The sequence below is a fragment of the Faecalibacterium sp. An58 genome, assembly GCF_002161515.1.
In the GTDB taxonomy this organism is placed as follows: Bacteria; Bacillota; Clostridia; order Oscillospirales; family Ruminococcaceae; genus Faecalibacterium; species Faecalibacterium avium.
The window spans coordinates 1-56629 of sequence record NZ_NFHX01000007.1; the positions used below are offsets into that span (position 1 = coordinate 1).

Annotated in this window: 48 protein-coding genes and 1 tRNA gene (1 of these 49 cut by a window edge); 19 read left to right on the forward strand and 30 right to left on the reverse strand. The window is 62.9% G+C overall.

The features are described from left to right. The first annotated feature begins 81 nt into the window (after nucleotides 1–81). Entirely contained in the window at nucleotides 82–1686 is a 1605-nt protein-coding gene (locus B5G12_RS06605) for a recombinase family protein (RefSeq protein ID WP_087324341.1), read from the forward strand. A gap of 64 nt (nucleotides 1687–1750) precedes the next feature. Here B5G12_RS06605 and B5G12_RS06610 read toward each other — a convergent pair. Next, a tRNA-Ala gene (locus B5G12_RS06610) sits at nucleotides 1751–1826 on the reverse strand. A gap of 378 nt (nucleotides 1827–2204) precedes the next feature. Here B5G12_RS06610 and B5G12_RS06615 point away from each other — a divergent pair. Further along, nucleotides 2205–2693 carry a hypothetical protein gene (locus B5G12_RS06615; RefSeq protein ID WP_087324342.1) on the forward strand — a complete coding sequence of 163 codons (489 nt, stop codon included), beginning with the start codon at nucleotides 2205–2207 and terminating at the stop codon, nucleotides 2691–2693. Between the two features lie 111 nt (nucleotides 2694–2804). Here B5G12_RS06615 and B5G12_RS06620 read toward each other — a convergent pair whose 3' ends face one another. The 4 genes from B5G12_RS06620 to B5G12_RS06635 all read right to left on the reverse strand — a co-directional run bounded on the left by B5G12_RS06620 (nucleotide 2805) and on the right by B5G12_RS06635 (nucleotide 7335). Next, a complete protein-coding gene (locus B5G12_RS06620) occupies nucleotides 2805–3578 on the reverse strand; it encodes an AIM24 family protein (RefSeq protein ID WP_087324343.1) in 774 nt (257 codons plus the stop codon). A 190-nt stretch (nucleotides 3579–3768) separates the two neighbouring features. After that, the gene (locus tag B5G12_RS06625; protein WP_242955963.1) at nucleotides 3769–6072 is read right to left on the reverse strand and encodes a xanthine dehydrogenase family protein molybdopterin-binding subunit; all 2304 of its coding nucleotides are present in this window, start codon (nucleotides 6070–6072) and stop codon (nucleotides 3769–3771) included. Continuing rightward, a complete protein-coding gene (locus B5G12_RS06630) occupies nucleotides 6062–6541 on the reverse strand; it encodes a (2Fe-2S)-binding protein (protein WP_087324402.1) in 480 nt (159 codons plus the stop codon). The genes B5G12_RS06625 and B5G12_RS06630 overlap by 11 nt, the downstream gene beginning before the upstream one ends. Further along, entirely contained in the window at nucleotides 6541–7335 is a 795-nt protein-coding gene (locus tag B5G12_RS06635) for an FAD binding domain-containing protein (RefSeq protein WP_087324403.1), read from the reverse strand. Before B5G12_RS06635 ends, B5G12_RS06630 begins: the two co-directional genes overlap by 1 nt. Before the next feature lie 161 nt (nucleotides 7336–7496). Here B5G12_RS06635 and B5G12_RS06640 point away from each other — a divergent pair, with 161 nt between their 5' ends. The 6 genes from B5G12_RS06640 to B5G12_RS06665 all read left to right on the forward strand — a co-directional run bounded on the left by B5G12_RS06640 (nucleotide 7497) and on the right by B5G12_RS06665 (nucleotide 13171). Then, on the forward strand, nucleotides 7497–8591 hold the full coding sequence (locus tag B5G12_RS06640; RefSeq protein WP_087324344.1) for an ABC transporter substrate-binding protein: 1095 nt from the start codon (nucleotides 7497–7499) through the stop codon (nucleotides 8589–8591). Next, on the forward strand, nucleotides 8566–9546 hold the full coding sequence (locus tag B5G12_RS06645) for a FecCD family ABC transporter permease (protein WP_242955964.1): 981 nt from the start codon (nucleotides 8566–8568) through the stop codon (nucleotides 9544–9546). Before B5G12_RS06640 ends, B5G12_RS06645 begins: the two co-directional genes overlap by 26 nt. After that, entirely contained in the window at nucleotides 9543–10334 is a 792-nt protein-coding gene (locus B5G12_RS06650; protein WP_087324346.1) for an ABC transporter ATP-binding protein, read from the forward strand. Before B5G12_RS06645 ends, B5G12_RS06650 begins: the two co-directional genes overlap by 4 nt. Nucleotides 10335–10350: 16 nt before the next feature. Continuing rightward, on the forward strand, nucleotides 10351–10692 hold the full coding sequence (locus tag B5G12_RS06655; RefSeq protein ID WP_087324347.1) for a winged helix-turn-helix domain-containing protein: 342 nt from the start codon (nucleotides 10351–10353) through the stop codon (nucleotides 10690–10692). Further along, nucleotides 10619–11734 carry an NTP transferase domain-containing protein gene (locus B5G12_RS14940; RefSeq protein ID WP_087324348.1) on the forward strand — a complete coding sequence of 372 codons (1116 nt, stop codon included), beginning with the start codon at nucleotides 10619–10621 and terminating at the stop codon, nucleotides 11732–11734. The genes B5G12_RS06655 and B5G12_RS14940 overlap by 74 nt, the downstream gene beginning before the upstream one ends. A gap of 108 nt (nucleotides 11735–11842) precedes the next feature. Next, entirely contained in the window at nucleotides 11843–13171 is a 1329-nt protein-coding gene (locus tag B5G12_RS06665) for a uracil-xanthine permease family protein (protein ID WP_087230256.1), read from the forward strand. Nucleotides 13172–13234: 63 nt separating this feature from the next. On the opposite strand, the gene B5G12_RS06670 is transcribed toward B5G12_RS06665, so the two are convergent. Beyond that, on the reverse strand, nucleotides 13235–14515 hold the full coding sequence (locus B5G12_RS06670; protein ID WP_343286623.1) for an ArsB/NhaD family transporter: 1281 nt from the start codon (nucleotides 14513–14515) through the stop codon (nucleotides 13235–13237). A gap of 111 nt (nucleotides 14516–14626) precedes the next feature. Then, on the reverse strand, nucleotides 14627–15925 hold the full coding sequence (locus B5G12_RS06675; protein ID WP_087324350.1) for a DUF6138 family protein: 1299 nt from the start codon (nucleotides 15923–15925) through the stop codon (nucleotides 14627–14629). A gap of 398 nt (nucleotides 15926–16323) precedes the next feature. On the opposite strand from B5G12_RS06675, the gene B5G12_RS06680 reads away from it, so the two are divergent. Next, nucleotides 16324–17307: a carbohydrate kinase family protein gene (locus B5G12_RS06680; protein ID WP_087230247.1), complete on the forward strand. Its 984-nt coding sequence runs from the start codon at nucleotides 16324–16326 to the stop codon at nucleotides 17305–17307. Between the two features lie 108 nt (nucleotides 17308–17415). On the opposite strand, the gene B5G12_RS06685 is transcribed toward B5G12_RS06680, so the two are convergent. The 3 genes from B5G12_RS06685 to B5G12_RS06695 all read right to left on the reverse strand — a co-directional run bounded on the left by B5G12_RS06685 (nucleotide 17416) and on the right by B5G12_RS06695 (nucleotide 20223). After that, nucleotides 17416–18561 (reverse strand): VanZ family protein, encoded by a 1146-nt coding sequence (locus tag B5G12_RS06685; protein ID WP_087230243.1) that lies wholly within the window; start codon nucleotides 18559–18561, stop codon nucleotides 17416–17418. Between the two features lie 320 nt (nucleotides 18562–18881). Next, on the reverse strand, nucleotides 18882–19229 hold the full coding sequence (locus tag B5G12_RS06690) for a MerR family DNA-binding protein (protein ID WP_087324351.1): 348 nt from the start codon (nucleotides 19227–19229) through the stop codon (nucleotides 18882–18884). A gap of 94 nt (nucleotides 19230–19323) precedes the next feature. After that, nucleotides 19324–20223 (reverse strand): LysR family transcriptional regulator, encoded by a 900-nt coding sequence (locus tag B5G12_RS06695; protein ID WP_087324352.1) that lies wholly within the window; start codon nucleotides 20221–20223, stop codon nucleotides 19324–19326. 160 nt (nucleotides 20224–20383) lie between these two features. Between B5G12_RS06695 and B5G12_RS06700 the strand changes: the two genes are divergently transcribed. Genes B5G12_RS06700 through B5G12_RS06715 form a run of 4 tightly spaced genes read left to right on the forward strand, consistent with a single transcriptional unit; the run spans nucleotide 20384 to nucleotide 25316 of the window. After that, entirely contained in the window at nucleotides 20384–21487 is a 1104-nt protein-coding gene (locus B5G12_RS06700; RefSeq protein ID WP_087324404.1) for an HD domain-containing phosphohydrolase, read from the forward strand. Nucleotides 21488–21505: 18 nt separating this feature from the next. Further along, on the forward strand, nucleotides 21506–21868 hold the full coding sequence (locus B5G12_RS06705) for an Hpt domain-containing protein (RefSeq protein WP_087230234.1): 363 nt from the start codon (nucleotides 21506–21508) through the stop codon (nucleotides 21866–21868). Nucleotide 21869: 1 nt separating this feature from the next. Continuing rightward, entirely contained in the window at nucleotides 21870–24428 is a 2559-nt protein-coding gene (locus B5G12_RS06710) for a hybrid sensor histidine kinase/response regulator (protein ID WP_087324353.1), read from the forward strand. A 30-nt stretch (nucleotides 24429–24458) separates the two neighbouring features. Beyond that, nucleotides 24459–25316 (forward strand): CPBP family intramembrane glutamic endopeptidase, encoded by an 858-nt coding sequence (locus B5G12_RS06715; RefSeq protein ID WP_087324354.1) that lies wholly within the window; start codon nucleotides 24459–24461, stop codon nucleotides 25314–25316. Nucleotides 25317–25387: 71 nt separating this feature from the next. Here B5G12_RS06715 and tsaD read toward each other — a convergent pair whose 3' ends face one another. From tsaD to B5G12_RS06730, 3 genes are all read right to left on the reverse strand, one after another. Further along, nucleotides 25388–26395 (reverse strand): tRNA (adenosine(37)-N6)-threonylcarbamoyltransferase complex transferase subunit TsaD, encoded by a 1008-nt coding sequence (tsaD, locus tag B5G12_RS06720; RefSeq protein WP_087230225.1) that lies wholly within the window; start codon nucleotides 26393–26395, stop codon nucleotides 25388–25390. A 39-nt stretch (nucleotides 26396–26434) separates the two neighbouring features. Continuing rightward, complete coding sequence (gene polA / locus B5G12_RS06725; RefSeq protein WP_087324355.1) at nucleotides 26435–29017, reverse strand: DNA polymerase I; 2583 nt, start codon at nucleotides 29015–29017, stop codon at nucleotides 26435–26437. 174 nt (nucleotides 29018–29191) lie between these two features. After that, entirely contained in the window at nucleotides 29192–29380 is a 189-nt protein-coding gene (locus B5G12_RS06730) for a ferredoxin (RefSeq protein ID WP_087230220.1), read from the reverse strand. 178 nt (nucleotides 29381–29558) lie between these two features. Here B5G12_RS06730 and B5G12_RS06735 point away from each other — a divergent pair, with 178 nt between their 5' ends. Continuing rightward, entirely contained in the window at nucleotides 29559–29900 is a 342-nt protein-coding gene (locus B5G12_RS06735) for an arsenate reductase family protein (RefSeq protein ID WP_087230217.1), read from the forward strand. Here the strand turns inward: B5G12_RS06735 and B5G12_RS06740 are convergent, their stop codons facing one another. Next, on the reverse strand, nucleotides 29901–30920 hold the full coding sequence (locus B5G12_RS06740) for a threonine aldolase family protein (RefSeq protein WP_087230214.1): 1020 nt from the start codon (nucleotides 30918–30920) through the stop codon (nucleotides 29901–29903). It lies immediately after the preceding gene. A 224-nt stretch (nucleotides 30921–31144) separates the two neighbouring features. Between B5G12_RS06740 and B5G12_RS06745 the strand changes: the two genes are divergently transcribed. Then, nucleotides 31145–32086, forward strand: a complete 942-nt coding sequence (locus B5G12_RS06745; RefSeq protein ID WP_087324356.1) for an Ice-structuring protein — start codon at nucleotides 31145–31147, stop codon at nucleotides 32084–32086. A 66-nt stretch (nucleotides 32087–32152) separates the two neighbouring features. Here the strand turns inward: B5G12_RS06745 and B5G12_RS06750 are convergent, their stop codons facing one another. The 5 genes from B5G12_RS06750 to B5G12_RS06770 all read right to left on the reverse strand — a co-directional run bounded on the left by B5G12_RS06750 (nucleotide 32153) and on the right by B5G12_RS06770 (nucleotide 37791). Beyond that, a complete protein-coding gene (locus tag B5G12_RS06750; protein WP_087324357.1) occupies nucleotides 32153–33151 on the reverse strand; it encodes a glycosyltransferase family 2 protein in 999 nt (332 codons plus the stop codon). 117 nt (nucleotides 33152–33268) lie between these two features. Next, a complete protein-coding gene (locus B5G12_RS06755) occupies nucleotides 33269–33829 on the reverse strand; it encodes a DUF4358 domain-containing protein (RefSeq protein WP_087230205.1) in 561 nt (186 codons plus the stop codon). A gap of 244 nt (nucleotides 33830–34073) precedes the next feature. After that, a complete protein-coding gene (locus B5G12_RS06760; RefSeq protein WP_087230202.1) occupies nucleotides 34074–34517 on the reverse strand; it encodes an Lrp/AsnC family transcriptional regulator in 444 nt (147 codons plus the stop codon). Between the two features lie 715 nt (nucleotides 34518–35232). After that, nucleotides 35233–36456, reverse strand: coding sequence for a 6-phosphofructokinase (locus tag B5G12_RS06765; protein ID WP_087324358.1), 1224 nt, complete (start codon nucleotides 36454–36456; stop codon nucleotides 35233–35235). A 111-nt stretch (nucleotides 36457–36567) separates the two neighbouring features. Then, on the reverse strand, nucleotides 36568–37791 hold the full coding sequence (locus B5G12_RS06770) for a 6-phosphofructokinase (RefSeq protein WP_087324359.1): 1224 nt from the start codon (nucleotides 37789–37791) through the stop codon (nucleotides 36568–36570). Between the two features lie 293 nt (nucleotides 37792–38084). Between B5G12_RS06770 and B5G12_RS06775 the strand changes: the two genes are divergently transcribed. Further along, complete coding sequence (locus B5G12_RS06775) at nucleotides 38085–39068, forward strand: GDSL-type esterase/lipase family protein (RefSeq protein WP_087324360.1); 984 nt, start codon at nucleotides 38085–38087, stop codon at nucleotides 39066–39068. 62 nt (nucleotides 39069–39130) lie between these two features. On the opposite strand, the gene B5G12_RS06780 is transcribed toward B5G12_RS06775, so the two are convergent. Further along, the gene (locus B5G12_RS06780) at nucleotides 39131–39502 is read right to left on the reverse strand and encodes a helix-turn-helix domain-containing protein (RefSeq protein ID WP_087324361.1); all 372 of its coding nucleotides are present in this window, start codon (nucleotides 39500–39502) and stop codon (nucleotides 39131–39133) included. A 218-nt stretch (nucleotides 39503–39720) separates the two neighbouring features. Then, nucleotides 39721–41544: a translational GTPase TypA gene (gene typA / locus B5G12_RS06785; RefSeq protein ID WP_087324362.1), complete on the reverse strand. Its 1824-nt coding sequence runs from the start codon at nucleotides 41542–41544 to the stop codon at nucleotides 39721–39723. 373 nt (nucleotides 41545–41917) lie between these two features. On the opposite strand from typA, the gene B5G12_RS06790 reads away from it, so the two are divergent. Next, nucleotides 41918–43531 carry an MBL fold metallo-hydrolase RNA specificity domain-containing protein gene (locus B5G12_RS06790; RefSeq protein WP_087324363.1) on the forward strand — a complete coding sequence of 538 codons (1614 nt, stop codon included), beginning with the start codon at nucleotides 41918–41920 and terminating at the stop codon, nucleotides 43529–43531. A 92-nt stretch (nucleotides 43532–43623) separates the two neighbouring features. Here B5G12_RS06790 and rfbB read toward each other — a convergent pair whose 3' ends face one another. The 5 genes from rfbB to B5G12_RS06815 all read right to left on the reverse strand — a co-directional run bounded on the left by rfbB (nucleotide 43624) and on the right by B5G12_RS06815 (nucleotide 50003). Further along, on the reverse strand, nucleotides 43624–44688 hold the full coding sequence (gene rfbB, locus B5G12_RS06795; protein WP_087324364.1) for a dTDP-glucose 4,6-dehydratase: 1065 nt from the start codon (nucleotides 44686–44688) through the stop codon (nucleotides 43624–43626). A 31-nt stretch (nucleotides 44689–44719) separates the two neighbouring features. Beyond that, nucleotides 44720–45634, reverse strand: coding sequence for a dTDP-4-dehydrorhamnose reductase (gene rfbD, locus B5G12_RS06800; protein WP_087230157.1), 915 nt, complete (start codon nucleotides 45632–45634; stop codon nucleotides 44720–44722). A 25-nt stretch (nucleotides 45635–45659) separates the two neighbouring features. Continuing rightward, nucleotides 45660–46547: a glucose-1-phosphate thymidylyltransferase RfbA gene (gene rfbA / locus B5G12_RS06805; RefSeq protein ID WP_087324365.1), complete on the reverse strand. Its 888-nt coding sequence runs from the start codon at nucleotides 46545–46547 to the stop codon at nucleotides 45660–45662. 184 nt (nucleotides 46548–46731) lie between these two features. Next, the gene (locus tag B5G12_RS06810) at nucleotides 46732–47523 is read right to left on the reverse strand and encodes a glycosyltransferase (protein WP_087324366.1); all 792 of its coding nucleotides are present in this window, start codon (nucleotides 47521–47523) and stop codon (nucleotides 46732–46734) included. Between the two features lie 20 nt (nucleotides 47524–47543). Next, nucleotides 47544–50003: a glycosyltransferase family 2 protein gene (locus B5G12_RS06815; RefSeq protein ID WP_087324367.1), complete on the reverse strand. Its 2460-nt coding sequence runs from the start codon at nucleotides 50001–50003 to the stop codon at nucleotides 47544–47546. A 536-nt stretch (nucleotides 50004–50539) separates the two neighbouring features. Between B5G12_RS06815 and B5G12_RS06820 the strand changes: the two genes are divergently transcribed. Further along, nucleotides 50540–51268: a gamma-glutamyl-gamma-aminobutyrate hydrolase family protein gene (locus B5G12_RS06820; protein WP_087324368.1), complete on the forward strand. Its 729-nt coding sequence runs from the start codon at nucleotides 50540–50542 to the stop codon at nucleotides 51266–51268. 46 nt (nucleotides 51269–51314) lie between these two features. Here the strand turns inward: B5G12_RS06820 and B5G12_RS06825 are convergent, their stop codons facing one another. From B5G12_RS06825 to B5G12_RS06845, 4 genes are all read right to left on the reverse strand, one after another. Next, entirely contained in the window at nucleotides 51315–52280 is a 966-nt protein-coding gene (locus B5G12_RS06825; RefSeq protein ID WP_087324369.1) for a calcium/sodium antiporter, read from the reverse strand. A gap of 33 nt (nucleotides 52281–52313) precedes the next feature. After that, complete coding sequence (locus B5G12_RS06830; RefSeq protein WP_087230138.1) at nucleotides 52314–53621, reverse strand: putative ABC transporter permease; 1308 nt, start codon at nucleotides 53619–53621, stop codon at nucleotides 52314–52316. Between the two features lie 159 nt (nucleotides 53622–53780). Beyond that, the gene (locus B5G12_RS06835) at nucleotides 53781–54182 is read right to left on the reverse strand and encodes a YrvL family regulatory protein (RefSeq protein ID WP_087230135.1); all 402 of its coding nucleotides are present in this window, start codon (nucleotides 54180–54182) and stop codon (nucleotides 53781–53783) included. Between the two features lie 258 nt (nucleotides 54183–54440). Then, entirely contained in the window at nucleotides 54441–55130 is a 690-nt protein-coding gene (locus B5G12_RS06845; protein ID WP_087324370.1) for a metallophosphoesterase family protein, read from the reverse strand. Between the two features lie 182 nt (nucleotides 55131–55312). On the opposite strand from B5G12_RS06845, the gene B5G12_RS06850 reads away from it, so the two are divergent. Then, nucleotides 55313–56629, forward strand: the 5' portion of a protein-coding gene (locus B5G12_RS06850) for a D-alanyl-D-alanine carboxypeptidase family protein (protein ID WP_087324371.1). It continues 33 nt past the right edge of the window; only the first 1317 of its 1350 coding nucleotides appear in the window; its start codon is at nucleotides 55313–55315; the stop codon falls past the right edge of the window.

Here is a 56629-nt window from a genome sequence, read left to right on the forward strand (position 1 = left end):
CCGCGCACCTTGAGATTTGAATAGACAGCGTTGAGAATTGTGCTTTCTCTACCTGCTGGATTCTGGAAAGGATGAACGGATATGAAAAACCGAGTTTGCACATTGTATCGCGTTTCCACCGACAAACAGGTGGACCACAACGACAAAAACCAGGCCGACATCCCCATGCAGCGGAAAGCCTGCCGCGCCTTCTGTGACAAAATGGGCTGGACCATTGTCCATGAGGAACAGGAGGAAGGTGTTTCCGGCCACAAAGTCCGAGCAGAGAATCGTGACAAGCTGCAAATCATCAAGAATCTGGCCAGGCAGAAAAAGTTCGACATCCTGCTGGTGTTCATGTTCGACCGCATCGGGCGCATTGCAGATGAAACGCCCTTTGTGGTGGAATGGTTCGTCAAGCAGGGGATCGAGGTATGGAGCACCCAGGAAGGCCAGCAGCGTTTTGACAGCCACACCGACAAGCTCACCAATTACATCCGTTTCTGGCAGGCCGACGGAGAGAGCGAAAAGACTTCCATCCGTACCAAGACCGCCTTGGGGCAGCTCGTTGAGGCAGGCGGCTTCAAGGGCGGGCTTGCCCCGTATGGCTATGATCTGGTCAAAAGCGGGCGCTTCAACAAGCGCAAGCATGAGCTCTACAAACTGGTTGTCAATGAAGCGGAAGCCGCCGTAGTTCGGACCATCTTTGAGAAGTACGTCCACGAGGGCTACGGCGCACAGCGGATCGCTACTTACCTGAACCGGCAGGGCTACCGGGCCAGAACAGGGAAGATGTGGCACCACGCCACCATCCGCGGCATCGTCTGTAACCTGACCTATACGGGCATCCTGCGGTGCGGCGAAAGCCGCTCTCAGGAACTGCCCCATTTGCAAATTATTGAGCCGGAGCTGTTCGAGACCGCCCAGCGTATCCGTACCGCCCGCGCCAATAGCGCCGCGCAGGAACGCCACGTTCCCATGAATACGAGGGGCAAGTCCCTTTTGTCCGGGAATGTGTACTGCGGCCACTGCGGCGCGAGGCTCGCCCTGACCACCAACGGGAAGTCGTACCCCTGCAAGGAGGAGCCGCACCGGGTGGTCAAGCGGGTGCGGTACATCTGCTATGGCAAAACCCGCAAACAGACCGACTGCAACGGCCAGACAGGTTATACCGCCCACATCCTGGACGGCATCATCGACAAGCTGGTGCGCCGCATTTTCGAGCGGATGAAGGCCATCCCCAAGAGCGAGATCGTCAATCTCCGCTATCAGGAAAAGATGGAGGAACGGAAATGCCTGCTCCAGAGCGTCCGGGCCGAGTATACCAAAGCGGTTTCCGAACGGGATATGCTGAAGGTAGAGGTGATCAAGGCCCTGCGAGGGGAGAGCGCTTTTCCCAAAGACCTGCTGGGCGCGATGGTAACAGAAGCTGAAACCAGGTGCCGGGAACTGCAGGAGAGCATGGAGGCGGCGCAGGCAGCCTACGACGAAGGAAAAACCGTGCTGGCCAGCCTGAACGCTCAATACGACGAGATCATTTCGTGGTCGGAGCTGTACGACACCGCCAGCATCGAGGCGAAAAAAATGATCGTCAGCTCACTCATCAGCAGAGTGGACGTTTACCGCGGCTACAAGCTGCATATCGAGTTCACCATCGACTTCGAGCAGTTCTGTCGGGGTCTGGATTTTGAAGCGGTCGCGGCATAAACAAAAAGACCCGCCTTACAATAAGGCGGGTCGTATATCTAAGAATACCCGGAGCACCTGATTCTGGTGGAGATAAGCGGGATCGAACCGCTGACCTCTTGAATGCCATTCAAGCGCTCTCCCAGCTGAGCTATACCCCCATGTTAGGGTGCTCTGGGTATTTCTTATTCGATTGTAAAGTGTGTTGCTCACCTGAGCAACAATTTGGAAAGTGAAGAACCCGAGGGGTATGTAACCGTTTGAACCGGGCTCCCAGCTGAGCTATACCCCCAGATGTTCCGCTTTGTGGGCCGCCGCGGTGGTGTTTGACCGGCGACGTCAGTTATTATAGCAAAGGGCGGGGAGAATGTCAAGCACTTTTTTGCCCAAATGGCGGAAAATGGGAATGGCTGGCGGTGTTGTCTAGGATACTTCCTTATAGATGTAAACTTTTATGCATATTGCTGGACAGGACGCAGATACAGTGTTAGAATGTCAGTGTAAGCCCGCAGCAAGGGGCTTGCAGAGGAGGACATGATATGCAAAAGAAAAATCAACTGCTCCGGATCGGTTCCATCCTGATGATCCTGGGGGCTGCCATGGCTATGCTGATGGCTATGGCGACTGCCAGCACTTTGGATATGGGGATGTCCACGGTGAACAGCCTGACCCAGGACCCTGCATTTATGGCTGACCTGGAGGCCACCGGCATGACGCTGGACCAGGTGCTGGCCGCAGCCAAGAACCTCCTGGCCGCAGTGATGGGCATGATGGCTGTATTCAATGTGATCAAGATCGTCGTAGGGGCTTTGGGTTTGCGCAAGCTGCAAAGCGGTACCGTCTACTTTACCGGCTGGGGGATCGCCTTCCTGGTGTTTGGCGTGCTGGGTCTGCTGATCTTTGGGGTAAACAATCTGATGGGCATTGCCAACCTCCTGGGTGGTCTGGCAGGCCCGGTGCTGTACATCGTTGGCGGCGCCCAGAACAAAAAGGCCCTGCAGGCGGCGGCCCAAAGCGAGGAAGAATAAGCCATCCGGGCACACAGTCCGGTTGTGGGACGCTTTGCCGCACAGAAATGGTTCCATACACACAGAAACCGGCCCGGGCAGTGCGCCCGGACCGGCTTTTTTGTGTCTTGATCAGATGTTGGGCATCTTGGCAGTGGGCATCATCAGGACCTTGCCGGTGCCGCGGTAGACGTTCACCAGACCCTCGCCCGAGGCGGCCGAGCCGATCAGGCTTTTGCCCGAGCGCTCCACCGAAAAGTTCAGGGTCTTGCTCCAGGCAATGGCGTAGTTGCCGTCGATCTTGAGCACGTCATCCTGAAGCGCGATCTCGATCAGCTCCTCTTTGGGGCAGTCCGACTCGATGCAGAATACACCCCGGCCGTTGAGGCTCAAATTGAACAGGCCCTCGCCGCCGGCCACTGCCGACGAGAAATTGGAGCGCATCACTGCTTTGTGCTGCAGGCTGGACTCACAGGCCAGGAACAGCCCGTCATCCAGCACCACGCCGCCGCCCCAGTCTGCGGCGTCCAGCAGGATCAGATATTTATAGGTAGGCTCCAGCACCAGCACGCCGCTGCCGGTATACTCGGGCTTGATGGCGGACTCGCCGGTGGTCTTGCCCCGGACGGCCTTGCCCAAAAAGTCGCCCACGCCTTTGATGCCGGTGGTGGCGTTCACGTCGCCCAGCATCCACTGCATACTGCCCGCCTGGATGGTCACAGGGGCCCGGTTCAGGTAGCAGACCAGCTGGCGCTTTTTTACGTTCATCTGGGCGCTGTAATAGGCGGTGACGGCGGAATTTGGAGTGACGCTCAGGTCGCGCTGGTACTCGATGACCTGGAAGGCCCCCAGAGCGTCGATGATCTTGACGTCGTCGTTGTCGGTAAAGTTTGTGATCTGATACATACTGTGCCCTCCTTGCAGGCAGGTGGATGGCGGTATGGCTCCATTGTAGCAGGCTCTGGCGGGATAGGCAAGATACCTGCCTGGCGCGCGATGAAAAATACAACAGGTCCGGTGGCGCTCCGGCAAAGAAAAAGCCAGGGACGTTTTCGTCCCTGGCTTTGGTGGGTCCTTCGGTTTGCGGATGTGCTTCTCAGCGCTGTGCCTCCAGCCCCAGAGCGATCTGCTCGGGGGTGATGGGGATCTCCCGATGCCACACCCCGGTGGCCCGGTAGATGGCGTGGGTCAGGGCGGGGGCGGGGGTGTTGATGACGATCTCCCCGATGGACTTGGCCCCAAAGGGACCGGTGGGCTCATAGCTGTGCTCAAATTCCACCCGCAGATGGCCCATGTCCAGCCGCGTGGGCAGCCGGTACTGCAGGAAGGAGGACTGGATGGGTTTGCCCCACCGGTCATACTGGATGTCCTCCATCAGGGTGTGGCCGATGCCCTGAACGATGCCGCCTTCGGCCTGGATGCGGGCCAGGGCGGGGTTGATGGGGATGCCGCAGTCCACCACCGCCATGTAGTCCAGCACCTCCACGTGGCCGGTCTCTTTGTCCAGCTCGATCTCCACCATACCCACCATATAGGGCGGAGGAGAGACAGGGGAGGAGTGGGTAGCGGTGACCTCGGCGGCCCGGTTGTTGAACACCTGGCTCTTGTAGCCGATCTGCTCCAGGCTGACCGTCTCCCCGGTGGAGGCACGGCGGACCTGCCGGCCCTCAAACAGGACCTCGCCGGCGCTGCAATGGAGAAGGTCGGCGGCGATGGCGCACAGCCGCTCTTTCATCTCGTCGCAGGCTTTTTCCACCGCCTTGCCGGTGATGTAAGTGGTGGAGGAGGCGTAAGAGCCCGAATCATAGGGAGACACATCGGTGTCCGCCCCGTGTACGGCTACGTCGTCCACGTCGCAGTCCATGCACTCGGCCACCATCTGGGCCAGGATGGTATCGCAGCCGGTGCCCATATCGGCGGCGCCGATGATCAGGTTGTAGGTGCCGTCCTCGCTCAGTTTGAGGGTGGCAGAGCCCACATCCACGTTGGAGATGCAGGAGCCCTGCATGGCCATGGCCACGCCGGCTGCCCGGACTTTGCCGTTGCCCATGTCCCGCACGGGGTACTTTTCGGCCCAGTGGAACATCTGGCGGCAGTGCTCCATGCAGCGGTCCAGGGCGCAGGCGTTGGCCATCTCGTTGTAGTAGGCGGGCATCTGCATCCCTTCCCGGACCATGTTGCGGTCCCGGATGCGGGTGGGATCGAGGCCCAGACGCTCGGCCAGCTCGTTGACAGTGGTCTCCAGAGCATAGATGCCCTGGGTGGCGCCATAGCCCCGGTAAGCCCCGGCGGCCTGGGTGTTGGTGTAGACCACATCGTAGCTGAAGCGGTAGGCTTCCAGGCAGCCGCTGTACAGGGGGATGGATTTGTGGCCCGAAAGGCCCACGGTGGTGGGACCGTGCTCCCCGTAAGCTCCCGAGTTGGAGAGGGTGTACAGGTCGATGCCGCGGATGCGGCCCTCCCGGTCGGCGCCCAGCCGGACCCGGATCTGCATCTCATGGCGGGGGCTGCCGGCGGTCTGGGCTTCCTCCCGGGTGTAGATCAGCTTGGCGGGGTGCCCGGTCTTGAGGGTGACGAAAGCGGGATACACCTCGCACACGGCTGTCTGCTTGGCCCCGAAGCCGCCGCCGATGCGGGGCTTCTCCACCCGGATGCGGCTTTTGGGGATGCCCAGGGCATGAGACAGAATCCGCCGCACATGAAAGACGATCTGGGTGGAGGACACCACGTGCAGCCGTCCGTAGGGGTCCAGCTCGGTGTAGGTGCGGAACGTTTCCATCATGGCCTGATTGAAGGCCTTGGTGTGATAGGTGCGGTCCAGTACGATGTCACAGCTGGCCAGCACCTGGTCGATGTCCCCGCTGGTATTGGTATCGCTGGCCACCAGATTGCGGCGGTTGTCCCCGCCCACCGGGCAGGAAGCCCGCCAGTCCTCCTCGGGGTGCACCAGCACAGGGTTGTCCTTGGCGGTGCGCAGGTCCAGCACCGCCTCCAGCACCTGGTACTTGACCCGGATGGCCTTCATGGCCTGCAGGGCGGCCTTCTCGGTCTCGGCGGCGACGATGGCCACCGCGTCCCCCGCAAAGCGGACGTGCCGGTCCAGGATCAGGCGGTCATAGGGGGAGGGCTCGGGATAGGTCTGGCCGGCAATGGTGTAGCGCTGCCGGGGCACGTCCTGCCAGGTGTACACTGCGACCACCCCCGGTACCTTCTGCGCGATGGAGGTGTCGATCTCCTCGATGAGGGCGTTGGCGTGGGGGCTGCGCAGGATCTTGACCACCAGGGCGTCCCTGGGGGTGACATCGTCGGTGTAGGCCGGCTTGCCCAGCAGCAGCTGCATGGCGTCTTTTTTGCGCACCGGCTTGTGGATGGCGCGGTAATCCTTATGCTCATTGGGCATGGCTGGACCCTCCTTTTTCGCTGCGGCTGTCCAGATAGCTGCGGATGCCCCGCAGCTGCCCCTCGTAACCGGAGCAGCGGCACAGGTTGCCGGCCAGGAAGGCCCGGATCTCATCATCGGTGGGGTCGGGATTCTCCCGCAGCAGGGCGATGGTGTTCATTACAAAGCCGGGGTTGCAGAAGCCGCACTGATCGGCCCCCTGGTCTGCAATGAAGCCCACAAAGTCGGCCGCTTCCTCCTGCAGCCCTTCCAGGGTCTGTACCGTGTGGCCGGTGGCCCGGACGGCCAGCATCGAGCAGGACAGGACGGGCACGCCGTCCAGCAGGACGGTGCACAGTCCGCAGCCCGAAGTATCGCATCCGCGTTTGACGCTCAGACAGCCGTGCCCCCGCAGAAAGTCGATCAGCAGGCAGTCGGGGTCCACAAAATCCGTCACCGGCCGCCCGTTGAGGGTCAGTTTGATCTCGATCATTCCTGGATACCTCCCACTTCCAGCGCGGCGCGCCGCACCAGTACCTTTACAAGATGGGTCCGATAGGCGGCGCTGCCCCGGACATTGCTGCCGGTGGGAGTGTGCCGGGCGGCCCACTCCGCAAAAGCCCGGGCGCTGTCGGGGGTGATGCCCCCTGCCAGCAGCCCTTCCTGGTCCCGCAGCACCATGGCCCGGCCCGGCCTGGCCCCGATCACGGCCCGGTACTCCCCGCCGATATGGGAAAAGGCACAGGTCAGCACCGGCAGGTCGGTGCGCTGGACCCGCATGGCCTGATAGGCAAAAGTCCCGGGGGTCTTGCGGATCACAGCCCGCACCAGCAGGTCCCGGTCATAGGGCATGGCTGCGAACTGCTCCAGAGGCACAAGGCCGCCCTTGTACAGTTCCACGTCGGTATCCATGGCCAGCAGGACGGTCAGCACATCCGAAAAGCCGAACCGGCCCCACAGGCTGCCCCCCACCGTGGCCATGTTGCGGAACTGCACCCCCACGATATCCCGGACGGCCCGGCCCAGGGCGCCCTGGGTGTAGGCCTGCAGGCCGGGGTGCTGCTCCAGCTGGCGCAGGGTGGCCATGGCCCCCAGGGTGAACCGGCTGTCATCCTCCTGGATGGCGTCCAGACCCAGGCCGCACAGGTCGATGGCGGTGCCTACGCTGCCGCTCTCCATTTTGGTCCAGAGCATCCCGGCCAGGATGCGGGAGCCCCGCTTCTGGTTGAGCTGGTAGGCCTCCTCCAGGCTCTGGGGCCGGACATAGTTGCGTATGTTGATCATGGTCTGCATCCTCTGCTTATTCTCACGCTGCCCCGCAGAAAAAAGGCGGGGCCCAAAGTTTCCATACCTTGTTATTATACCAGCAAGCCTTGCTTTTGGGAAGGGAAATTGCTATAATTGCGTTGTAGTTTCAAAACAATAACGGTGAGGAGAACAGAACCATGAAATGGAACAAGATCCTATCCCTGGCCCTGGCGGCTGCCATGGCCTTGTCGGCGGCGGCTTGCGGCGGCCAGAGCGCGTCCGGCTCGTCCGCCGTCTCCAGCCAGACGGCCGTATCTTCGGCTCCGGTTTCCTCTGAGGCCGCCAGCCAGCCGCAGGCGGACAGCGCCGCCCAGACGGCCTACCCCGTCACCCTGACCGACCAGGCGGGCCGGCAGGTGACCATCGAGGCCGAGCCCGAAAAGCTGGTCAGCGGCTATTACATCTCCACCAGCCTGCTCATTGCCCTGGGTCTGGAGGACCAGCTGGTGGGCATCGAGGCCAAGGCGGACAGCCGGCCCATTTACGCCCGCAGCGCTCCCGAACTGCTGGATCTGCCCAGCGTGGGCACCGCCAAGCAGTTCGACCTGGAAGGGTGCCTTGCGCTGGAGCCCGATCTGGTGATCCTGCCCCTCAAGCTGCAGGACAGCGCCGACACCCTTGCGGAAATGGGGATCCCGGCCCTGGTGGTCAACCCCGAGGACCAGGACCTGCTGAACGAGATGACCAGCCTGATCGGCCAGGCCACCAACACCGCGGACCGGGCCGGCGCCCTGCTGGACTTTGCCGCACAGCAGGAGGCCGCCCTGGCCGAAAAGCTGGACGGCGTTGAAACGCCCAGCGTCTATCTGGCGGGCAATTCGGACTTTTTGTCCACCGCAGGGGACGCCATGTACCAGTCGGACATGATCCGGATGGCCGGCGGCGTCAATGCGGCGGCCGAGATCACCGACACCTACTGGGCCAATGTCAGCTATGAGCAGATCCTGGCATGGGACCCCGCCTACATCATCCTGGCTTCGGACGCGGCCTACACGGTGGAGGACGTGCTGAACGATCCCGCCCTGGCGGGCTGCGCCGCCGTGGAGAACGGCAACGTCTACCAGGTGCCGGGGGATGCCGAAGCCTGGGACAGCCCGGTGCCCAGCGGTATCCTGGGGTCGGTGTGGCTGGCGTCGGTACTGCATCCGGACCGGTGCCCCGAGAGCGAGGCCGTGCAGGTGTACAACGATTTCTATGAGAGCTTCTATGGTTTCACCTACAGCGAAAACTAAGATGCTGTGCGCAGCCGGGGCCGCCTTGTTGGCAGCCCTGGCTGCTGCCAGTTTATTCACCGGGAAATACCCCCTGACCCTGGCCGGCCTGCTGGCGGGGGAACCCATGCAGCTGCAGGTGTTCTGGTCGCTGCGGTTCAGCCGGACGGTGGTGGGAGCCGCTGGGGGCTTTGCCCTGGGAGCGGCGGGGTTTGTCTATCAGACCGTGTTCCGCAACCCTCTGGCCTCCCCCGATGTGATCGGGGTGTCCTCGGGGGCCAGCGCCGGTGCGGCGGCGGGCATCCTCTTTTTACAGGGGGCGGCGGGGGTCACCCTGGCCGCCTTTGGGGGCGCGCTGGCCGCCGTGGGCCTGGCCCTGGGCCTGTCCGCCCTGGACCGGTCGGGCCGCCACAGCACCATCGTGCTGGCGGGCATTGCGGTGCACGCCCTGGCCCAGACCGTCCTGATGTGCCTCAAGCTGACCGCAGACCCCGAGCGGGAGCTGGCCAGCATCGAGTACTGGATCATGGGCAGCCTGAACGGCGTCACCTCCGACGCCATGGGCGGCAGCCTGGCCCTGTGCGCCGTCAGCGTGGGGGCGCTGTTCCTGCTCCACCGGCAGATCCTCCTGCTGGCAGCGGAGGAAGGGGAGGCCCGGATGCTGGGGGTACAGGTGGGCCGGCTGCGGCTGGCTGTCCTGCTGGCAGCCACCTTGGCGGTGGCCTGTGTGGTCAGCCTCACCGGGCTGATCAGTTTTGTGGGCCTGCTGGCTCCCCACGCGGCGCGGATGCTGACCGGGCGCAGCAGCCTGGGAACCATGCTGCTGGGCGGCCTGCTGGGCGGCGTACTGCTGACCGGCGCGGACATCCTGGCCCGCAGTGCGGCGGCGGTGGAGCTGCCGGTGAGCATCTTCACCAGCCTGCTGGGCGCGCCCTTTTTGATCTTTCTGATCCTGCGCGGGAGGGTGAGGGCATGAGCTTTTTCACGGTGTCCGGCCTGGGGGCCGGCTATGGGGACAGGGCGGTGCTGCGTGAGGTGTCCTTTGCGCTGGAGGCCGGGCAGCTGGTGGGGGTGCTGGGCGCCAACGGCAGCGGCAAGACCACCCTTTTGAAGGCGGTGTGCGGTATCCTGCCCCATACAGGCCGGTGCACGCTGGAGGGGGCCGGTCTGGAGGGCCTTTCGGCCCGGCAGCTGGCCCGGCGGTGCAGCTATATCCCCCAGCGCAGCGGCATCGGCATCGACCTGCCGGTGCTGGATGTGGTGCTGATGGGGTTCAATCCGTGGCTGGGCTTGCTGGAGCAGCCCACCCCCGCCATGCGCGCCAGGGCCGCCGCCGCCCTGGCCCAGGTGGGGTTGGCCGGCCGGGAGCAGGAGAATTACCTGCATCTGAGCGAAGGCCAGAAGCAGCTGTGCATCCTGGCCCGCACCCTGGCAGCACAGGGACAGCTGCTGCTGTTGGACGAGCCCGAAAGCGCCCTGGATTTCCGCTACCGCTACCGGATGCTGGCCCTGCTGCGGGGCTGGACGGCAGAGGGCGGGCGGGCAGCCCTGGTGACCCTGCACGACCCGGGCCTTGCCCTCAACTGCTGCGACAGGCTGCTGATCCTGGCGGAAGGCGGGGTGCAGGGGGTATTGGCCCCCAAAACCGACCCGCTGCCCCGGATGGAGGAGCAGCTGTCGGCGGTGTATGGAGCGGTCAGCCTGGCCCGATGCAGGGACCGGGCGGGCCGGGAGCAGCTTGTGATGCTGAAAGAACCTGAATGAAACGGAGGTACGACGGATGCAGGCAGTGACCCGGGTCATCTTTCTGGATGAAGATGGGGAGAAGTTCTTTGGCGAAGGCCCCTGCCGTCTGCTGCACGCGGTGGAGCAGACGGGCAGCCTGCGGGCTGCGGCCCAATCGATGGGGATGGCCTATACCAAGGCCCTCAAACTGGTGCGGCACGCCGAAAAAGCCCTCGGCTTTGCCCTGACCGAGCAGACTGCGGGAGGCAGGGACGGAGGCGGCAGCAGCCTGACGGCCCAGGGAAAGGAGTGGCTGAGGCAATATGAACGATATCGGGACGCCTGCGTGGAGGCCAACCGCCAGCTGTACCTGGCGTGCTTTCCGCAGCAGCGGTAAAAAGCATCTGCTGCTGACCGGGGGCCGGGGCAGCGGCAAGACCACCCTGCTGTGGGCCCTGCAGTCCCTGCTGTCCGCCGGACCCTGGCCGGGGGTGACCACATGGGCCCGGCCCGGCGCCGGGGTGTGGCTGCGGCAGGAGCCGGAGGGTGCTGTGGTCCAGGCGGGACGCTTTGACCCTGCGCTCCCCGGGCCGGAGAACCGGATGCGGCCCACCGGCGGCTTTGACGCTTTGGGGGTGGAAGCGCTGGAACAGGCGGCCCGGGCTCCCGGCCAGTGGGCCGCCATCGATGAGATCGGCTATCTGGAATGCGGCAGCCCCGCCTATTGCCAGGCCATCCTGCGCCTGATGGGCAGCAAGCGGCTGTTGGCGGCGGTGCGCAAACAGGACCTGCCCTTTCTGCGGCAGCTGTGCGCCCGGTCCGACGTATTCTGCCTGGACCTGGACCGCCCTCTGGGCCGTGCAGGCTGCGTGGTGATGGCCTCGGGGCTGGGCCGGCGGTTCGGGGGCAATAAGCTGCTGGCCCCGCTGGGAGGCAGGCCTCTGCTGTCCTATGTGCTGGCATCCACCGAAGGGCTGTTTGCCCGGCGTGTGATGGTGACCCGGAATCCCGACACAGCGGCGCTCTGCCGGCAGCAGGGGATACAGACGGTGCTCCACAGCCTGCCCGGCCGTAGCGATACCATCCGGCTGGGGCTGGAGGCGGCGACGGCAGAGGGGACGCTGGACGGATGCCTGTTCTGCCCCGGAGACCAGCCCCTTTTGCGGCGGGAGACGGTAGCGGCCCTGGCGCTGTGCGGGGCTGCTGTGCCGGACAAGATCTGGCGGACAGCCTGGCAGGGGACGCCCGGCGCGCCGGTGTGGTTCCCGGCCTGGAGCTTTGGGGAACTGGCGGCCCTGAGCCAGGACCAGGGCGGGGGATGGGTGCTGCGCCGCCACCCGGAACAGGTGGGCCTGGTAGAAGCGTCCAGCAGCGCCGAGCTGGCCGACGTGGACACCCGGGAGGACCTGCAGCGGATGCAATCTGGGTATATGGAATAAGTATTACACATAAGTACGACTCATTTTCTCCTTGCTTTATGCCGGATTTTAAGATATAATGTCCTGCGTTGGCTTTTTTGAGCGAAGTTTGGAAAGTGAGGAAATCAAATGAGCAATCCCTCTCAGGCGAACGTCGAGCTGATGAAGTTTGACGGCAAGCCCTCCTGGGCCGCCGCCTTCCCCCAGGCCATGCAGCACGTGCTGGCCATGCTGATCGGCAACATCACCCCGCCCATGCTGATCGCAGGCACCTGCGGTTTGTCGGCGGAGGAGAAGATCATGCTGACCCAGGCCGCCATGATCATCGGCGGCATCACCACTCTGCTGCAGCTGTTCCCGGTGTTCGGCTTCGGCATGAAGCTGCCCAACGTCATGGGCGTGGCCTTTGCCTATATGCCCATCCTGACCATCATCGGCCAGCAGTACGGCATTGCGGCCATCTTTGGCTCCCAGCTGGTGGCCGGTTTCGTGTCCATCTTTGTGGGTATGTTCATCGGCCATATCCGCCGGTTCTTCCCGCCCATCGTCAGCGGCACGGTGGTCATGAGCATCGGCCTGTCGCTGTACAAGACAGCCATCAGCTACATTGGCGGCGGCAGCGCCGCCCAGACGAACGGCACCTTCGGCTCGCCCAAGTTCTGGCTGCTGGCCATCCTGACGCTGGTGGTCACCCTGGCCTGCAACTTCTTTGGCAAGGGTCTGCTCAAGGCGTCCGGTATGCTGATCGGCATCGTGGTGGGCTACTGCGCCGCCCTGGCCATGGGAGGCGTGGTCAGCTTTGCAGACCTGCAGGCTGCCTCCTGGTTCGCTCTGCCCCGGCCTTTCTACTTTGGGCTGGAGTTCCACTTTGACGCCATCATCATGATGATCCTGATGTATATGGTGCAGGCGGTGCAGACCATCGGTGACGTGTCCTCCACCGCCATCGGCGGCTTTGGCCGGCAGTGCACCGACCAGGAGCTGGGCGGCGCCATCAAGGGCCAGGGCCTCTGCGGCATGATCGGCGCGGTGATCGGCGGCCTGCCCACCGACCCTTACAGCCAGAATGTGGGCCTGATCTGCACCACCAAGGTGGTGGCCCGGCGCGTGTTCGCCATGGTGGGCGTCATCATGCTGGCAGCAGGCATTTTCCCCAAGTTCAGCGGCCTGATGGCCACCATCCCCCAGCCGGTGCTGGGCGGCGCCACGGTCACCGTGTTTGCGGCCATCACCATGTCGGGCATCCAGCTGCTGAATGAGCAGCCTCTGAATTACCGCAACCGGATGATCGTGGGCATCGCGCTGGCCATTGGTCTTGGCATCGACGCTGCCCCCGATATCCTGCAGTTCGTGCCCCAGCTGGCGCGCAATATCTTTGGCAGCAGCCTGGTGGTGTCCTTCCTGATCGTGTTCGTGCTGAACCTGATCATCCCCCAGGACGATACCCCCGCAGACTGATCCAACAACAGACAAAAGCCGGACCCCGCAAGGGGCCCGGCTTTTTGGTTTTCAGCGTATGGGTCAGGCGAACAGCACCCAGAAATAGATGTAAGCGGGGATGATGGCGGCCAGAGTGAAGGGGATGCCGATGCGGCAGAAGTCGCTGGTCTTGACCTCATACCCGGCGCGGCGCAGGATGCCGATGCCGGTGATGTTGGCCGACGCGCCGATGGGGGTGCAGTTGCCGCCCAGAGTAGCGCCGGACAGCAGGCCGAAATACAGCAATGTGGGGTCGATGCCCAGGCCCGCCGCCAGGCTGGTGACCACCGGCAGCATGGTGGCAACATAGGGGATGTTGTCGATGAAGGCCGAGAACAGCACCGAAGCCCACACGATGACGGTGTAGATCACAAAGACGTTGCCCCCGCCCATATGGGCCAGCAGGTTGGCGGCTGCGTCCACCACGCCCATGTGGGTGATGCCGCCGATGACCAGGAACAGGCCGAACAGCAGGCCGATGGTCTCAAAGTCGATGGCCTTGAGAGGGCCGGTGACGGCGGCGGTGTCCTTCTTTTTGAAGTAGTTGTACACAAGACCAATGGCCATCAGGGACAGGCAGATCAGGCCGTTGGTGATATCGGGCTTGTTCGGGATGAAGGAGGCCGAGATCAGCAGCACGATCATGCCCACCAAAAGTACGGTGGGGACATAGTCGGTGACCGGGGTCAGGTTGCCGCTCTTGGGGATGGCGCCCTTTTCTTTGCGGAACAGGAACGCCAGGATGCAGGCCGAAGCCACGGCGCCCAGCTCCACCGCCCAGAAGATGCCGGGGCGGCCCTTATAAAAGAAGAAGTCCAGGAAGCTCATGTTGGCATAGGAACCCAGCATGATGGCGGTGGTGTCGCCCACCAGAGTGGCTGCGCCCTGGAGGTTGGAGGACACCGCGATGCCGATGATGAAGGGCACGGGGTTGGTCTTGAGCTTTTTGCAGATCTCCATGGCGATGGGGGCCACCATCAGCACGGTGGCCACGTTGTCCACAAAGGCCGAGATGATGCCCGCAAAGAGGGCCAGTGCCACGGCGGCCATCTGTACATTGGGCACCTTGGCCATGATCATGTCCGCCAGACGGGCGGGCATTTTGCTGTCGATGAACAGCTGCACCAGCCCCATGGTGCCGGCGATCATCATCAGGACGTTGAAGTCGATGGCCCCCAGGATCTGGTCCAGGGGCAGCATGCCGGTGAGGATGAACACCAGCGCAGAGCCAAGGGCAATGTATGGCCTGTACTTGCTGAAGGTGAGCATCAGCACATAGGTGACGGCAAAGAGGATCAGGGCGTATAGCATGGGTGAGATCAACTCGCTTTCCGGCCCGAGGGCCAATGTTTGGTGTGCGTGGTAGTATAGGATACTTACCATGGTACAATGAAAGAACCGAAATGTCAAATCAAATCGGCGGCCCTATCGTTCTCATGGGCCGAAAAGAACGGCATAGCGCGGCTTGAGCGCCTGCGGGGCGGCGCGTATCACCTTGATGCCTCCCTTGCAGCCCGGCGGGCCCCAGATGGCAAAGCAGATGCTCTCCCACAGGGCGGCCCGGGCGGCGGTGGAGCGGCGGTCCCCGGCGGGGAGATAGGCGGGCAGGTCGGCCTTGAGAGCCAGCAGGGCGTCCAGGCTGGCGGTGCTGGCGGCCAGCTTGGCAAAGGTGGGACCGGGCCGCAGCCGCCCGGCTGCCTGCACCCCGCGCACCAGCACCGGCAAAACCTCGGGGACGAAGCCGGTCTGGGCGATCAGCGTGTGGAGGAACTTTTCCACCAGATGGGCCTGGGCCGGACCGCACAAAGCCAGATGGTCACAGGCCAGTGGCCAGTATTGGGGACTGGCCAGAGCCAGGGCAAACACCGCAAAGGCGCCGGGCACAGCCTGGGGGAGGTTGGTGTACTGGGCTTTGGGCCGGGCCGCCAGCCGGGCATAGGTCTGGATGGCCGGGTGCAGGGCGGGATACCGCGCCGCACAGGCGAACAGCTGGTTGACGCCCTTTTTGGGCAGGCCGGGCAGGTAGTCCCTGGCAGGACCGCGGTACTCGATGGCATAGCTGTGGGGGAAGCAGGGCTGCTGCACCACACGGCACAGATAGTCCAAAGCCTCGGCATAGGCGGCCGGGCTGTCCTCTTTGACCAGAAGGCGGATGGAGGCCATGGCGTCGTTGGCGCAGGCGGTCAGCCGGGGCGTTTTGCAGCGCTGCAGGTCGGAGGGCAGCTGGCCGGTGCCCTGCTCCTTCAGCTGCTGCGCAAGGCCGGGGCAGAGCGCTGCCGCCAGCTGAAAGACGCTGCACTGGGGCAGAGGCCCGCCCGAACCATAGACCATATGGCACACCGCCACATAGCACCCGAACCGCAGCAGGGGCTCTGAGACGGGCTGGTCCGGCTGGGCGTACCGCCGCAGGATCTGCTGTTCTACAAATTTGTCCAAAGGGAAGGCAAGCTCCCGCCAGGCGGTCAGCTGCCGCAGGGCGCTGCAAAGATCCATCGCTTCCGAACAGGGAAAGTCCAGGGGGTCCGCCCCGGTCAGGTAGCGCTCCAGCAGCTGCCCGGGGGTGAAGCAGCAGCCGCCGCCGGGGGCGTACACGGCGGGCGGCAGGGCGCTGGCGTCGGCCTGGGCGGCGCCTGCCAGCACCGCCTGGATGCACAGATCCGCCTGGCGCTGCACATCGGGGGAAAAGGGGCTCTTGGCAGGGGTCAGGGGACGGGGCTCGTCGGAATGGGTCATGGTGGGATCCCTCCTTATGCAAAACGCCCCGCGCCGCCCCGCCGGCAGGGCAGGGAAGGGCGCAGGGCGCAAAAAGACCGCAGGATGCCCGCCGGCATCCATGCCGGCAGACCGGACAGAGAAAACAGGACGAACGTGGATTTCATGGCGGGCCTCATGGAACGAAACAGAAAAGGGCGGCGGACGATCGGACAGCTTTGCAGTTATTATAGCACAAATTGTCCAAAAAGTCCCGCCTGTATGGCATCTGTGGGCCGGAAAGAAGGACAGGGGCAAAAGGGGCCTGCGCCATTGCGCCCGGAGGCCGGGCTGTGCTATAATGAAGCGGAAAAGCCGCCGCCCAGGCTGCGGCCCGGCGGAACGGCCATCCTTTGCAGACGGAACAAGGAGGACGGGCAATGAAGGACAAGACATTGGATGTGGTGGCTCTGGGAGAGCTGCTGATCGATTTCACCCAGAACGGGCTTTCGGAGCAGGGCAACCCCCTGTTTGAGGCAAACCCCGGCGGCGCGCCCTGCAACGTGCTGGCCATGCTGCGCAAGCTGGGCAAGCGCTGTGCCTTTGTGGGCAAAGTGGGCCGGGACGGCTTTGGCCGCCAGCTGGCCCGGGTCGCGGAGGAGGCGGGCATTGACCTGCAGGGCCTGCGGTATGATCCCGACGTACACACCACCCTGGCCATCGTGCAGACCTTGCCCGGGGGCGACCGGGATTTCAGCTTTTACCGCAAGCCGGGGGCGGACGCCAACCTGACGGTGGAGGACCTGGACCAGGAGCTGATCCAGAGCTGCCGGATCTTCCACTTTGGCACCCTGTCTTTGACCGGGCAGCCCTGCCGCGCCGCCACCCAGAAGGCGGTGGCCCTGGCCAGGGAGGCGGGCGCTCTCATCTCCTTTGACCCCAATCTGCGGGAGCCTTTGTGGGACAGCCTGGAGGAGGCAAGGGAGCAGATCGCCTGGGGGCTGGCCCGGTGCGACATCCTCAAGATCTCCGACAACGAGCTGCTGTTCATGACCGGGCAGAGCGACTTTGAAAAGGGTGCGGCCATCCTGCAAAAGCAGTACCCCAACATCCGGCTGATGAACGTCACCGCCGGGGCGCAGGGCAGCTATTCCTTCTGCGGGGAGGCGCACACCTTCCAGCCCGGCTGCACTTTGGGCGGCGTCATCGAGACCACCGGGGCCGGGGATACCTTTTGCGCCAGCGTGCTGAACTTTGTGCTGGAGCATGGCATCGAGGGTCTGACTCGGCCGGACCTCGACCAGATGCTCCGCTTCGCCAACGCCGCGGCCTACCTGGTCACCACCAAAAAGGGCGCCATCCGCTCGATGCCCGAACCCGAACAGGTGGAGGAGACCATGGCCAAAGCCTATCCGAACCCGTGATCCTGCGGGACTGGACGCTCCGATCAAAGAGAAAAACAGGGAACGGCATCCGCTGCCCGGGTGGGGCGGGATGCCGTTCCCTGTTGTTTTTGGCCGGGACGGCGCTTTTCAGGACGTCTGGTCCGGAGGGTCGGGGACCACGGTACTGACGATTTGGGTGCGGGACCAGCGCTCATAATAGAGGGGTTTGCGCAGCAAAGCCAGCACCAGGGCAAAGAACAGCCCGAACAGGTATCCGCCGGTCAAAAGGGTGCGCAGCACCGGGGCGGCCAGCGCGCCCACATGGCTGGCATCGGACCAGGCCAGAAGGAGCGCATCGAGCAGGAAGGGCAGTCCCCACACGCCTGCCAGCAGCAGGCCGTAGCGCAGAGGGTATTGGTACCAGCTGGCTTTCTGGCCGCCGGTGCGCAGGATGCGGGTGCGGGTCAGGCGCTTGCCGGGGGTCTGGCCGCCCATCAGAAGGGGCATCAGGCTGAAATAGCCCCACAGGAACAGGGGCAGCCACCGGGCGGGCAGGGCCTGGCCCAAAACCAGCGCCGACACCATAAAGAACAGGGGGCTGGCGACGGCGGCGCAGGCGCAGTCCACCAGAAAGGAGAAGGCCCGCCGCGCCAGGGATACCGAAGCGCCCCGGCGCAGGCTGGTGGCGTCCAGCTCCTGGCGGCTGGGCAAAAGGCGTCCCACAGGGCCGGCCAGGGCCCAGCCTGCCATGCTGCCCGCCGTGTTGACCAGCAGGTCATCCACATCGAACAGGCGGTAGCTGCCGGGATAGATGAAGTACAGCCCGCTGAGCTGGGTCAGCTCGAAAAAGAGGGTGAGGGCAAAGGAAAGCCCCAGGGCCTTTTTCCAGCCGCAGCAAAAGTAGTACCGCAGGTAGACGCCGAAAGGCAGGGTCATGAAAAAGTTGTAGAAGGTGACCCAGAACGTGCTGCTGTCCAGGATGGAAGGCCAGGTGGCGGGCTGGGTCAGCGCCGCGCCGGACTGCTGGGCGATCTCCCTGACGAACCAGAAGGGGATCAGCTGGGCCTGCCGCCCCTGCAGCGCGGCGGCCTCCTGAGGAGAGGGCAGGGGAAGGATCACCAGACAGTAGACGCACAGCAGATACAGGATGAACGAGTAGACGATCAGCACACGGAGGCTGAGCACCGACCCGTATTTGTGGTAATTGAACGCGATATAGGGGATGGTGAACAGCACGACGATGATGGGATAGATCACCGCCGCCTGCCCGAGCACCTGGATGTATGGATTCATAGGCCCCTGCCTCCTGTTGCAGTGTCAGGCCCGGGGGCCCGCGGCTTCATTGTAGCACCGGCCCGGGCCGCTTGTAAAGGGGAGGGATTGCAGCTGCCGGAGCCTTTGTGTTATAATAACGGCGTAACAAGAACCGCCCGGGCCGGGCTGCCTGAGCAAAGGAGGGGTGTTGTCGTGGCGACACAGGACAAGAAAGAACTGCCGGCCTGCCCGGTGGAGACGACCCTGATGCTGATCGGGAACAATATGTGTCCCGTCCATCCGCACATGTCGGCTGGACGGGACTTTTTTGACAGTCTGTTTGACGTTGTGTGGCCGTGTCACCGCCGGGGGTGGTCCTGGGCCAGCTGGCATTGCAGTTTGTGGCGCAGGTAGTCCAGGCGGGCCAGCTGTTTTTCCTCAAAGTGGATCTGCTCCAGTACGGCGGCGCGGCGGCGCTCCAGCATCGAAAGACAGGCCTGGCAGCCGCAGTCCCGGGTCAGCTGTCCCATATAGGCTTCCACCTCGTCCAGGGTGAAGCCGATGTCCTGGAGGGTCATCATCAGGCTCAGGCGCTCCAGGTCCTGGTCGCTCCAGTGATCCAGCGCCCCGGGTCCGTAGACCCGCCGGTAGGCATCCAGCAGCGAAGGCGGGATATGATAGCAGCCGCAGGCTTTTTGGATATCCATGGGCGTTTCCTCCTTGCAGCCTCTATTGTAGGCCGCAAAGAGCCGGATGTCTAATACTTATTCCGTATGGACGGGCATACCCGCTCTGCATCTTTCAGACGCCGGCGGGCTGCGTCCCGGCGGTTTGCGCCCCGGCGGACTGGATGTGCAGATGGAACTCGTTGACCAGGGGCGAAAAGACCTGGTCTTTTTTCCAGGCCAGGACCACCCCGCTCTCCATGGCGGGGGCCAGGGGCACAAAGCGCAGCTGGTCGGACAGGTTGCCCAGATCAAAGCCCATGGCGATGCCCACCCCGTTTTCCACCATGTTGACGGCGTTCAGCATCAAATTGAAGGTGCCGGCCACTTCCAGATGGTTCCACTGGTCCCCGAACCAGCTCTCCAGCTCGGTGACCACCTGATAACGGCTGCTCATCAGAAGGGGCCAGGGAGCCAGGTCCTGGGGCGTCACCCCGTCCAGCTGGGCCAGGGGACTGTCTTTGGGCACCAGCACCCCCCACCGGTCCCGCTGGGGCAGACGGAGAAAGGCGTAGCGGCCGATCTCCACCGGCTCCACCAGCAGCCCCATGTCCAGCAGGCCGTTTTCCAACCGCTCCTTGATGTCGTCGGCGTTGGCGCTGTGGATCCGGAACCGCACCTGGGGGTGCAGCGCCCGGAAGGAGCGCACCTGCGCCGACAAGAAATTCATCCCCCGGGTCTCGCCGGCCCCGATGGAGATCTCTCCCGACAGCTCGGCGCCCCGGCGCGCAAATTCCTGCTCGGTCTTTTCGGCCAGTTCCACGATCTCCTGGGCCCGGCGGCGCAGCAGCATACCGTCCTCGGTGAGGACGATGCGGTATTGGCTGCGGCGGAACAGCTTGCCCCCCAGCTCCTCCTCCAGCTGCATCAGCTGGCGGGACAGGGTGGGCTGGGTCAGATGCAGCAGGGCCGCCGCCCGGGTGATGTTCTCCTCCCGTGCCACCGCAAGAAAGTAACGCAATACACGCAGTTCCATACCATCCCTCCTGTCACAAGAGTACCACATCCCGGCCCAAAAGAAAAGGGGCAGGGTGGATCTGTTGGCCCAGCGCATTGTGTTTGCGCGGCAAATCATGTATAATAAAAGAGAAAATGCACACCCGGTGCGCTGCACCGACAAACACAGGAAGGTCTTCATGAACGATCTGCAAAATGCCCCGGTATCGCCCGCCCCGGCGGGGCGCAGCACCTTGCTGGTGGTGGATGACGATGCCATCAACTGCGGCATCCTGGAACATATCTTTTCACCCTATTACAACATCGGCATGGCCCACGACGGCCAGGCCGGGCTGGACTATATCCTGGAGCGGCAGGACAGCCTCTGCGCCGTGCTGCTAGATGTGGTGATGCCCCGGATGGACGGCCTGCAGGTGCTGCGCCAGCTGGCTGCCCGGGGCCTGCCCGAGCGCATCCCGGTCTTTCTCATCACGGCGGAAGCCAGCGGCAGCGTGATGAAAGAAGCCTATGAACTGGGGGTCATGGACGTCATCGGCAAGCCCATCACCCCCTATGTGGTGCTGCGGCGGGTCCAGTCGGTGGTGGAACTGTTCCAGGGCCGCCAGCGGCTGCGCAATGTGGTCCAGCTGCAAAAAGCCGACCTGCTGGCCCAGGCCCAGCAGATCATTGAGCTGAACAGGGGGATGATCGAGGCTCTGGCGGCCGCCATCGAGTTCCGCAGCGAGGAGTCGGGGGACCATGTCCGCCGCATCCACGATATCACCCTCCACCTGCTGGCCCACACGCCCCTGGGCCGGGGTCTGAGCGATGACGTCATCGAGGCGATCGCCCTGGCTTCCATCATGCACGACGTGGGCAAGATCGCTGTGCCCGACAGCATCCTGAACAAGCCCGGCCGCCTGACGGCCGAGGAGTTCGAGATCATGAAGGGGCACACCGTCCAGGGCGCCCGCCTGCTGGAACAGATCCCCCAGCTGCGGGCCAACGGCGCTTATCCCTATGCATGGGACATCGCCCGCCACCACCACGAGCGGTGGGACGGCCGGGGCTACCCCGACGGGCTGAAGGGGCCGGATATCTCGCTGGCGGCGCAGGTGGTATCGCTGGCCGATGTCTACGACGCGCTCAGCTGCAAGCGGGTGTACAAGGACGCTTTTCCGCGGGAGGAAGTGCTGCGGATGATCCGGACAGGGGCGTGCGGCTGCTTCAACCCCTGGCTGCTGGAATGCTTTTTCGGCGTGGAGGAGCAGCTTAGCAGGATGTATCGGAAAGAAACGCTTTGATCGGAGGAGGAATGCCGGATGGATAGGGAGCAGATGGAAAAGCTTGCGGCGGCAGGCATCAACGCGGTGGACGCGATGGAGCGGTTTATGGGCAGCGATGCGCTGTACAAAAAATACATGGAGATGTTTGTGCAGGACCGCACCTATTTCGACCTGTGCCGGGCGGTCAGCACCGGAGACTGGCGGCAGGCCCAGGATGCCTCCCATACCCTCAAGGGGATCTGCGGCAATTTGTCCATGACCGTGCTGTACAAGCTGTTCAGCAGCCAGGTGACCCTGCTGCGGGAGGGCCGCAGCGACGAGGCGGCCGCCCTCATGCCCCAGATCGACGACGCCTATGCCAAAGCGGTGCAGGCGGCGGTCCAGATGAGGACCTGGTGAGATGAAGGGACGCTACGACTGGCGCGGCGTGGTCAAAAAGCTGCGCTATTACATCGCGGCCACCGTCATCCTGCTGGCGGCGGGGGTGGTGTTCGCTCTGTTCCTGCGGCGGGTGCTGCTGCAAAATTACCAGACCCTGGAGACTTCGGTGGCCCACAACTATGCCGCAGAGGTGGACGGGGACCTGAACGCCTACCAGGCCCTGTTGTCTCTGGGAGCCGACGGCGTGGAAGCCCGCATCCAGGAAGGGGAGGACCAGCAGCAGGTGCTGGCCTGGGTCCAGCGGTTCCACCAGCGGCTGACCCAGATCTTTGGGGACGATATGCTGGACACCTATGTGGTGTACGAGGGCCAGATCCTGGCCGCCAACCCCTGGCCGGAGGACACGGGATACGATCACACCGCCGCCGGGTGGTATCAGCAGGCCATGGCCGCAGAAGGCCAGGTGATCTTTACCGACATCTACACCGACACGGTGTCCGGCCGGGATGTGATCACGGTGGCCAAAAAATGCTGGGACTGCGACGCGGTGATGGCCGTCGATATCTTCCCCGAAAACCTGGCCATCGACCTGGAGGGTCTGCCGGTGCTGGAGCGGGCCTCGGTCTATCTTTGCGACGGCAGCAACCATCTGATCTATGCCCGCAGCGCGGTGGATTACAGCGACAGCGACTTCCCGGATTATCTGAACCGGATGCTGCAGGCCATCGACCAGGGCTACTTTGACCGCTACGACTCCTTCGTCACCGACATTGAAGGAGCCCGCCGCGGGGTGTACCATGCCACCACCGCCAGCGGCTGGCGGGTGATCATCACGGTGCCGGTGGACGCCATGCTGGCCAACCTGCGCCAGTTCTATCTTCTGTTCGGGCTGATCATGCTGGCGTGGATCGCGGGCTTTGTGGTGGTGGTCTGGCGCAACCTGCGGCTGGACGCGCTGGTGTCCCGCACCAGCGAGACTGTGCAGGTGCTCAGCAATTCGTATTACGGGCTGTTCCGCATCAACTATGCCCAGAACACCTACGAGATGATCAAGGGCTCGGCCTATGCCCGGCGGCGCCTGGCGAGCACCGGCAGCTACGACCAGTTTTTGCAGGTGATCGGGGACGTGATGGAGCCGGACACCAACGCCGACTTCCGCAACAGCTTCTCGCTGGCCAGCATCCGGGACCTGGTGGCAGGCAACATCCGGGACTACGGCGGCGACTTTCTGGGCAAATATGAGACAGGGGACCGGTGGATCAACGTGCGGGTCCTGTTCGACGAGACCCTGGCCCCCGAGGAGGCGGTGCTCTGCTTCCGAGAGGTGGACCAGGACAAGCGCCGCCAGCTGCAGGAGCACAAGCTGCTGGAGGAAGCCCTGGCCAACGCCCGCAAGAGCGAAAAGGCCAAGCAGGCTTTCTTCAACAGTATGTCCCACGATATGCGCACCCCCCTCAACGCCATTCTGGGCCTGCTGGATCTGGCCCGCCAGCACGCCGAACAGCCGGACAAGGTGCGGGAATACCTGGACAAGATCGGCTATTCCGGCCGGCAGCTGCTGGATCTGGTGAATGACATCCTGGATATGTCCCGGATGGAGCAGGGCAAGGTGGTGCTGGACAACCAGGCCTTTGACCTGGCCCAGTGCATCCAGGCCTGCACCGACTCGTTCAAGCCGCAGGCCGCCCGGGAGCACAAGGCCTATACCGTCACCTGCCAGATCCAGGAGGCCCATGTGATGGGGGATGCCAGCCGCATCACCCAGATCCTCAACAATCTCCTTTCCAACGCCTTTAAGTTCACCACCGAGGGGGACAGCGTCTCGGTGTCGGTGCGGCAGATGGGCGGCCCGCCCACCCCGCAGTACCAGATCGTGGTGCAGGACACCGGCGTGGGGATGTCGGAGGAGTTCCAGACCCAGCTGTTCGAGCCCTACGCCCGGGAGACCCGCTTTTTCTCCCGTCAGGTGGTGGGTACCGGACTGGGGATGCCCATTGTCAAGAGCCTGGTCACCCAGATGAGCGGCCAGATCTATGTGGAGAGCAAACTGGGCCAGGGCACCACGTTCACCATCACGGTGCCCTTCATCACGGCGGACGCCGAGGAGGAGAGCCGCCAGCAGCGCCAGCAGCTGCCGGCCGGGGCCTTTTCGCTGGAGGGCAAGCGGATCTTGCTGGCAGAGGACAATATGCTGAACATGGAGATCGCCACCGAAGTGCTGACCATGCACAGCCTGGAAGTGCGCCAGGCGTGGAATGGCCGGGAGGCGGTGGAGGCCTTCCAGGCGTCGGAACCCTTTGAGATCGACGCCATCCTGATGGATATGCAGATGCCCCAGATGGACGGCTGTGAGGCCGCCCGCACCATCCGTGCGCTGGACCGTCCCGACGCGGCGACGGTGCCCATCATTGCGGTGACAGCCAACGCCTTTGCAGAGGACATCGCCGCCACCACAGCCGCCGGCATGGATGCCCATATCTCCAAGCCCATCGACTTCAAGGCGCTGTGTTCCACCCTGGAAAATCTGCTGCGCACCCCCCGGGCGCCCGGCAAGGACGGACAGCCCCCGCATCCTTGACTTTTTCAAAATTCAGGAGGACCGTATTCTATGCTCAAACGTCTGCGGGCCAGTCACCCCATCCTCTACTGCATCCTGGCCATCGCTTTGTTCTGGGCCGTTATGAGCCAGGGCGGGCAGCTGCTCGTCCTGCTGCTGACATGGGCGGGCCCGGCCGTGGCCGCGCCGTTCGTCCAGGAAAACTTTTTGCTGCAGGCGGCCGGCGACCTGCTTGGCTTTGCGGCGGCTCTGGTGCTGCTGTGGCGTACCGGCCAGCTGTGGGTCTTTACCAAGCGTGGCTGCGGCTTCTGGGACGGGCTTCTGGTGGGCATGACACCCTTTGTGATGGTCTGCCTGGGCCTCGCGGTCAATGTGGGGGCGCCCGTCCTCCCCGAGGATGCCGTCCTCAAGGCCCCGTGGCGGATCGCGGTGTTTTTCGTCACCATGTTCCTCATCGGCCTGACCGAAGAATCCATGTTCCGGGGGGTGGTGGGCCAGACCCTGCTGCTCCACTTCGGGCCGAGCCGGACCGGCGTATGGAAAGCCTGCCTGCTGTCGGGGGCGCTGTTTGGGGCGCTCCATTTGACCAACCTGGTGTCCAGCGCCCCGCTGGGCGTGCTCATCCAGTGCTGCATGGCCGGCGGCCTGGGGGTGCTGTATGGGGCGATCTATTTCCGCACCGGCAACCTGTGGGTGGTCATCGCCCTGCATGCTTTGCAGGATACGGCGGCCCTCGTCAGCACCGGCCTGTACGACGGGGTCGCTTCCACCAGCGAGGTGGTCAGCAGCTATGACCCCAGTATGCTGGTGGGGCTGCTGTTCTATCTGGTGCCCGCCCTCTTTTTGCTGCGGCGCAGCCGTCTGCCTCTGGTGGCGGCCTACTGGGGTCTGGAAGACGCCCAGGATTGATTTTGCACACAAACGGAAACCGCCCACGGCGGCCTTGCAGGGCCTGCTGTGGGCGGTCTTTTGCGTGGTGCTCAGATGTAGTCGATGGGCAACGTGGGCAGGCCGTTCAGGTCCAGCCCGGCGGTGTGCCCGGCGGCGTATTCATAGTACCCCTGGGAGGCGATCATGGCGCCGTTGTCCCCGCAGAACTTCAGCTGGGGCAGGTAGACCTGGGCGCCCAGCTTTTGGGCTCCGTCGTTGACCAGCTGGCGCAGCCGTCCGTTGGCGGCCACGCCCCCTGCCAGACAGACCTGCCGGGCGTGGGTGTCGGCGGCGGCAGCCAGCAGCTTTTCCGCCAGAATGCCGGTGATCCGCTCCTGGAAGCTGGCGGCCAGATCGGGCACATGGATCTCCTGGCCTTTCATCCGGGCCTGGTTCACCTCGTTCAGCACGGCGGTTTTAAGGCCCGAAAAGCTGACGTTGTATTTGCCCTCCACATGGGGCACCGGCAGCCGGTAGGCTTTGGGGTTGCCGGTCCGGGCGGCAGCCGAGACGCTGGGCCCCCCGGGATAGGGCAGCCCCAGGGTGCGGGCCACCTTGTCAAAGGCCTCGCCGGCGGCGTCGTCCACCGTGCGGCCCAGCACCCGGAACCGGGTGTAGTCCTCCACCTGCACGATGTGGCTGTGCCCTCCCGAGGCCACCAGGCAGAGGAAAGGGGGCTTGAGTTCCGGGTGGGTCAGATAGAGGGCTGCGATGTGCCCCCGCAGATGGTGCACCGGCACCAGAGGCTTGCCGGCGGCGTAGGCCAGCCCTTTGGCAAAGTTGACCCCCACCAGCACCGCCCCGATCAGCCCCGGGGCAAAGGTGACCGCCACCGCATCCACCTGGCTGATGGTGCGGCCGGCGTCCGCCAGAGCTTTGGCCACGGTGCCGCTGATGTATTCGCAGTGGCGGCGGCTGGCGATCTCGGGCACCACCCCGCCGTAGAGGGCCTGTTCCTTGACGCTGGTGGCAATGACGTTGCTCAGCAGCACCCGGCCGTCTTCCACCAGGGCGGCGGCTGTTTCATCACAGGTGGATTCGATTCCCAATATAACCATGTTCCCGTTCGTTCCTCTCCTTGGGTGTTTAAAAAAGTATCAGTGCGCCTCCAGCCAGGAATGGCCCTGGCGCACCTCGGTATCCAGAGGCACCGTAAAGTGGACGCAGCCCTCCATCTCCTCTTTCAGGATGCGGGCGGCGATCTGGGCCTCGGCTTCGGGCGCCTCCACGATCAGTTCGTCGTGGACGGTCAGGATCAGGCGGCTTTGCAGCTTTTCGGCCCGGATGCGCCGCCATACCCGCACCATGGCCAGCTTGATCACATCGGCGGCCGTGCCCTGGATGGGGGTATTGCGGGCCATCCGCTCCCCGCTGGCCCGCACCGCGATGTTGGAGCTGGTCACTTCAGGCAGGGTGCGGCGGCGGCCGAACAGGGTGCTGACATAGCCCTTCTCTTTGGCGTCGGCGATGGTCTGCTTCATGTAGGTGTCCACCTTGGGGAAGCTGGCCAGGTAGTTCTTCAAAAAGACGCCGGCTTCCCGCACCGACACCCCCAGGTCTTCCGACAGACTGAAAGCGCCCTTGCCGTACATGATGCCAAAGTTGATGGCCTTGGCGGCGGTGCGCAGCTGGGGCGTCACCTGATCCAGAGGGATGCCGTAGATCTTGGCGGCGGTGCTGCGGTGGATGTCCTCTCCGCTGCGGAAAGCGGCCTGCATATGCTCGTCCCCGGTGATGTGGGCCAGGATGCGCAGCTCGATCTGGCTGTAATCGGCGTCCACCAGCACGCAGCCCGGCTTTGCCACAAAGAAGCCCCGCAGCTGGCTGCCCAGCTGGGTGCGGATGGGGATGTTCTGCAGGTTGGGGTTGTCGGAGGACAAGCGGCCTGTGCGGGCCTCGGTCTGGTTGAAGGTGGAGTGGATCCGCCCGTCGGGACCGATCACCTTGAGCAGCCCTTCGGCATAGGTGGAATACAGCTTCTGATAGGAGCGGTAGCGCAGGATATCGTCGATGAGGGGGTAATCGGGCCGCAGCTTCTGCAAGGTGGCGTTGTCGGTGGACCAGCCCCGGCTGGTCTTGCGGCCATGGGGCAGCTTCATTTTGATGAACAGCATATCCCCCAGCTGTTTGGGGCTGTTGGGGTTGAAGGCGGGGTCCTCCACCTGACTGCGGATGTAGGCCAGGGTATCGTCGATCTGGGCTTTCAGCTGCACCCCGAACTGCTCGATGCCCGCCCGGTCCACCAGCACGCCGGTGCGGGTCATGTCCGCCAGCACCTGGGCCAGGGGGAACTCGATCTCGTTGTACAGCTCGTCCTCGCCCAGGGCTGTGATTTCGGCCTTCATTTTCGCGAACAGGTCGGCCAGGAAGCCGGCGTCGGGCCATTCCGCGCAGATAAAGGCGGGCTGGGCCTTGTAGGCCTCGGCCAGAGCGGCGATGTTGTACTTGGCCGCCGAGGCGTCCAGCAGGTAGGCGGCCAGCTTGCCGTCCCAGACGATGGAGGCGCCCCAGCCGCCCTGCTCCATGGCGGCTGCATAGAGGGGGGCCGCGTCGAATACTTCCAGCTGCACGGCGGGGTCATCCAGCAGGGCGGGCAGCTGGGCTTCCTCCAGCGGGTAGACGCTGGTGCCCTGTACGGCGTACCAGTGGGCAGGCCGCGTCTCGATGATCCGGTTGCCCTGTTTGCCGTATTCGGCGGGGCGGGCCGCCAGCAGGTACAGGCCCTGGGGCTGCGGGGGCAGCTCCAGCACGTCGGCCTCGGGCAGGGGCTCGGCCGCGGCGCCGTCCAGGCCGGGCTCGGCGGGCAGTACGCCTTCCAGGCCCAGCCGGGGGATCAGGGCGCGGATCTCCAGATCCAGCATCAGCCGCACGGCGGCGGCCTTGTCGCCTTCCCCGGGCCGATAGGCTCCCTGGGCCGTCTCGATGGGGGCGTCGGTGCGGATGGTGCCCAGAGTGTAGCTGAGCTGTGCGTCCTCCCGGCAGGCCTCCAGATTGGCCCGCTGCCGCGGCTTGATGAGGGGGTCATCCAGATGGGCGTATACCTCCTCCAGGCTGCCGAAATGCTGGATCAGGGACAGGGCAGTCTTTTCACCGATGCCCTTCACCCCGGGGATGTTGTCGGACGAATCCCCCATCAGGCTCTTGACGTCGATCAGCTGCCGGGGCTCCAGACCGTACTGGGCCTGGATGGCGGCCTTGTCCATCACCCGGGTCTCACTGTGGCCCCGGCTGGTGGTGGCCAGCAGCACGGTGGTGTGATCGCTCACCAGCTGCAGGTTGTCCCGGTCGCCGGTGGCCAGATAGCAGGTTTCCTGGCGCTGGTCGCAGGCGGCGGCCAAAGTGCCCAGGATGTCGTCGGCCTCCCAGCCCTCGGCGGTCACCAGCTTGTAGCCCAAAAGGGTCAGCAGCTTCTGGAGCAGGGGCATCTGGGCGGCCAGCTCCTCGGGCATACCGTGGCGGTTGGCCTTGTAGCTGTCGTACATCTTGTGGCGGAAGGTAGGGGCGGGCAGGTCAAAGGCAATGGCCACCTCGTCCGGCTGATAGTTCTGGGTCAGGGAGAGCAGGATATTCATAAAGCCATAGATGGCATTGGTGTACTGCCCGTCCTTGGTGGTCAGAACCTTGATCCCAAAAAAGGCACGGTTCGCAATGCTGTTGCCATCAACAACCAATAAACGCATTCAGTAGACTCCTCCCTGTATGTGCAGCCTTTGTGCAAGAGGGCTGCGGGTGTATAGACCATTCTTCATCTTTTTCCAGTATAACACAAAACCGCCGGCAGGAACAGGCCCCGGCGGAAAACAAAAAGATCCCCCGTCCGCAGCCAGAGCGCCGGGCAGGGGAGAGGGGCAGGGTCAGTCGCTTGTCTGGATGGCGCCCACCGGGCAGGCCTCGGCGGCCTGGACGGCCTGGGGCACATCTTCGCCGGGGATCTCTCCGGGGATGGCGACCGCCAGGGTCCCCTCCATCGAAAAGACCTCGGGACACAGGCCGGCGCACTGGGTGCAGCCGATACAGAGGCTGGGATCAACGACAGCTTTCATAGCGCATGGACTCCTTTCCGGGGCGGCACAAAGGGCCCCACACAGAGTCTGCCCCCAAAACCGTCCCCCTATACTTTGGCCTGCGGGTATGCTACAATAAAATGGATCCAAAACAGCTCCGGCACGGGCGCTCTGCGCAGCGGGACCGGGAAAACGGCAAGAAAGGAATAAGGACCCTATGAATATCCAGATCTTTGGCACCAGCAAGTGCTTCGATACCAAAAAGGCCCAGCGCTATTTCAAAGAGCGGGGCATCCGCTTCCAGATGATCGACATGAAAGAAAAGGGGCTGAGCCGGGGCGAATTTGACAGCGTGGCCCGGGCAGTGGGCGGCTGGCAGAACCTGGTGGATCCGAACGCCAAAGACAAACAGACCCTGGCGCTGCTCCAGGCCCTGGTGGACTGGCAGCAGGAGGACAAGCTGTTTGAAAACCAGCAGCTGATCAGGACCCCCATCGTCCGCAACGGCCGTCAGGCCACCGTGGGCTACCAGCCCGAGGTGTGGGCCGGCTGGCAGTGATCAGGACAGGGCCTTCAGCGCCGCCAGAAAAGCATCCACATTGCCCTCGGGGGTGGCCCAGCTGGTCACCAGGCGGATGCAGGTATGGCCGGCATCGGGCTTGGAGGAGAACTCGAAGCCGAAATCGGGCTTGAGGGCCTCCACCACCCCATCGGGCAGGATGGGGAACTGCTGGTTGGTGACGCTGTCGCAGGCAAAGGGATAGCCCAGCGCGGCAATGCCCGCTTTCAGCTTGAGGGCCATGGCGTTGGCGTGGGCGGCCAGCTGGACATACCGGTCCCCCTGCATCAGCTGCTCGAACTGGATGCCCAGCAGCCAGCCCTTGGCCAGCATCCCGCCCCGCTGCTTGATGTTGTAGCGGAAGTCGGGCTTGAGGGCGTCGTTCAGCAGCACCAAGGCCTCCCCGAACAGCGCGCCGTTCTTGGTGCCGCCGATGTAGAAGGCGTCGCACAGACGGCCCAGCTCCTCCAGGGTGGGGCCGCCGGCGGCCAGGCCGCTGGCCAGCCGTGCGCCGTCCAGGTACAGCCACAGGCCCAGCTCATCGCACACCTGCCGCAGGGACTGGAGCTCGGCCAGGGTGTACAGGGTACCGATCTCGGTGGTCTGGCTGACGTACACCATCCGGGGCTTGACCATATGCTCGTCGGTGTGGGCGGCAGCGGCGGCCCGCACCGCGTCGGCTGTCAGCTTGCCGTCTGCGGCGGGGCAGACGATGCACTTGTGGCCGGTGGCCTCGATGGCGCCTGTCTCGTGGACGCAGATATGGGCGCTGGCGGCGGCGATGACCGCCTCATAGGGCCGCAGGAAAGCGGCGATGGCGGTGGCGTTGGTCTGGGTGCCTCCCACCAGCAGGTGCACATCGGCGTCGGGGCGGCCCACCGCCTTGCGGATCATCTGCCGGGCGTGCTCGGTATGGGGGTCGGTGGAATAGCCGGGGTTGCCCTCGGTGTTGGTAGCGGCCAGAGCTTCCAGGATGGAGGGATGGCAGCCTTCGCTGTAATCGTTGGTGAAACGGATCATACCAAAACTTCCTTTCCTTTGGATACAGTACGCAATGCCCCTATTATATACCATGGCGGTGCCGGCAGGCAAGGGCGCCGGCCGGGGCAAACGGCATCATTTCACAAAATTACCATAGGCTATCTTTTGCGCACTGTGGCACAATGTGCTATACTATACCCGGATATCCCCACAGGGTGCGCCCTGTGCATACACTATTTGGACTTAGGAGACGGTAAAAAACCATGAGAACTTATGTGACCCCGGAGGAACACGCCCGCATCCACCGCCGCCGGCGCCGTCAGGCGCTGGGGCTGGCCATGGCGGTGCTGATCTGCATCGGGATCTTTACAGTGCTGGGGGCCGGTTACCGGCTGGTGGCCAGCCTGTTCGATGAGACAGAGCAGATGCAGGAATATGAGGACAAGCTGGAAGGGCTTGTGCTGTTCGACCCGCTGCCCTTTGACGGCATTGAGAACATCGATGATCTGACGCTGCGCCAGGCCGCCGTATGGGGCTGCATTTACAGCATCCAGGAGACCCAGGGCAATTTTGACAACTACGCCCACGACCCGGTCACCGAACAGCTTCTGCTGCCCGCTGTGGATGTGGACGCCTACCTGGCCCGGCTGGTGGGACCTTCCTTCCAGCTGACCCACCGCAGCTTTGATATGGATGATATGACCATCGAGTTCGATGAGGCCACCCAGTGCTACAAGATCCCCATTACCGGCGGCGTGGGCTACTACCGTGCCGATGTGGTGGACCTGTTCAAGCAGGATGGCAAGCTCCATGTGACGGTGGGCTATATCCCCATGTACGCCCAGGGCGACCTGATCGGCACCATGTCCGACACGCCCACCAAGTATATGGACTACCTGTTCGAGCGCACATCGGGCAGCTGGTATCTCACCGGCCTCACCGAGAGCGCCACCAAACCCCAGGAACAGGCCGCTTCCAGCCAGGCCAATTCGGTGGTCATGATGGAGCCCGACCAGCTGCAGGAGGCGATCCTTTCGGGTGTGGACCCGGACGCGGTCTCCAGCAGCAGCGCTTCCAGCGGGCAGGCCGCTTCCAGTCCGGCGTCCAGCGAGACCCCCACCGGCGAGCTGGCCCGGGACGGCGCCGCCAGCGAGGAGACCCAAACGGCCTCCAGCGCGGATGCTTCCGCCAGCCAGGCCGCCTGACCGCCGGCCGATCAAAAACACAAAGCCTCTGCACAGGAATGGCCCGTGCAGAGGCTTTTTTGACGTTTATTTCAGGCCGAAGGGGACGATCACCAGCCGGTACCACAGATAGGGGAACATGTTCCAGATCATCCATGCCTCCATCAGCAGATAGTTGGGCAGGTCCCGCAGGCGAAAGGGACGTTTGCCCAGCCGCCCCTGGCGCAGGATGTCGAAGGCTTCGCGCATCCCCTGGTCCCAGGCATCCCCGAAGCCCTGCTTGTGGAATTTGTAGCACTTGAGCAGGTAGCCGGCGGCCAGGGGCAGGGCGTTGGCCAGCAGCATCAGGACGGGCTCGTTTTTCAGAGGCAGCAGGATGCTGTTGCGGCCGCTCTGGCGGCTTTTGAATTCGTTGTAGCGCACCGCCCCGGTGCTGGCGCCGCAGATGTGGTAGCACCGGGCAGTGGGGCACAGGATGTTCTTGTAGCCCGCGTTGTTGGCGCGCCAGCTCAGGTCCACGTCCTCGAAATAGGCGAAGAAGTTCTCGTCAAAGACGCCGATCTCGTCCAGGATACGCTTGCGGTAGAGGGCGGCCCCGCCGCAGGCCGAGAAGATCCGGCGCTGTCTGGTGTAGCGGCTGGCCAGGCGGCCGTCCCCGGTCTTGCAGGCAAAGCCCATCCAGGTGACATAGTCGCCGGCATCATCGGCCAGCTCCCGCTCAAAGTGGCGGATCATCAGGCTTTGGACCGCAAAGATCCGCGGGTCGCTGTCGGCGGCCCGGATCAGCTCGGCCAGCCACTGGGGCTCTGCAAAGGCGTCGTTGTTGAACAGCACTACATATTCGCTTTTGGCCAGGACGATGCCCTGGTTGACCGCATGGGAAAAGCCGGTGTTCCTGCCGTTTTCGATCAGGGTGAAATTGGGCCGGCTGCAATAGCTGCGGGCCTGGGCCAGGCTCTCGTCGGTGGAACCGTTGTCCACTACGATCAGCTCAAAGTCCTGCTCGGTCTGGGCATAGACCGACTCGATGGAGTCCTTCAGCCAGCCCTTGCCGTTGATATTGGGGATGATGACAGTCGCTTTCATAGCCGCTCCTAGGTATGGGAAAAATCACAACGCAGCTATTATAGCACACTTGCAGCCCAAAAAACAGCCCGCAGGCCGGAAAACCTGCGGGCGGAGTTATTTTATAGGGGAGCCGGCTCAGGCGGCCAGGGCGGCCTCGATGGCGGCCAGGACGTCAGCCGAGTTCTCGCAGCAGACCAGGACCACCTCGCCGGTGGGAACGGTGGTGACGGTGGCTGCCTTGGCGATCTCATACTGGTCGGCCAGGTAGTTCTCCATCGACATCTGCTGGCTGGTGACGTAGTTCTCCAGCGCTTCCTGCACGGCCTCGGTTTTGCCCTCGGCGGGCTTGACGATGGCGACGCCGTAGCTGCGCACATTCAGCAGGGAGACGGATGCGGAAAACTCCTCATAATCCCCGTCCTGCAGCCCCAGCATGGGCAGGATGAAGTTGTCGGCCTGGGCCTTGAGATCCTCCTCGGTCATCTCGCCGGCAGGGCCGTCGGCAGCCGTGAAGGAACCGTCCCCCTTGCCGGTCAGGATCATCAAGTTCTCGTTCTCCTCATCGGTGCGGGCGTCGTGGATGATCTGGCTGTAATCTTTGGGCTCTGCGGCCGAGGAGGCGTCCTTTCCGCCGCAGGCGGCCAGGGAAAAGAGTGCGAGAGAAGCCAGAGCGGCGGCGATCAAAAACTTTTTCATAAAGAGGTTCCTTTCTTTTGTTGCAATTTGATGCGGGGGCGGCAGGCCACACCGGCCGGTTTTACACAGGATGGGCCGGCGGGGCGGGGTTTATTCCCGCTGTTGAATGCCGTCATATCCTATACGAACAGCCCGGCGGCAAAATTGCGGACGTTCACAATCATTTAAGAATTGCCGCTGCGGGAAGCCCAGGCGCAAAAAATCCCCGGCCCGGGCCAGGGAAGAAAGGCTGCATAGCCGCAGGTCACAGCAGCTGCAAAGACTCCAGCGGGCCGTGGTCCACCGGGGTGGAAAGGATGATCTGGGTGCAGGTGCTGCCCAGCTTCTGGAATTGCAGGATCAGCTGCTCCAGCTGCATCATGCTGCCGCAGCTGACCTTGATCAGGAAGGTGTATTCACCGGTGACGTGGTAGCATTGCAGCACCTCTTTGCTGTTCTGCAGCAGGTTGAGCAGCCCTTCCCGCTCGGAGGGGGCCACCGACAGGCTGATGAGGGCATCCACATACAGCCGGCCCGCCGGGCGGTTGAGCACCACCGTGTAGCCCCCGATGATGCCGTCGGACTCCAGTTTATGGATGCGGCTGGAGACGGCGGGGCTGGTCAGGGACACCTGCTCGGCGATCTCTTTGACGGGCATACGTGCATTGTGGGCCAAAAGGGTCAGGATCTTGCGGTCCAGATCATCCATTCTAACGTTACCTCCATACTCTATTTCCGGTGAAATAGATAAAATTTTCTTTAAATAAAGTTTCGAGTTGTAAAAAATCACAAAAGTTGTCAAAAACGCAAAACTCTCCGGTGCTGCCTTTAATTATATAAAGTTTTACCCGAAAAGTAAAGTGAAAGTTTAAGGTGAAAGGAAAATTTACAATTTGACAATAAATCAAATTTGCATATAATACAAATCACAAGGCCGCGCACCCCAGACGGCGCGGCGGATCTAAATTTGAGATTTACTGCTTTATATACTTTCCCACCCCTCTATACACAAAAACCCGCTGCCAGGCGGGTTTTTGTGTTTTTCTGCTTTTTTGCAGCAGAAAGCCCCTGCCCGGCGGGGGCAGGGGCCCAGACTGTCAAAAAAGTCCTGCCCAGCCGACATGTGCGGATGGACAGGACACATACAGGGAAATTTAGCGCTGAGAGTGTGCGAGCCGCTTTGCGGCGAGTGCGCGGTTCGGCGCTAAATTTTGTCCCCAGGGACTGCGAAGCTGAGGCGCGTCCTGCGGACGAAACAGCCGAAGCGGAGCAGGGGCAGCGGTCTGCCTTTTGCAAGCCCGCTGCGACGGGCGCAGCAAAAGCAGGGAACCGCAACCACCAGGGGGAAGGAATTTCTGTCCCGCGACTGCGGGCAGAAATGGGTTCCCCCTGGAGCGTGTCGCTTCTGCGACACGCTGCAAAACTTACTTCAGATAGATATGGTGGGGCAGGCCCGCAATGTAAAGCGGAGTCAGCTCGGCCTGGATCAGAGGCCGGGCGTAATCCAGAAACTCATGGGTCATCTGGGTGTGGTTCTCGTTCATCCAGCTCAGGGGCACCTTCTTTTCCAGGTTGGCCACTTCGCTGATGGGATGCAGCTCGGTGGTGCACTGGTAGGGATTGTTGGAGATCCGCTTCAGGGCCACCATTTGCCCGGTGACGCCCTCAAAGGCGGCCTTGGCCGCAGCACCGCCCACCTGGTAGGCCTCGGTGATGTCGGTGCGGCTGGTCAGATGGCCTGCGCAGCGCTGCAGGGTGGAAAGCTCAATGCAGCGGGTCTTGGTGTCCAGGGCGCGGGCCACGGTGTTGGCCAGGAAACGGGCTGTACCGGTCAGAGCCTTGTGGCCGAAAGCGTCCACGGCATGGACATCGTCGGCCAGCTCACAGACATAGCGGCCGTCCTCCAGCTTGACGCCTTCCGACACGGCAATGACGATGCTGGGCTTCTTCTCCTGCATGGCCCGCACCTTCTCCACAAAGCGGTCCACATGGAAGGGCACCTCGGGCAGGCAGATCATATCCACGCCCTCGCAGTCGTCCCCCTTGGCCAGGGCGGCGGCGGCGGTCAGCCAGCCGGCGTTGCGGCCCATGATCTCCACGATGGTGACATACTTGGTGCCGTAGACCGTGGCGTCCCGGATGACCTCCTTCATCACCACGCCGATGTACTTGGCCGCAGAACCGTAGCCGGGGGTGTGGTCGGTGACCATCAGGTCATTGTCGATGGTCTTGGGCACGCCCATGAACCGGATGTCGCTGCCCATCCGCTGGCCGTAGTCGGCCAGCTTGCCGATGGTGTCCATCGAGTCGTTGCCGCCAATGTAGAAGAAGTAGCCGATGTCCAGCTTCTCCAGGATATCGAACAGCTTCTTGTACACGGCCTCATCCGCGTGCCAGTCGGGCAGCTTGTAGCGGCAGCTGCCCAAAAAGCTGGAGGGGGTGCGCTTGAGCAGCTCGATGTCCAGGTCGTCCTTCAGGACGGTGCCCAGGTCGATGACCCGCTCTTCCAGCAGGCCGGCCACACCGTTGCACATCCCGTAGACGACCTGCGCGCCGCGGTTGCGGCAGCTCTCATAGACGCCTGCCAGGCTGGCATTGATGACGGAAGTGGGGCCGCCGGACTGGCTGACGATTGCGTTTTTACCCATGATTCGTTTCTCCTTTACATAGCATCATTTATCTTGGCTGCATGGAGGCGGTGTGCTCCCAGCAGGAAAGAACGTCAGGGCGCGGCCAAAAGAGGGGTCAAAAGGGCTGGATCACATATGTACGTGGCGGGGGGTGCCGTTGACATAGATGGGGGTCAGCTCGTCCAGGATCAGGGGGCGGGCATACTCCTCAAAGCTGGCAGTCACGTGCATCCCGTCGGGGGAGATCCACTCCAGGGGGACCTTCTTTTCCAGGTTGGCCACCTGCTGCACATCCACCGACTCGGTGATGCACTGATAGGGCGCACCGGACAGACGCCGCAGGGCGATCATCCGGCCGCTCTCCCCGGCAAAGGCCGCAGCAGCGGCGGCGCCCCCGGCAGCATAAGCCTCGGTGACGTCGGTGCGGCTGGCCAGATGGCTGGCGCAGCGCTGCAGCGTGGAGAACTCGATGGCCCGGCTCTTGCAGCCCAGGTTCTGGTGGATCAGCTCAGACAGATACCGGCTGGTGCCGCTGAGGATGGCCTTGTGGCCAAAGGCATCCAGCTGGCCCGCCGTGGAGACCAGGTCACACAGGTAGGTGCCGTCAGCCGTGCGGACGCCCTCGCTGGCCGCGATGATGACGTTGGACTTCCGCCGCTGCAGCTCATCTACCTTTTTCAAAAACAGCTCCTGGTTGAAGGGGACCTCGGGCAGCAGGATCATATCGGGACCGTCGCAGTCCTCGCCGGCAGCCAGGCAGGCGGCGCCGGCCAGCCAGCCGGCGTGCCGGCCCATGATCTCGGCCACGGTGACGCTGCGGATGTTGTAGACCGAGGAATCCCGGATGACTTCCTTCAGGATGGTGGCGATGTACTTGGCCGCCGAACCATAGCCCGGGGTATGGTCGGTCAGGCACAGGTCGTTGTCGATGGTTTTGGGCACGCCGATGAACCGCACGTCGCTGCCCATCCGCTGACCATAGCGGCTCAGCTTGGCAATGGTGTCCATCGAATCGTTGCCGCCGATATAAAAGACTGCACAGATGTCATACTTGTCAAAGAGGGTGAACAGCTGCACATAGGGGGTGGTGTCCTGTTCGGGGTCGGGCAGTTTGTACCGGCAGCTGCCCAAAAAGCTGGAGGGGGTGCGCTTGAGCAGTTCAATGCTCATCCGGTCATCCAGCAGGATGTCCAGATCCACCAGCTCTTCCTTCAGCAGGCCCTCAATGCCGTACTTCATGCCGTACACCTTGTCGGCTCCCAGGCTGCGGGCCGTCTTGTAGACGCCGGCCAGACTGGAATTGATGACGGCAGTGGGGCCGCCGGATTGGCCTACGATCACGTTTTTGCTCATAGAATAGCTCCTTCTTATCATGCGTGGAGGTGGTTTGAGGCTGGGGCGGGCCCTGCACTGCGCCGCCCCGGCCGGCAAAACGCCCGCAACCGGCATAAAAAAACCGCCCCGGGTGGAGAGTCTTTTTGCCAGATTGCATGGTTTTTGCCCTGTTTCTATTGTAACCGTTTCAAGCGTTGTATGCAAGACCCAAGTTGGTTGCAGAGCGAAAAATTTTATGATAGAATCAGTGTACTTCTACAAAAGTCAAAGCTGCCCTGACAGGGCAAATACTTCGGGAGAACAAAAGTGCCATGGGTATTTCACATGATTACAACTACGCCCGCCGCCGGGCCCGGCAGCAGGGCGCTCATACCAAGCTGAAAGTGCTGCTGTGCGTGGCGGCCATTCTGCTGCTGTCGCTGGCCATCACCGCCATCCTCCAGACGGCCCAGCAGGAGGCAGCCCCTCCGCAGGAGGAGATCCTGTCCACCGGCACGGTGGAGGGGATCCTGGCGCCCCTGCCCATGCAGCCGGGCGAGGGGGGAGCGGGGACTGCCCAGGTCCTGCAGTTCGGCCCGGCCCGGCAGAGCGCGGGCAGCTACACCGTGCTGGCCTATGACAGCAGCGTCATCCGCCAGCCCGCCACCGGCCAGGTGGACCTGAGCTACTTTGCCGACGCCGCTTTCCTGGGGGACAGTCTGACGGTGGGCTTCACCGATTACAGCATCAACCTGGGCGGCGCGCTGGTCTGCGGCTATACCGGAGCAGGCCCCGACACCATCGTCAATCGGATGACGGTCAACCATATGACCCGCGGGGATGAGGTGGCCCTGGACGTGCTGGCGGCGGCCCAGCCCAAAAAGCTGTATATCCTGCTGGGCACCAACACCCTGACCACCGCCGGTGCAGAGGACCGCTTCCTGACCTATTACGGGGCCATGCTGGACGCGCTGCGGGAGACGTTGGGCCCTGACTGCGTCATCTACGTCCAGTCCATCCCGCCAGTACGGCCCGAGGCGGTAGCCCAGCGGCCCGGCCTGTCCAGCGACAACCTGCGGGCGGTGAACGAGCAGCTGGCCCAGCTGGCCCACAGCAAGGGCTGCGTCTATCTGGATCTGTGGGAGGCTCTGGCCGACGGCGAAGGCAACCTGAAAGCGGTCTGCGCCGCCCCCGACGGGGTGCACCTGTCGGCGGGCAACGGCTATGGCGCCTGGGTCAACTACCTGCGCAGCCATACCCGCTACGCCGCCGACAGCCCCTGGACTCCCGGCAGCGCCTACGCTTCTGCAGGCTGAGCGATATAGAAAAAGCCTCGGAAAGCCTTTGGATGGGCCTTCCGGGGCTTTTTGGCTGGATGCTACCAGACAAAGACAGCGCGCAGGGCAAAGGACAGCAGCACCAAAAGCACCACCACAGCGCCTGTACCGGCGATGATGAGATACCACTTGATGAATTTTTTGGCGATGCCCACGTCACTGTAGATGGAATCCAGTTTTTCGCTGCTGAGATTTTTGGCCCGCACGTCAGCCACGTCCACATCCCGGACCAGTTCGTCCAGGGTCAGGCCAAAATAGTCGCTGAGCAGGACCAGCCGCTGAAAGTCGGGGTAGGACTGGGCCGACTCCCATTTTGAGATGGTCTGGCGGGATACTTTCAGCTCTGCGCCCAGCTCCTCCTGGGACAGGCCCATGGATTTGCGCAGGCTGGTGAGTTTTTCGTTGAACTGCATGGTTTGCCTCCTTGTTTGCGGGTAAAGTGGGGTGCGGCCGCAAGTTCAGTATGCCAGAAAGGCCCTTTTTTGACAAGCAACCATGGTTGGCAATTTGTCAACCGGACATAACAGGGCGGAAATTCCATTCCCGCAGGCAGAAAAAGACAGGGCGGAGGTCCGGACGCAAAAACCGGGAGGCCCTTTTGGGGCCTCCCGGCAGCGTGTTGCTTATAGGATCACTTGTTGCGGCTGCGGGCCTTCATCCGCTGCTCGTGGTTCAGGATCTGCTTGCGGATGCGCAGGCTCTTGGGGGTGACCTCCAGCAGCTCGTCGGGGGCCAGGAACTCCAGGCAGCCCTCCAGGCTCAGACGGCTGATGGGCACCAGGCGCAGCGCGTCATCCGAGCCGGAAGCGCGGGTGTTGGTCAGGTGCTTGGTCTTGCAGACGTTGACGTCCACGTCCTCGCCGGTGGGGGTATAGCCGATGACCATCCCCTCATAGACCTTCTCGCCGGGTCCGATCAGCAGGGTACCGCGCTGCTGGGCGTTGTACAGACCGTAGGTGACCGAATCGCCGGTCTCGAAGCTGACCAGGGAGCCGGTGGAACGGTTGGTGATCATACCGGCCCACAGGTCATAGCCGTCAAAGATCTGGTTGATGACGCCCTCGCCGTGGGTGTCGGTGAGGAACTGGTTGCGGTAGCCGAACAGGCCGCGGCTGGGCATACGGAACACCAGACGCACCCGGCTGTCGCCCAGGGCGTCCATCTGCTGCAGGACGGCCTTGCGCTGGCCCAGGCCGGTCATGACGGCGCCCTGGTACTGGGTGGGCACGTCGATCACAACCTGCTCCATGGGCTCGTAGGTCTTGCCGTCGATGACCTTGGTCAGGACGTGCGGGGGAGACACCTGCAGCTCGTAGCCTTCCCGGCGCATGGTCTCGATCAGGATGGACAGATGCATCTCGCCGCGGCCCATCACCCGGAAGGAATCGGTGGTGGCAGAGTCCTCCACCCGCAGAGCCACGTCCTTCAGCAGCTCGCGGTGCAGGCGGTCCCGCAGCTGGCGGCTGGTGACGTACTTGCCCTCCCGGCCGGCCAGGGGGCTGTCGTTGACCGAGAAGGTCATCTCCACAGTGGGGTCGTTGATCTTGACAAAGGGCAGGGGCTCCACCTTGGAAGGGGCGCACAGGGTGTTGCCGATGGTCACGTCAGGCAGGCCCGAGAAGGCCACGATGTCACCGGCGGTGATGTTGTCGCAGGGCACCCGGCCGTTGGCCTGGAAGTCATACAGCTTGGTCAGGCGGCCCTTCATGTTCACCGAGGGATCATGCCAGTCGCAGACCACCACTTCCTCGCCCACACGGCAGGTGCCGTTCTGGATGCGGCCGATGCCGATGCGGCCCACGAAGTCGTTGTAATCGATGGAGGATACCAGCATCTGGAAGGGGGCTTCCGGGTCGCCTTCGGGGGGCTGGATGGTATCCAGGATGGTGTCGAACAGGGGCACCAGGTCGCTGCCGGGGACATCGGGGTCCAGGCTGGCGGTGCCGGCGCGGCCGCAGCAGTAGACCATGGGGCACTCCAGCTGCTCGTCCGAGGCACCCAGATCCATCAGCAGATACAGCACCTCGTCCACCACTTCCTTGATACGGGCGTCGGGGCGGTCGATCTTGTTGATGACCACCACCAGGCTCAGGTTCTGCTGCAAAGCCTTCTGCAGCACAAAGCGGGTCTGGGGCATGCAGCCCTCGGCGGCATCCACCAGCAGAACGACGCCGTTGACCATCTTCAGCACGCGCTCCACTTCGCCGCCAAAGTCGGCGTGGCCCGGGGTATCCACAATGTTGATCTTGACGCCCTTGTAGGTGCAGGAACAGTTCTTGGCCAGGATGGTGATGCCGCGCTCCCGCTCGATATCGCCGCTGTCCATCACGCGCTCGGCCACCACCTGGTTGTCACGGAAAGCGCCGCTCTGGCGGAGCATGGCGTCCACCAGGGTGGTCTTACCGTGGTCAACATGGGCGATGATGGCCACATTGCGCAGGTCGTTACGAATCATAAAATCAAACCTCTCTATACGATGCAGATCGGCCACTGTCTGCGTGACCGATAAACTTCAACCCTATAAGTTTAATTCAGAACCGGGGCTTTGTCAAGGTTATCTAAAATATTGTCCGCTGTTTCGGCGTTTTGACGGATTCTGCCCCCGATTTTGGGCGGGAAATGAAGCCCCGGCTATGCTATAATAAGATCAGAACCATTTGTACAAGACCAGGGTGTATCTGGATCGTCCAAAAGACCGGACCATGCGCCGCAAGGGAGTGCACGCAAGGGGACGAGGCTGCGCTTTTTGGCAAAAACGGACCGTGCGAAAGCGATCTCAGATGCGCCCTATGCGCCGGACACACCGGAGCACAGGGAGGTATCCTCGTATGAAGCTGACATTTTTAGGCGCAAACCATGAGGTGACAGGCAGCTGCACCCTGCTGGAGACAGGGGGGCTGCACATTTTGATCGACTGCGGTATGGAGCAGGGCAAGGACGTCTATGAGAACCAGCCCCTGCCCATCCCGGTGGAGCAGATCGACGGCGTGCTGCTGACCCACGCCCACATCGACCACAGCGGCCATCTGCCCCTGCTGGCCAAACAGGGCTATGCGGGCAAGATCTACGCCACCAGGCCCACCTGCCGCCTGTGCGACATCATGCTGCGTGACTCGGCCCACATCCAGGAGTCGGAAGCCGAGTGGAAGACCCGCAAGAACACCCGGGCCGGCTTGCCCCCGGTGGAGCCGGATTATACGGTGGCGGACGCCGAGGCGGCCGTCCGCCTGTTCAAAGGGGTGGACTACGGCCAAAAGATCCAGCTGGCCCCGGGGCTGGAGGCCCGCTTTACCGATGTGGGCCACCTGCTGGGTTCGGCCAGCATCGAGCTGTGGGTGACCGAGGGGACCGAGACCACCAAACTGGTCTTTTCGGGGGACATCGGCAACCTGCATCAGCCCATCCTGAAGGACCCCACCTATCTGACCGAGGCGGACTATGTGATCATGGAGTCCACCTACGGGGACCGCAGCCATCCGCCCCGTCCCGACTACGTCCGCCAGCTGACCGATATTTTGCAGCGCACCTTTGACCGGGGCGGCAATGTGGTCATCCCCAGCTTTGCGGTGGGCCGCACCCAGGAGCTGCTGTACTTCATGCGGGAGATCAAAGCCAAAGGGCTGGTGAAAGGCCACGATAACTTCCCGGTGTACATCGACAGCCCTCTGGCCATCGAGGCCACCCGTATTTTCCGGGACACCGATGCGTCCTGTTTTGACCAGGAGACCCGGGCCCTGCTGGCGGCAGGGGTGGACCCCATCACCTTCCCGGGGCTGCGGGTCAGCGTCACCAGCGACGAGTCCCGTTTGATCAACACCGACACCATCCCCAAGGTGATCATCTCGGCCAGCGGTATGTGCGACGCGGGCCGCATCCGCCACCACCTCAAGCACAACCTGTGGCGCAAGGAATGCACCATCCTGTTTGTGGGCTACCAGGCGGTGGGCACCCTGGGCCGCGCCCTGATCGACGGCATCGACGGGGTCAAGCTGTTTGGCGAGGAGATCGAGGTAAAGGCCGAGATCGCCCAGATCGGCGGTATGTCGGGCCATGCCGACCGGGAGGGCCTGCTGCAATGGATCGGCTCCTTTGAGCCAAAACCCCGCCGCGTGTTCGTCAACCACGGAGATGACGCTGTGGAGGACCAGTTCGTCGCTACCCTGCAGGGGCTGGGCTATACGGCCTGCGCTCCCTACAACGGGGCCCAGTGGGCGCTGGGCGCGGACGGCGCAGTCTGCCTGAACGAGGGCAGCCGGGAACGCACCTCTGCCCGGGTCTCCACGGCGCCTGCCCTCAGCCGGGCGGCCGCCGTATTCCAGCGGCTGGTGGCCGCAGGCCGCCGCCTGATGCAGGTGATCGAGCACAACGAGGGCGGCGCCAACAAAGATCTGGCCAAGTTTGCGGATCAGATCAACGCCCTGTGCGACAAGTGGGACCGCTGATGCCCCCGCAGATATAAAACAGCCCCCGTCTCCCAAAAGGGAAACGGGGGCTTTGTGTTCCGTTCAGGCATGACCCGGCCGGCGGGCAAGGATCACTTGTTTTTGTACATTTCCTCGTAGTATTTCTGGTAACTGCCGCTGGTGACGTTGTCCATCCACTCCTGGTGGGACAGATACCAGTCGATGGTCAGCACGATACCCTTTTCAAAGGGGGTCTCGGGATACCAGCCCAGATCGTTCTTGATCTTGGCGGGGTCGATGCCGTAGCGGCGGTCATGACCCAGGCGGTCGGCCACATGCTGGATCAGCGCCTCGCTGATGCCCTCATCCTGCAGCCGGTCGTGCAGCTGGCTGATGATGGTCTTGACGATGAAGATGTTGGGCCGCTCGTTGTGGCCGCCCACATTGTACACCTCGCCCACCTTGCCGCCGGTGGCTACCATGTCGATGGCTTTGCAGTGGTCCTCCACATACAGCCAGTCCCGGATCTGCATCCCGTCCCCGTAGACGGGCAGGGACTTGTGGTGCTTGACGTTGTTGATCATCAGGGGGATCAGCTTCTCGGGGAACTGGTAGGGGCCATAGTTGTTGGAGCAGCGGGTGATGTTGACCGGCATGCCGTAGGTGTCATGGAAGGCCATGACGAACAGATCGGCGCTGGCCTTGCTGGAGGAGTAGGGGCTGTGGGGGCACAGGGGAGTGGTCTCGGTGAAATAGCCCTCGGCTCCCAGTGCGCCGTATACCTCGTCGGTGGAGACCTGCAGGTACTTCTTGCCCTCTTTCCAGGTCCGGGCGGCAGGATCGTACCAGGCCTCTTTGGCGCGCTGCAGCAGGTTGACGGTGCCCATCACGTTGGTCTGGACAAAGATCTCGGGGTTGGCGATGCTGCGGTCCACATGGCTCTCGGCGGCAAAGTTGATGACGTAATCGAAGTCATACTGGGCGAACAGCTTTTCCACCAGCTCCTTGTCGCAGATGTCTCCCTGCACAAAGACGTGGCGGGGGTCGCCTTCCACCCCCTTGAGATTTTCCAGGTTGCCTGCATAGGTCAGCTTGTCCAGGTTGACCAGCAGGATGTCCTGGTGCTTTTTCAGCATATAATAGACGAAGTTGGAGCCGATAAAGCCGGCGCAGCCGGTGATAAGATATTTCTTCATAAACGTTTCTTTCCTCAATTCCATCGCAGGATCATTTCATGCCGTTTTCGCCGTCCCAATGGGCAAAGAAGCAGGCCAGGGCCTCCTGCCAGGGACGCACCCGGTTTCCCACCGAGCAGCGCAGGGCACGGTTGTCCAGGGCGCTCCAGTGAGGGCGGTCGGCGCTGTCGGGATGTTTGGCCTTGTACTCGGCGCTGGTGCAGGGGGACACGGTGGCGTCCACGCCCGCCAGACGGATGATCTCGCAGGCAAAGTCGTACCAGCTGCAGATGCCCTCGCCGGTGCAGTGGTACAGCCCGTACTCGTGGGTGACGCACAGCTGCAGCAGCTCGTGGGCCAGGTCCACCGCATTGGTGGGGTTGCCCAGCTGGTCGTTGACCACCTCCAGCTTGCCGTATTTTTTGCCGGCGTTCACGATGGTCTTGACAAAGTTCTTGCCATAGTAGCTGTACAGCCAGGCGGTGCGCACGATGAAGTGCCGGTGGCAGAAACGCTGGACGTATTTTTCACCCATCAGCTTGGTGGAACCGTAAGCGCTGATGGGATCGGGCAGGCAGGCTTCATCCTGGGGGATGCCGCCGTTCTCCCGGCCCGAAAAGACATAGTCGGTGGAGACGTGCACCAGCCGGGAACCCATCTTCTCGGCGGCCTGGGCCAGGTTGCGGGGGCCCAGGGCGTTGGCCTTGTAGGCGGCGTCGTGGTTGGTCTCGCAGCCGTCCACGTTGGTGTAGGCGGCGCAGTTGATGATCACATCGGGTTTGTACCGGCGGACAAAGTCGTCCACCGCCTTGTAGTTGGAAATATCCAGCTCCGGCAGATCCACCGCGATGACGGTGGCGTTGAGCAGCTTTTCGGGGATGGGGCCGATCTCGCTCCGGCCTTCCCGCAGCTGCTTGATGATCTCGGTGCCCAGCTGCCCCTTGCAGCCGGTGACAATGATTTTCATACGATGCCTCCCATCTGTGAAGTGATCAGTAGCGCAGCTTGCCGTCGGCCACGTTCTTCAGGTGGACGCCGTAGGGGGACTTGCCGTACCGCTCGGCGGATTCCAGCAGCTTCTCCCGGCTGATCCAGCCGTATTTGAAGGCGATCTCCTCCGGGGCGCTGATCTTGATGCCCTGGCGCTTTTCGATCATACGCACAAAGTCTGCCGCATCCACCAGACTGTCCATGGTACCGGTGTCCAGCCAGGCAAAGCCGCGGCCCAGCAGCTGGACGTCCAGCTCGTCCTGTTTGAGGTACATATCGTTCAGGGTGGTGATCTCCAGCTCGCCCCGGGCCGAAGGCTTGACCTGTTTTGCCATTTCGGCCACCTTGCTGTTGTAGAAGTACAGGCCGGTGACGGCGTAGTTGCTCTTGGGGTGTTCGGGCTTTTCCTCCACGCTCAGCACCTTGCCGTTTTCGTCAAACTCCACGATGCCGAACCGCTCGGGGTCCTGGACGTAATAGCCAAAGACGGTGCAGCGGCCATTGGCCTCGGCGTTGTGCACCGCATTCTTGAGGATGCGGGAGAAGCCGTTGCCATAGAAGATATTGTCCCCCAGGATCATGGCGCAGCAGTCCCCGCCGATGAACTCCTCACCCAGAATAAAAGCCTGGGCCAGGCCGTCGGGGGAGGGCTGCACCTTGTACTGCAGGTGGATGCCGTACTGGCTGCCGTCCCCCAGCAGCGCCTCAAAGCGGGGGGTATCCACCGGGGTGGAGATGATGAGGATATCCTGGATGCCCGCCAGCATCAGGGTGGACAGGGGGTAGTAGATCATGGGCTTGTCGTAGACCGGCAGCAGCTGTTTGCTGGTGACCATGGTCAGAGGATAAAGCCTGGTGCCGGCGCCGCCGGCAAGAATAATGCCTTTCATTACACGTGCACTCCTTTTATAGTTGCAAAAGTTGTGCAGCTCTCAGGCGGGGCAATGGCCCGCGCCGGAACACAAAGCGGAAGCTGCGTCCGCTGTAAACAAAAGAGGGGAGGCCGCCCTGGCGTCCGCCGGAGGGCCTCATGTTTATTTTACACGTCCGGGGGCAAAAAAGCAACCGTCTGCCTCACAGCCGGAACCCCCACTTGGCAAAGTAGCGGCAGAGGCTGCGGGCCTGCCAGAACATGGGGCCCAGGCTGCGGTGGGCCGCCCGGTGCCACACATGGACCGCGGTGAACTGGGGGGCCAGCCACACCTGCCCCCGGCGCAGCATCTTCTGGGTCAGATCGGCGTCCTCCACATACATGAAGTATTTCTCGTCAAAGCCGCCCGCAGCCACAAAATCGGCGGTGCGCACCGCCGCAAAGCTGCCGGTGCAGAACTCGATCTGCCGGGGTTGGGTCAGGTCCTCGCCCGCCATCACATAGGCGTCGTTGTACTTTTTCAAAAAAGTGAGAAAGCTCAGCTGCCGGTAGACCATGGCCCGCAGGCTGCACCGGCGCAGGGGCAGCACCTGGGGCCGCCCGTCGGGAAAGCAGAGGCCGGGCCGGGCCATCACCACCTGGGGCCGTGCCTCCATCCACTCGGCCAGGTCGGACAGGGTGTCGGCCGTGAGCAGGATATCGGGGTTGAGGATGAAGTGATAGTCGCTGGCAAGGCTGTCCAGGACGGTGTTGTGCCCGGCCCCGAAACCGCCGTTGCGCCGGCGGCAGATCACCTGCACCGACTGTTCCGGTCCCGGCCGCAGCGCGCCGCTGGCCACAGCCTGTTCGAGGGCGCGGCCGGTGCCGTCCGGGCTGGCGTTGTCCACCAGGTACAGGGCCAGCGGGTGGCGCCGGGTATGGGCCAGCACCGAGGCGGCAGCCTTCAGCGCCTCGGTCTGGTCGTTGTAGGTGACGATACACGCAGAAAGATTCAATGCACGGCCCTCTCTTTCGGTCATTCCAGGGGCTGCAGCTTGATGCGGAAGTCGTCCCGGTCGATGTCAAAGTTGGGGTTCAGGCAGGGGTCCCCGGCGGCCAGTTCGGCCTTCCAGCGGGTCTGGAACCGGGTGACCTCCGAGACGAAACGGGCCCGCTTTTCGGGGCTTTCGTCCAGGCCGCGGCTCTTGCTCTCGTAGTGGTACAGCATGGCGAAGGGGGTGAACAGGTTCTGATACCCTGCCTTGTGGACCCGCACGCAGAAATCTACGTCGTTGAAGGCCACCGCAAAGCTTTCGTCCAGGCCGCCCACCTCCTCGTAGAGGGCGCGGCGGATCATCAGGCAGGCCCCTGTGACCCCGTAGACATCGTGGGCGTAGATCAGCCGGCCCATGTAGCCGGGATTGGCCACCGGGAAGTTCTTGTGCATATGGGCTGCCAGCGTCAGGTAGCCGAAGCCCAGGCCCGCATGCTGGATGGTGTCGTCGGGGTAGAGGAGCTTGGCGCCCACGCAGCCGATCCGCTCCTGCTGGGCAAACATGACCATCTCCTCCAGCCAGCGGGGGGTGATGACCTCGGTGTCGTTGTTGAGCAGCAGCAGGTATTCGCCCTGGGCGAACCTGGCCCCGAAATTGTTCAGGGCGCTGTAATTGAAGCCGGTGCCCTCCCAGCGCACCACCCGGAAGCTGTCGGGATGCTGGCGCTCCAGCCGCTCGTAGGTGCGGAAGGTCTCCTCCTCCTTCGAGTTGTTCTCGATGACGATGATCTCAAAGTGGGGATAGGTGGTCTTGGCGTAGATGGAATCCACGCAGGTGCGCAAGTCCTTGGCGTGGTCGCAGCTGGGGATCAGGATGCTGACCAGGCCGGGGCGCTGGATGGTGTAGTCGGTTTTATAAAAGCCCGGTGTATCGGGGATCATGGATACCTCGTCCACCGCCACGCCCAGACGGGCATAGTGGGCATAGAGGGCTTTGATGGCGGCCTCGATGCAGTAGGTCTTGGCCTCGATGCCGCTGGCCACGCTGGTGGGGCTGGAGCGCCAGTAATACAGCACATGGGGGATGTGGACGATCTTCTGTGCCTGCTCGGTCAGCCGCAGGTAGAGGTCGTAGTCCTGGCTGCCGTTGTATTCGCCCCGCTCACCCCCGCCTGCGGCCTGCAGCAAAGCGGCCTGGAAGACGGACAGGTGGCAGATATAGTTGTTGGCCCGCAGGTTATCCAGCATGAAGTCGGGCTTGAGATGATAGAGGGTGGTATTCTCCACCTTGCCCTCGAAGGTCACCTCGTCGGTGTAGACGAAATCGGCCCCCTCCTGGACGATGGCCTGGGCTGCATACCACAAAGCGCAGGGATGCAGGATATCGTCGTGGTCCAGCAGGGCGATGTACTCGCCCCTGGCCAAAGCAAAGCCTGCGTTGGTGTTGCCCGCGATGCCGTCGTTTTTGGCCAGCTTCTGGTAGCGGATGCGGCTGTCCTGGGCCATGCGGGCGGCCACAGCCTGCCCCACCTTTTCGTCCTGGCCTGCATCCACCAGGCACAGCTCCCAGTTGCGGTAGGTCTGGTTGACCACCGAATCCAGCAGCTCGGTCAGGAAGGGCAGGGGGGTGTTGTACAGGGGCACCACAATGCTGATCAGGGGGCCCTGGGGCTGGGTTTTGGACTGGCGGACCAGCAGTTCCACCGGGGCCAGCCGTGCGGCCCGGAAGGTCTGACCGGGGAAGTTCTCCTCGTAATAGCGGCGGTCCTGGCGGCGCTGGCGCAGGCCGGCCAGGCCATCCTGACGCAGCTGGGCCAGCAGCACGAACAGGGGGAAGCTGTGCCACAAAGCGCGCCCCTTGCTGATGAGGTAGCGGACAGGCCAGGTCAGCTTCCAGCAGTGGGAGCCGGTGACGCTGCTCAGCGCGCCTTCCAGCTGCTGCTCGTGCTGGTGGGCGGCGCTCAGTTCGCTGCGCTGGTGCTCGGTCAGCTTCTGGTAGTCCCGGCAGCTCTGTTCGGCCCGGTCGAGACGGAGCCGCAGGACCTCCATGGCTTCTTCATAGCCCTGGGCAAGGCCGGCAGCGTCCTCACTGCCGGGGCGGTAGAGGGCCGCCCCCGACAACAAGCCCCAGCTCTTCCAGCTGAAATCCCGCTGCAGGCCGCCCTGGGCCAGAGCAGGCGCCCAGGCAGGCAGGGCAGAAGGCTCCTCGGGCTCCGCCGCCAAAAAAAGTACCCGGCTGCCCGGCAAAGCGGGCGGCACAGGGACATCAGACCCCTGCACCACCACCAGGTCATAGCTTTGGGGCCAGCTGTCCGGCAGGGCAGGACCCTTGCCCTCTGCCAGGCCCCAGGCCTCCACCTGCAAAGCCTGCAGCGCGGCGGCCAGGCCCTGGTCGCCCAGCACCAGCACCCGCTGGGGGTTGAACTCGGGCTGGATCAGACGGGCCAGTTGGCGCTGCCTGCGCTGCTGTTCCTGCTTTGTCAAATCTGCTGCACTCTGCATCTTGTCGCTCTCCATCCTATCCGGCCGGGCATACGCCGGCCTGTATCATCAATTATATTAGTATAGCAGATTTTTCCCTGTTTGAGAAGCATTTGAACAAATCAGACTGTCAAAAAAGTCCCGTCCAGCTGACATGTGCGGATGGACGGGACACATACAGGGAAATTTGGCGCTGAGAGTGTGCGAGCCGCTTTGCGGCGAGTGCGCGGTTCAGCGCCAAATTTTGTCCCCAGGGACTGCGAAGCTGAGGCGCGTCCTGCGGACGAAACAGCCGAAGCGGAGCAGGGGCTGCGGTCTGCTTTTCGCAAGCGCCCGCCGTGGCGCGCCGCGAAAACAGGGCACCGCAACCACCAGGGGGAAGGAATTTCTGTCCCGCGACTGCGGGCAGAAATGGGTTCCCCCTGGAGCGTGTCGTTTTTCGACACGCTGAAAATTCTTGCCTTGCAGGTGGGATGGTGGTATACTTTGGGCAGGACAGCGGTGTCCATACGGGACACGCTGTCTTTTTATTATGATTGGGAAGGGAAGTACAGGATATGAAAAAACCGGTCATTGGACTTGTGCCGTTGGTGGATGTGGAGCGGGACAGCTATTGGATGATGCCCCCTTATTTCGATGCGCTGGAGCAGGCAGGAGCCCTGCCTCTGATGCTGCCCCTGACCGGGGACCCGGACGATCTGGCGCAGCTGACAGCGCTGTGCGACGGCGTTTTGTTCACCGGAGGGCCGGATGTGGCGCCCGCCTTCTATGGAGAGGAGAAGCTGCCCGCCTGCGGACTGGTGGTGCCCCGCCGGGATGAGATGGAGCTGCGGCTGTTCCGGACCGCACTGGAGGCAGGCAAGCCGATATTTGGGATCTGCCGGGGCATCCAGCTGATCAATGTGGCGCTGGGAGGCTCCCTCTGGCAGGACCTGGCCAGCCAAAAACAGATGGACGCCGCCGCCCACGAACAGAAGCCCCCCTACGACCGGCCCTGCCACCGGGTATCCATTGTGCCCGGCAGCCCGCTGGCCGCATTGCTGGGAAAAGAGGAGACGGAGGTCACCAGCCGCCATCATCAGGCGGTCAAGGCGCTGGCCCCCGGGCTGGAAGCCATGGCTTACTCGGAGGAGGGCCTGGTGGAAGCGGTGTGGATGCCCGGTCGGCCTTTCGTGTGGGCGGTGCAGTGGCACCCGGAAAACAGCTACCAGGTCAGCGAGGACAGCCGCAGGCTGTTCGCCGCCTTTGTGGACAGCTGCAAAAAAGAGAACGGAACGACGGTTTGACGAAAAACCCCGCACTGTGCTGGGCACAGTGCGGGGTCTATATTTCTTACAGGGTGAACTGGATGGCGCAGTAGCCGGCATAGAGGGCCAGCAGGGCCACACCCTGCCAGCGGTACAGCTTGCCTTTGAGCAGGGGCGGAACGACCAGCAGCACCATCACCAGGAACATCACGGGCAGGTCCAGTACCAGCGAGGCGTTGTGCCCGGCGATGACTGCGTTCTCAGGGATGCCGAAGGGGGCCAGCGTCACCGAGACGCCGCTCACCAGCACCAGATTGAACAGGTTTGCGCCGATGACATTGCCCAGCGAAAGGGCGCTGTGCCCTTTGACCAGAGAAGTAATGGCGGTGGCCAGTTCGGGCAGGGAAGTGCCCAGCGCCACCACTGTCAGGGCGATGACCGATTCGGGCACGCCCAGGGCGGCGGCGATCAGGATGCCGTTGTCCACCATCAGGTTGGCGCCCAGGGCGATCAGGCCCGCTTCCAGAGCCAGCTTGAGGATCTCCAGCCCCAGGCTGCCCGCAGGGGCTTGGTCCTGCTCCTGGGCGTCGGGCTGAGGCGTCTTGCGGGCGGCAGCCACCTGGGCTGCCGTATAGGCCAGAAAGACGCCCAGAAGGATGACGCCCACCACCCGGCTGAAGGAGCCGGTGGTATAGGCTATCGCCGCATAGAACACGGCGGCCCCGAAGAAGAAGAAAACAGGCAGCCGCAGGGCGGCGGCATCCGCCTTGCCGGGGCGGAATACGATGGTGATGGCGGCCACCAGAGCCGCATTGCAGATGACGGAACCGATGGCGTTGCCGTAGGCGATCTCGCCGTGGCCGCCCAGGGCCGAGGAGGCCGAGATCATCACTTCGGGCAGGGTGGTGCCGATGGACACCACCGTGGCCCCGATGAGCAGATCGGGCAGATGGAACCGCCGGGCGATGCCCACGGCCCCGTCTACAAACCAATCCCCGCCCTTGACCAGGCACACCAGCCCCACGCAGAACAACAGGATAGGAACCAGCATAGGTTTTTCCTCCTAGCACATGATATGGTTGGGTCAGAAATCTGCCGGGATACCGGCGTTCTCGGGCTTTTTGGCGCTGGGGTAGATCTGGCTCATCCGCTCGTCGGGGAAGTGTTCATCCAAAAAGACGTCCAGAGCGTTGGCAGGGGGGATGTCGTTGGAACGGGCGTCGCTGCGGATCAGGGCCAGGCCCGACACCACCATATTCACCAGCATGAACAGCCCCACCAGGGCGGTCAGCCAGCGGCCCGCGTGTCTGCGCACCCAGTTGATGCCGCGCAGCACATAGGGAAAGCACAGCTTGACCCATGCCACCGCTGCAAAACCCCAGAAAAAGCAGTACAGCAGGTTGATGCGTCCCCCCAGGTTGAAGGGGATGTGGCTGTAATCCCAAAAGATCACGCCAAAGACCAGTTCGCCCAGGGCGCTGCAAATGTACTCGTAGGCGCCGCCCATGACGGTACCCAGTACAAACAGTTCGCTGGAGGTGCGGGGGCTGCCGTCCTTTTTGCGGGGCAGCAGCAGGGATACCACCACCAGGGCGGTGCCCCACACCACGCTGAAGGGCCCCCACACCAGACTGGAACGGCTCATCCAGACGTGTATGGTCAGGTAGCAGAAGATGGTCTCCACCAGATCGCCCACCAGTGAGCCGATGGTGAACAGCCAGATCACTTCTGCCAGCCCCAGACCCTGTTCGGCGCGGGCCGAGCGCTGGGCAGCCTGAGGATAGGCGCCCTCGATGCGGCGCTCCATCCAGTTGCTGATGCGGTCGTAGAGGGTGCGGGACTGGCTTTCCAGCTGGAGATTCAGCCGGGCCAGCCGGGTGGGCTGATGGGCCATGATGGCGGCGCTGCCCAGCTGGTCCAGTACGGCCAGGATGCCCAGCACCCAGGCCAGAATGGTGATCAGCAGGTCGGGCAGCAGATGGAAGACCCACACCAGAATGTCGTTGCCCCACAGCAGGACAAGACAGCCCAGCACGCCCCACAGCAGCGAGTAGGGCAGACAGACATAGCCGTCGATGTTGAACTTGTGGTTGGAATAATCCCACCAGGTGCGGTGGTGCAGCCGCTCCAGGAGTTTGGCCGCCAGCCATTCCACCAGGGTGGAGATCAGGGCGCAGCCCAAAAACAGGTATCCCAGAGAGGAGCGCAGATCCGCAAGGCCGATGGTCATGACCACGGCGGCAAAACCGTAGACATAACAGAAGGGGCCTGCGGCAAAGCCCCGCTTGACAAAGCCCCGGCCCCGTGCCGCCGCTACCACCGTTTCGGCCACCCAGCCCAGGAACGAGTAGACCATATACAGCAAAACCAGGTCATACCATGAGTATTCCATGACGTCCTCCTTTGGTTTTTACAGCATACCCCGCATACAGATGCGAACACGCCAAAAAGTATGATTTATCCTAGCAGATTTTGCCTGCAAATACAAGGCCGTTTGGATACGATCTGTGTAAATAAAGTGTAAACAGTGCAAAAGGGGCGGCCGCCGGGCTCACCCCTCTTTTTTGAAGTCCCGCAGGCCCGGCAGGGCCAGCAGGAACGACACGGCCAGGATAGCCCTGTCGGTGGCAGAGACCGACGGCATCCACCGGTCCATCACCCCAAGCCCGGCGGCGGTCACCAGGGTGTCCAGGATGAGATAGAGGATGCAGCCTTCCAGCCGGTTCAGCTTACCCATCTGGTACAGGGCCTTGGGCAGGGAGCTGAACAGATTCCCCAGCACAAAGGACAGCAGGGAAGCGAGTATAAAATAGAGCACCAGGCTGCCGACGGAATCGTAGGTGAAGCCGAACAGTTTCATGACGCCCCCGGCCACCAGCGCAACGGCCGACAGCAGCGCCAGGATGAGCCCGACTCCCAGAAGGACGGACAGTAGATCGTCGAATTTTTTCATGGAGTCCCTTCTTTACAGGCGCTTCTGCGCCGGTTTCCTCCTGCAACTCCCGCCGGGCCGTATCATCGATCGACTCTCCGGCCTCTCTGTGCCCGCCGGGAAATTCTTAGGTATCGCGTTCCTTATGCTTACAGAGTACCCATTTGCCCTCAGATTCAGCCAGGGATAACAGCGAATTTCAGCAGCTGGTCGTCCGTATCCTCATAAAATCTGACTTTCATAGGAATTTTCTCTCTTTCACTTCTTGGAGGATGCGCTTTACTTTTTCCACCAACTGCGGCGCTGGCCTGTCGATACCACGTCGCTGAACAGGCAGCGCACTTTGGGCGAAAGCTGGGTGTCCCGGTGGTAGCAGCCGAACAGCCAGTGGTCGTAGTCCAGCTCCTGGACCAGCTTGTCAAAAAAGGCGTGCAGCTGGTTGTTTTCCCCGGCGGGCAGGATGGTGAAATCCAAAAACCTGCTTGGGGCGTCGTGGGTCAGCACATACTCTACTTTGAAGTTGTGGGCCGCCGCATTGGCCTGGCAGAAGGCGTATTCCTCCTCCGAGGGCATTTCCCGGGCCCACCAGTTGACCCCCGGCTCCCGTTCCTCCTTGTCGGTGCTCTCGCCGCCCCCAAAGCAGAGGTAGCTCTGGCCCTCCAGCTCCAGGATGCTGCCCCGGCAGACGTGGTAGACGTTGCCTGCGATGGGCTGCACCTTGCCGCCGAACCGCTCCTGGATGGGGTAGGCGTCCAGCAGATCGTAGTTTTCGTGGGTGCCGTCCAAAAACAGGATGGTATAGGGGCGCTTGGCCAGCCAGTCCAGCTTCTTTTTCTCCTCTTTGCTGCCGTCCCACAAAAAGCCGAAGTCCCCCAGCACCAGCAGGATATCGTTTTTGCCCAGGCGGCGCAGCTCCTTGCCCTTGAACCGCTCCAGCTCCCCGTGGGTGTCCCCTGTGATATAGATCATGCGCGTCTCCCTCCGGTTTGTGAAAGTGATGTGCGAAACCCTTGTCACCCACCCGCAAACCTGCTATTATAAGTAAAGGCCGGCCTTTTCTTCCGGCCTTGTTTGACTTGATCCGCAGCCGCTGCGGTCTGATAGATCGAATCCGTTCTTTTATTGTATCGCGTTCTGAGGGAATTGTCCACATGAAACGACTCTTTATGCTCTTTTTGGCCCTGACGCTGCTGGTATGCTGTCTGGCTGCCCCGGCGGGGGCCATGTTCGACCCAAGTCCTGTCTATGAGGTCAAGGCTTCCAGTGCCTACATCGTCAACACCGACACCAACATCATCCTGTACGAAAAGGACAGCACCGCCCAGGTGCCCGCCGGCGGCCTGACCAAGCTGATGTGCGCGGCCCTGGTGCTGACCAACTACGGCGATGAGCTGGATACCCGCACCTTCCAGATGCCCTTTGCCATCTCGGACTATGTCTACGGCACCGACAACGCGGATATGCGTTCGGGGGAGACCTTCACCCTGCGGGAAGCCCTTTACGCCATGCTGCTGCGCAACGCCAACGATGCGGCCATGGGCATGGCCTACCAGCTGTCGGGCAACGACCTGGCCGGCTGGGTCAGCCAGATGAACAGCCTGTCCCAGCAGATCGGCACCACCAACAGCACCTGGACCGACGCCTGCGGCCTGGACAGCGGCAACGTCACCACCGCGGTGGATATGTATTTGATCCTGCGGTATCTGATGGGCTTTGACGCCTTTGTGGAGATCGCAGGGACGGCCACCTTCCAGATGCCCGCCAAGGAAAAGCACACCAAGCCCTTTGTGCTCACCAGCCAGAATGTGGCCCTGAACCAGTCCAGCGGAGGAAAGTTTTACCGCTCGGCCATGAAGGGAGGGATGTGCGACGTGCTGGGTTACCAAAAGGACACCGGCACCCAGAGCTATGTCTCCTGGGCCTCCCAGGACGGCGAGACCTATATCTTCTGCGTGATGGGCAGCCCGGATACGGCAGACACCTACGGCTATTCCACCCGTCGTCCCGCCCTGTATGAGACAACGCAGCTGATCGACTGGGTGTACAGCGGCTTCTCGGTGCAGGCGGCCCTGGACCCCGACCAGGCCCTGGCCGAGATCCCGGTGAAGTATTCCTCTGAGACCGACACCCTGCTGCTCTATCCCGACGACCAGATGATGACCATTCTGCCCTCCTCCTCGGACAGCTCGGTGACCCAGAAGTTCTTCCATCTGCCCGAATCGGCCGCCGCCCCCATCAAGCAGGGGGACGTGATCGGCAAGGTGGAGATCCGCCTGGCAGGGGAGACCATCGGCGTGGTCAACCTGGTGGCCGGCCAGGATGTCAACCGCAACCCTGTCCTGTTCGCGGTGGCCCAGTTCCAGGCCTTTCTGGGCAGCCTCTACCTCAAGGTGGTGCTGGCCCTGTCGGCCATAGCCCTGGCCCTCTACGGGGTGTGGTGGATCCAGAATGCCATCCGCACCCAGCGC

Coding starts and splice junctions, on each gene's coding strand:
- rfbA (WP_087324365.1), bottom strand. CDS start 46,547: ATGAAAGGCATTATTCTTGCCGGCGGCGCCGGCACCAGGCTTTATCCT.
- B5G12_RS06750 (WP_087324357.1), bottom strand. CDS start 33,151: ATGAAAGCGACTGTCATCATCCCCAATATCAACGGCAAGGGCTGGCTG.
- B5G12_RS06735 (WP_087230217.1), top strand. CDS start 29,559: ATGAATATCCAGATCTTTGGCACCAGCAAGTGCTTCGATACCAAAAAG.
- B5G12_RS06825 (WP_087324369.1), bottom strand. CDS start 52,280: ATGCTGGTTCCTATCCTGTTGTTCTGCGTGGGGCTGGTGTGCCTGGTC.
- B5G12_RS06815 (WP_087324367.1), bottom strand. CDS start 50,003: ATGCAGAGTGCAGCAGATTTGACAAAGCAGGAACAGCAGCGCAGGCAG.
- B5G12_RS06760 (WP_087230202.1), bottom strand. CDS start 34,517: ATGGATGATCTGGACCGCAAGATCCTGACCCTTTTGGCCCACAATGCA.
- B5G12_RS06680 (WP_087230247.1), top strand. CDS start 16,324: ATGAAGGACAAGACATTGGATGTGGTGGCTCTGGGAGAGCTGCTGATC.
- B5G12_RS06665 (WP_087230256.1), top strand. CDS start 11,843: ATGAGCAATCCCTCTCAGGCGAACGTCGAGCTGATGAAGTTTGACGGC.
- B5G12_RS06640 (WP_087324344.1), top strand. CDS start 7,497: ATGAAATGGAACAAGATCCTATCCCTGGCCCTGGCGGCTGCCATGGCC.
- B5G12_RS06710 (WP_087324353.1), top strand. CDS start 21,870: ATGAAGGGACGCTACGACTGGCGCGGCGTGGTCAAAAAGCTGCGCTAT.
- B5G12_RS06675 (WP_087324350.1), bottom strand. CDS start 15,925: ATGACCCATTCCGACGAGCCCCGTCCCCTGACCCCTGCCAAGAGCCCC.
- B5G12_RS06685 (WP_087230243.1), bottom strand. CDS start 18,561: ATGAATCCATACATCCAGGTGCTCGGGCAGGCGGCGGTGATCTATCCC.
- tsaD (WP_087230225.1), bottom strand. CDS start 26,395: ATGGTTATATTGGGAATCGAATCCACCTGTGATGAAACAGCCGCCGCC.
- B5G12_RS06740 (WP_087230214.1), bottom strand. CDS start 30,920: ATGATCCGTTTCACCAACGATTACAGCGAAGGCTGCCATCCCTCCATC.
- polA (WP_087324355.1), bottom strand. CDS start 29,017: ATGCGTTTATTGGTTGTTGATGGCAACAGCATTGCGAACCGTGCCTTT.
- B5G12_RS06705 (WP_087230234.1), top strand. CDS start 21,506: ATGGATAGGGAGCAGATGGAAAAGCTTGCGGCGGCAGGCATCAACGCG.
- typA (WP_087324362.1), bottom strand. CDS start 41,544: ATGATTCGTAACGACCTGCGCAATGTGGCCATCATCGCCCATGTTGAC.
- B5G12_RS06655 (WP_087324347.1), top strand. CDS start 10,351: ATGCAGGCAGTGACCCGGGTCATCTTTCTGGATGAAGATGGGGAGAAG.
- B5G12_RS06645 (WP_242955964.1), top strand. CDS start 8,566: ATGGTTTCACCTACAGCGAAAACTAAGATGCTGTGCGCAGCCGGGGCC.
- B5G12_RS06730 (WP_087230220.1), bottom strand. CDS start 29,380: ATGAAAGCTGTCGTTGATCCCAGCCTCTGTATCGGCTGCACCCAGTGC.
- rfbD (WP_087230157.1), bottom strand. CDS start 45,634: ATGAAAATCATTGTCACCGGCTGCAAGGGGCAGCTGGGCACCGAGATC.
- B5G12_RS06650 (WP_087324346.1), top strand. CDS start 9,543: ATGAGCTTTTTCACGGTGTCCGGCCTGGGGGCCGGCTATGGGGACAGG.
- B5G12_RS06755 (WP_087230205.1), bottom strand. CDS start 33,829: ATGAAAAAGTTTTTGATCGCCGCCGCTCTGGCTTCTCTCGCACTCTTT.
- B5G12_RS06615 (WP_087324342.1), top strand. CDS start 2,205: ATGCAAAAGAAAAATCAACTGCTCCGGATCGGTTCCATCCTGATGATC.
- B5G12_RS06745 (WP_087324356.1), top strand. CDS start 31,145: ATGAGAACTTATGTGACCCCGGAGGAACACGCCCGCATCCACCGCCGC.
- B5G12_RS06765 (WP_087324358.1), bottom strand. CDS start 36,456: ATGGGTAAAAACGCAATCGTCAGCCAGTCCGGCGGCCCCACTTCCGTC.
- B5G12_RS06635 (WP_087324403.1), bottom strand. CDS start 7,335: ATGATCAACATACGCAACTATGTCCGGCCCCAGAGCCTGGAGGAGGCC.
- B5G12_RS06605 (WP_087324341.1), top strand. CDS start 82: ATGAAAAACCGAGTTTGCACATTGTATCGCGTTTCCACCGACAAACAG.
- B5G12_RS06790 (WP_087324363.1), top strand. CDS start 41,918: ATGAAGCTGACATTTTTAGGCGCAAACCATGAGGTGACAGGCAGCTGC.
- rfbB (WP_087324364.1), bottom strand. CDS start 44,688: ATGAAGAAATATCTTATCACCGGCTGCGCCGGCTTTATCGGCTCCAAC.
- B5G12_RS06700 (WP_087324404.1), top strand. CDS start 20,384: ATGAACGATCTGCAAAATGCCCCGGTATCGCCCGCCCCGGCGGGGCGC.
- B5G12_RS06695 (WP_087324352.1), bottom strand. CDS start 20,223: ATGGAACTGCGTGTATTGCGTTACTTTCTTGCGGTGGCACGGGAGGAG.
- B5G12_RS06690 (WP_087324351.1), bottom strand. CDS start 19,229: ATGGATATCCAAAAAGCCTGCGGCTGCTATCATATCCCGCCTTCGCTG.
- B5G12_RS06775 (WP_087324360.1), top strand. CDS start 38,085: ATGGGTATTTCACATGATTACAACTACGCCCGCCGCCGGGCCCGGCAG.
- B5G12_RS06845 (WP_087324370.1), bottom strand. CDS start 55,130: ATGATCTATATCACAGGGGACACCCACGGGGAGCTGGAGCGGTTCAAG.
- B5G12_RS06715 (WP_087324354.1), top strand. CDS start 24,459: ATGCTCAAACGTCTGCGGGCCAGTCACCCCATCCTCTACTGCATCCTG.
- B5G12_RS06830 (WP_087230138.1), bottom strand. CDS start 53,621: ATGGAATACTCATGGTATGACCTGGTTTTGCTGTATATGGTCTACTCG.
- B5G12_RS06620 (WP_087324343.1), bottom strand. CDS start 3,578: ATGTATCAGATCACAAACTTTACCGACAACGACGACGTCAAGATCATC.
- B5G12_RS06835 (WP_087230135.1), bottom strand. CDS start 54,182: ATGAAAAAATTCGACGATCTACTGTCCGTCCTTCTGGGAGTCGGGCTC.
- B5G12_RS06780 (WP_087324361.1), bottom strand. CDS start 39,502: ATGCAGTTCAACGAAAAACTCACCAGCCTGCGCAAATCCATGGGCCTG.
- B5G12_RS06625 (WP_242955963.1), bottom strand. CDS start 6,072: ATGCCCAATGAGCATAAGGATTACCGCGCCATCCACAAGCCGGTGCGC.
- B5G12_RS06820 (WP_087324368.1), top strand. CDS start 50,540: ATGAAAAAACCGGTCATTGGACTTGTGCCGTTGGTGGATGTGGAGCGG.
- B5G12_RS06770 (WP_087324359.1), bottom strand. CDS start 37,791: ATGAGCAAAAACGTGATCGTAGGCCAATCCGGCGGCCCCACTGCCGTC.
- B5G12_RS14940 (WP_087324348.1), top strand. CDS start 10,619: ATGAACGATATCGGGACGCCTGCGTGGAGGCCAACCGCCAGCTGTACC.